This is a genomic window from Streptomyces phyllanthi (assembly GCF_009377205.1).
Taxonomy (GTDB): domain Bacteria; phylum Actinomycetota; class Actinomycetes; order Streptomycetales; family Streptomycetaceae; genus Streptomyces; species Streptomyces phyllanthi.
On sequence record NZ_VJZE01000005.1, the window covers coordinates 1 to 57,671 of the forward strand.

Annotated in this window: 46 protein-coding genes and 4 pseudogenes (1 of these 50 running past the window's edge); 24 read left to right on the top strand and 26 right to left on the bottom strand. The window is 69.2% G+C overall.

From position 1 onward, the window contains the following. Positions 1 to 89 precede the first annotated feature (89 nt). Positions 90 to 1,433, top strand: coding sequence for an MFS transporter (locus FNH04_RS01715; RefSeq protein ID WP_228030975.1), 1,344 nt, complete (start codon positions 90 to 92; stop codon positions 1,431 to 1,433). 163 nt (positions 1,434 to 1,596) lie between these two features. Beyond that, positions 1,597 to 3,237: an oxidoreductase gene (locus FNH04_RS01720; protein WP_228030976.1), complete on the top strand. Its 1,641-nt coding sequence runs from the start codon at positions 1,597 to 1,599 to the stop codon at positions 3,235 to 3,237. A 66-nt stretch (positions 3,238 to 3,303) separates the two neighbouring features. On the opposite strand, the gene FNH04_RS01725 is transcribed toward FNH04_RS01720, so the two are convergent. The 3 genes from FNH04_RS01725 to FNH04_RS01735 all read right to left on the bottom strand — a co-directional run bounded on the left by FNH04_RS01725 (position 3,304) and on the right by FNH04_RS01735 (position 7,416). Then, positions 3,304 to 4,794, bottom strand: a complete 1,491-nt coding sequence (locus FNH04_RS01725) for an aminobutyraldehyde dehydrogenase (RefSeq protein ID WP_152779584.1) — start codon at positions 4,792 to 4,794, stop codon at positions 3,304 to 3,306. Positions 4,795 to 5,096: 302 nt separating this feature from the next. Continuing rightward, positions 5,097 to 5,996, bottom strand: a complete 900-nt coding sequence (gene dapA, locus FNH04_RS01730; RefSeq protein WP_152779586.1) for a 4-hydroxy-tetrahydrodipicolinate synthase — start codon at positions 5,994 to 5,996, stop codon at positions 5,097 to 5,099. Between the two features lie 37 nt (positions 5,997 to 6,033). Then, entirely contained in the window at positions 6,034 to 7,416 is a 1,383-nt protein-coding gene (locus FNH04_RS01735; RefSeq protein ID WP_152779588.1) for a flavin monoamine oxidase family protein, read from the bottom strand. 295 nt (positions 7,417 to 7,711) lie between these two features. Here FNH04_RS01735 and FNH04_RS01740 point away from each other — a divergent pair, with 295 nt between their 5' ends. The 6 genes from FNH04_RS01740 to FNH04_RS01765 all read left to right on the top strand — a co-directional run bounded on the left by FNH04_RS01740 (position 7,712) and on the right by FNH04_RS01765 (position 13,541). Further along, positions 7,712 to 8,383: a GntR family transcriptional regulator gene (locus tag FNH04_RS01740; protein WP_152779589.1), complete on the top strand. Its 672-nt coding sequence runs from the start codon at positions 7,712 to 7,714 to the stop codon at positions 8,381 to 8,383. A gap of 462 nt (positions 8,384 to 8,845) precedes the next feature. Beyond that, positions 8,846 to 10,066, top strand: coding sequence for an ABC transporter substrate-binding protein (locus tag FNH04_RS01745; protein ID WP_152779591.1), 1,221 nt, complete (start codon positions 8,846 to 8,848; stop codon positions 10,064 to 10,066). Then, positions 10,066 to 11,037 carry an amino acid ABC transporter permease gene (locus FNH04_RS01750; RefSeq protein WP_152779593.1) on the top strand — a complete coding sequence of 324 codons (972 nt, stop codon included), beginning with the start codon at positions 10,066 to 10,068 and terminating at the stop codon, positions 11,035 to 11,037. The genes FNH04_RS01745 and FNH04_RS01750 overlap by 1 nt, the downstream gene beginning before the upstream one ends. Before the next feature lie 22 nt (positions 11,038 to 11,059). Continuing rightward, positions 11,060 to 11,866 (top strand): amino acid ABC transporter ATP-binding protein, encoded by an 807-nt coding sequence (locus FNH04_RS01755; RefSeq protein ID WP_152779595.1) that lies wholly within the window; start codon positions 11,060 to 11,062, stop codon positions 11,864 to 11,866. A gap of 104 nt (positions 11,867 to 11,970) precedes the next feature. Continuing rightward, entirely contained in the window at positions 11,971 to 12,375 is a 405-nt protein-coding gene (locus tag FNH04_RS48840; protein WP_322722390.1) for a proline racemase family protein, read from the top strand. Between the two features lie 158 nt (positions 12,376 to 12,533). Further along, the gene (locus tag FNH04_RS01765) at positions 12,534 to 13,541 is read left to right on the top strand and encodes an Ldh family oxidoreductase (RefSeq protein ID WP_152779597.1); all 1,008 of its coding nucleotides are present in this window, start codon (positions 12,534 to 12,536) and stop codon (positions 13,539 to 13,541) included. A 325-nt stretch (positions 13,542 to 13,866) separates the two neighbouring features. On the opposite strand, the gene FNH04_RS01775 is transcribed toward FNH04_RS01765, so the two are convergent. The 8 genes from FNH04_RS01775 to FNH04_RS01810 form a co-directional block, all read right to left on the bottom strand. Then, complete coding sequence (locus FNH04_RS01775) at positions 13,867 to 14,865, bottom strand: sugar phosphate isomerase/epimerase family protein (RefSeq protein WP_152779601.1); 999 nt, start codon at positions 14,863 to 14,865, stop codon at positions 13,867 to 13,869. Between the two features lie 28 nt (positions 14,866 to 14,893). Beyond that, positions 14,894 to 16,090, bottom strand: a complete 1,197-nt coding sequence (locus FNH04_RS01780; protein WP_152779603.1) for a Gfo/Idh/MocA family protein — start codon at positions 16,088 to 16,090, stop codon at positions 14,894 to 14,896. Between the two features lie 128 nt (positions 16,091 to 16,218). Beyond that, a complete protein-coding gene (locus FNH04_RS01785; protein ID WP_322722393.1) occupies positions 16,219 to 17,712 on the bottom strand; it encodes a CoA-acylating methylmalonate-semialdehyde dehydrogenase in 1,494 nt (497 codons plus the stop codon). A 30-nt stretch (positions 17,713 to 17,742) separates the two neighbouring features. Beyond that, positions 17,743 to 19,626 (bottom strand): 3D-(3,5/4)-trihydroxycyclohexane-1,2-dione acylhydrolase (decyclizing), encoded by a 1,884-nt coding sequence (iolD, locus tag FNH04_RS01790; protein ID WP_152779605.1) that lies wholly within the window; start codon positions 19,624 to 19,626, stop codon positions 17,743 to 17,745. Next, entirely contained in the window at positions 19,626 to 20,525 is a 900-nt protein-coding gene (gene iolB / locus FNH04_RS01795) for a 5-deoxy-glucuronate isomerase (RefSeq protein WP_322722396.1), read from the bottom strand. Before iolB ends, iolD begins: the two co-directional genes overlap by 1 nt. Next, entirely contained in the window at positions 20,522 to 21,430 is a 909-nt protein-coding gene (locus FNH04_RS01800; protein WP_152779607.1) for a Cgl0159 family (beta/alpha)8-fold protein, read from the bottom strand. The genes iolB and FNH04_RS01800 overlap by 4 nt, the downstream gene beginning before the upstream one ends. After that, complete coding sequence (gene iolC, locus FNH04_RS01805) at positions 21,399 to 22,376, bottom strand: 5-dehydro-2-deoxygluconokinase (RefSeq protein WP_152779610.1); 978 nt, start codon at positions 22,374 to 22,376, stop codon at positions 21,399 to 21,401. Before iolC ends, FNH04_RS01800 begins: the two co-directional genes overlap by 32 nt. Positions 22,377 to 22,805: 429 nt before the next feature. Beyond that, positions 22,806 to 23,663, bottom strand: coding sequence for a sugar phosphate isomerase/epimerase family protein (locus FNH04_RS01810; protein ID WP_152779612.1), 858 nt, complete (start codon positions 23,661 to 23,663; stop codon positions 22,806 to 22,808). A gap of 419 nt (positions 23,664 to 24,082) precedes the next feature. Here FNH04_RS01810 and FNH04_RS01815 point away from each other — a divergent pair, with 419 nt between their 5' ends. The 4 genes from FNH04_RS01815 (at position 24,083) to FNH04_RS01830 (ending at position 28,698) form a co-directional block, all read left to right on the top strand. Continuing rightward, a complete protein-coding gene (locus FNH04_RS01815; RefSeq protein WP_152779614.1) occupies positions 24,083 to 25,120 on the top strand; it encodes a LacI family DNA-binding transcriptional regulator in 1,038 nt (345 codons plus the stop codon). A gap of 607 nt (positions 25,121 to 25,727) precedes the next feature. Then, entirely contained in the window at positions 25,728 to 26,741 is a 1,014-nt protein-coding gene (locus FNH04_RS01820; protein WP_322722401.1) for a sugar ABC transporter substrate-binding protein, read from the top strand. A gap of 98 nt (positions 26,742 to 26,839) precedes the next feature. Continuing rightward, entirely contained in the window at positions 26,840 to 27,904 is a 1,065-nt protein-coding gene (locus FNH04_RS01825) for an ABC transporter permease (protein ID WP_152779618.1), read from the top strand. Between the two features lie 2 nt (positions 27,905 to 27,906). Then, complete coding sequence (locus FNH04_RS01830) at positions 27,907 to 28,698, top strand: ATP-binding cassette domain-containing protein (protein WP_152779620.1); 792 nt, start codon at positions 27,907 to 27,909, stop codon at positions 28,696 to 28,698. A 504-nt stretch (positions 28,699 to 29,202) separates the two neighbouring features. Here FNH04_RS01830 and FNH04_RS01835 read toward each other — a convergent pair. Together FNH04_RS01835 and FNH04_RS01840 are read right to left on the bottom strand one after the other, a co-directional pair. Further along, positions 29,203 to 29,417, bottom strand: a pseudogene (locus FNH04_RS01835) (sugar phosphate isomerase/epimerase); the annotation flags it as partial. Then, positions 29,414 to 30,430, bottom strand: coding sequence for a Gfo/Idh/MocA family protein (locus FNH04_RS01840; protein ID WP_152779622.1), 1,017 nt, complete (start codon positions 30,428 to 30,430; stop codon positions 29,414 to 29,416). The pseudogene FNH04_RS01835 and the gene FNH04_RS01840, both read right to left, overlap by 4 nt. A gap of 970 nt (positions 30,431 to 31,400) precedes the next feature. Between FNH04_RS01840 and FNH04_RS01845 the strand changes: the two genes are divergently transcribed. Continuing rightward, positions 31,401 to 32,828 carry a sugar porter family MFS transporter gene (locus tag FNH04_RS01845; protein ID WP_228030977.1) on the top strand — a complete coding sequence of 476 codons (1,428 nt, stop codon included), beginning with the start codon at positions 31,401 to 31,403 and terminating at the stop codon, positions 32,826 to 32,828. Positions 32,829 to 32,870: 42 nt separating this feature from the next. Beyond that, the gene (locus FNH04_RS01850; RefSeq protein WP_228030978.1) at positions 32,871 to 33,227 is read left to right on the top strand and encodes a universal stress protein; all 357 of its coding nucleotides are present in this window, start codon (positions 32,871 to 32,873) and stop codon (positions 33,225 to 33,227) included. A 167-nt stretch (positions 33,228 to 33,394) separates the two neighbouring features. Here the strand turns inward: FNH04_RS01850 and FNH04_RS01855 are convergent, their stop codons facing one another. From FNH04_RS01855 to FNH04_RS01865, 3 genes are all read right to left on the bottom strand, one after another. After that, positions 33,395 to 33,559, bottom strand: coding sequence for a pirin-like C-terminal cupin domain-containing protein (locus tag FNH04_RS01855; RefSeq protein ID WP_322722406.1), 165 nt, complete (start codon positions 33,557 to 33,559; stop codon positions 33,395 to 33,397). Positions 33,560 to 33,747: 188 nt separating this feature from the next. Beyond that, positions 33,748 to 34,440 carry a GNAT family N-acetyltransferase gene (locus tag FNH04_RS01860; protein WP_152779630.1) on the bottom strand — a complete coding sequence of 231 codons (693 nt, stop codon included), beginning with the start codon at positions 34,438 to 34,440 and terminating at the stop codon, positions 33,748 to 33,750. A 114-nt stretch (positions 34,441 to 34,554) separates the two neighbouring features. Then, entirely contained in the window at positions 34,555 to 35,445 is an 891-nt protein-coding gene (locus FNH04_RS01865; RefSeq protein ID WP_152779632.1) for a LysR family transcriptional regulator, read from the bottom strand. 194 nt (positions 35,446 to 35,639) lie between these two features. Here FNH04_RS01865 and FNH04_RS01870 point away from each other — a divergent pair, with 194 nt between their 5' ends. From FNH04_RS01870 to FNH04_RS01885, 3 genes are all read left to right on the top strand, one after another. Then, entirely contained in the window at positions 35,640 to 36,671 is a 1,032-nt protein-coding gene (locus FNH04_RS01870; RefSeq protein ID WP_322722408.1) for an alcohol dehydrogenase catalytic domain-containing protein, read from the top strand. After that, entirely contained in the window at positions 36,658 to 37,797 is a 1,140-nt protein-coding gene (locus FNH04_RS01875; protein ID WP_152779634.1) for a flavin monoamine oxidase family protein, read from the top strand. The genes FNH04_RS01870 and FNH04_RS01875 overlap by 14 nt, the downstream gene beginning before the upstream one ends. A gap of 543 nt (positions 37,798 to 38,340) precedes the next feature. Then, the gene (locus FNH04_RS01885; RefSeq protein ID WP_152779636.1) at positions 38,341 to 39,174 is read left to right on the top strand and encodes a PIG-L family deacetylase; all 834 of its coding nucleotides are present in this window, start codon (positions 38,341 to 38,343) and stop codon (positions 39,172 to 39,174) included. A 258-nt stretch (positions 39,175 to 39,432) separates the two neighbouring features. On the opposite strand, the gene FNH04_RS01890 is transcribed toward FNH04_RS01885, so the two are convergent. Then, positions 39,433 to 40,899, bottom strand: coding sequence for a non-reducing end alpha-L-arabinofuranosidase family hydrolase (locus FNH04_RS01890; RefSeq protein WP_152779638.1), 1,467 nt, complete (start codon positions 40,897 to 40,899; stop codon positions 39,433 to 39,435). 917 nt (positions 40,900 to 41,816) lie between these two features. On the opposite strand from FNH04_RS01890, the gene FNH04_RS01895 reads away from it, so the two are divergent. Together FNH04_RS01895 and FNH04_RS01900 are read left to right on the top strand one after the other, a co-directional pair. Further along, positions 41,817 to 43,247, top strand: a complete 1,431-nt coding sequence (locus tag FNH04_RS01895) for an endo-1,4-beta-xylanase (protein WP_152779640.1) — start codon at positions 41,817 to 41,819, stop codon at positions 43,245 to 43,247. Positions 43,248 to 43,347: 100 nt separating this feature from the next. Continuing rightward, positions 43,348 to 43,794 (top strand): annotated as a pseudogene (locus FNH04_RS01900) (RICIN domain-containing protein); the annotation flags it as partial. Positions 43,795 to 44,043: 249 nt separating this feature from the next. Here FNH04_RS01900 and FNH04_RS49585 read toward each other — a convergent pair. Next, positions 44,044 to 44,112 (bottom strand): annotated as a pseudogene (locus FNH04_RS49585) (hypothetical protein); the annotation flags it as partial. Between the two features lie 146 nt (positions 44,113 to 44,258). Continuing rightward, entirely contained in the window at positions 44,259 to 44,852 is a 594-nt protein-coding gene (locus FNH04_RS01905) for a TetR/AcrR family transcriptional regulator (protein ID WP_152779642.1), read from the bottom strand. A 126-nt stretch (positions 44,853 to 44,978) separates the two neighbouring features. On the opposite strand from FNH04_RS01905, the gene FNH04_RS01910 reads away from it, so the two are divergent. Further along, positions 44,979 to 45,686: an alpha/beta fold hydrolase gene (locus FNH04_RS01910; RefSeq protein ID WP_152779644.1), complete on the top strand. Its 708-nt coding sequence runs from the start codon at positions 44,979 to 44,981 to the stop codon at positions 45,684 to 45,686. Positions 45,687 to 45,816: 130 nt separating this feature from the next. Here FNH04_RS01910 and FNH04_RS01915 read toward each other — a convergent pair. Next, a pseudogene (locus FNH04_RS01915) lies at positions 45,817 to 46,104 on the bottom strand (oxidoreductase); the annotation flags it as partial. Between the two features lie 345 nt (positions 46,105 to 46,449). Between FNH04_RS01915 and FNH04_RS47230 the strand changes: the two are divergent. Continuing rightward, on the top strand, positions 46,450 to 46,791 hold the full coding sequence (locus FNH04_RS47230; RefSeq protein ID WP_228030979.1) for a site-specific integrase: 342 nt from the start codon (positions 46,450 to 46,452) through the stop codon (positions 46,789 to 46,791). Between the two features lie 98 nt (positions 46,792 to 46,889). On the opposite strand, the gene exaC is transcribed toward FNH04_RS47230, so the two are convergent. The 3 genes from exaC to FNH04_RS01935 form a co-directional block, all read right to left on the bottom strand. Further along, entirely contained in the window at positions 46,890 to 48,413 is a 1,524-nt protein-coding gene (gene exaC / locus FNH04_RS01925) for an acetaldehyde dehydrogenase ExaC (protein ID WP_152779648.1), read from the bottom strand. 197 nt (positions 48,414 to 48,610) lie between these two features. Then, on the bottom strand, positions 48,611 to 49,900 hold the full coding sequence (locus tag FNH04_RS01930; RefSeq protein WP_152779650.1) for a GAF domain-containing protein: 1,290 nt from the start codon (positions 49,898 to 49,900) through the stop codon (positions 48,611 to 48,613). 121 nt (positions 49,901 to 50,021) lie between these two features. Then, positions 50,022 to 50,621, bottom strand: coding sequence for an N-acetylmuramoyl-L-alanine amidase (locus FNH04_RS01935; protein WP_322722416.1), 600 nt, complete (start codon positions 50,619 to 50,621; stop codon positions 50,022 to 50,024). Between the two features lie 256 nt (positions 50,622 to 50,877). Here FNH04_RS01935 and FNH04_RS46300 point away from each other — a divergent pair, with 256 nt between their 5' ends. Beyond that, positions 50,878 to 51,021, top strand: a complete 144-nt coding sequence (locus tag FNH04_RS46300) for a hypothetical protein (RefSeq protein ID WP_194236506.1) — start codon at positions 50,878 to 50,880, stop codon at positions 51,019 to 51,021. A gap of 174 nt (positions 51,022 to 51,195) precedes the next feature. Here the strand turns inward: FNH04_RS46300 and FNH04_RS01940 are convergent, their stop codons facing one another. Both FNH04_RS01940 and xylB read right to left on the bottom strand, forming a co-directional pair. Next, the gene (locus FNH04_RS01940) at positions 51,196 to 52,404 is read right to left on the bottom strand and encodes an ROK family transcriptional regulator (protein WP_152779653.1); all 1,209 of its coding nucleotides are present in this window, start codon (positions 52,402 to 52,404) and stop codon (positions 51,196 to 51,198) included. 115 nt (positions 52,405 to 52,519) lie between these two features. Further along, positions 52,520 to 53,965, bottom strand: a complete 1,446-nt coding sequence (xylB, locus tag FNH04_RS01945; protein ID WP_152779655.1) for a xylulokinase — start codon at positions 53,963 to 53,965, stop codon at positions 52,520 to 52,522. A gap of 185 nt (positions 53,966 to 54,150) precedes the next feature. Here xylB and xylA point away from each other — a divergent pair, with 185 nt between their 5' ends. Both xylA and FNH04_RS46305 read left to right on the top strand, forming a co-directional pair. Beyond that, complete coding sequence (gene xylA / locus FNH04_RS01950) at positions 54,151 to 55,317, top strand: xylose isomerase (RefSeq protein WP_152779657.1); 1,167 nt, start codon at positions 54,151 to 54,153, stop codon at positions 55,315 to 55,317. 581 nt (positions 55,318 to 55,898) lie between these two features. Further along, positions 55,899 to 56,492 (top strand): hypothetical protein, encoded by a 594-nt coding sequence (locus FNH04_RS46305; protein WP_194236507.1) that lies wholly within the window; start codon positions 55,899 to 55,901, stop codon positions 56,490 to 56,492. 67 nt (positions 56,493 to 56,559) lie between these two features. Here the strand turns inward: FNH04_RS46305 and FNH04_RS01960 are convergent, their stop codons facing one another. Continuing rightward, on the bottom strand, positions 56,560 to 57,671 hold the 3' portion of the coding sequence (locus tag FNH04_RS01960; protein ID WP_152779659.1) for an SWIM zinc finger family protein. It continues 163 nt past the right edge of the window; 1,112 of the gene's 1,275 nt are visible here — the last part of the coding sequence; its start codon lies beyond the right edge, outside the window; its stop codon occupies positions 56,560 to 56,562.

The following is a 57,671-nucleotide window of genomic DNA, read 5'->3' on the forward strand; positions in this document are numbered from 1 at the left end:
GAACCCCCACCTGGCCCGGACCTGCCCCTGAACGGGTAGGCCCGAGACCGCTCCCGGAGGCCGCAATGAGCGAAAACGCAGGAAACAGGTTGGACGACGCACCACTGTCGCCCTTCCACAAGAAACTGGCGCTGTACTCCTCAGGAGGCCCGTTCCTCGACGGCTACGTCCTGAGCATCATCGGCGTCGCCATGGTGCAGATCTCGCCGCAGCTGAACCTCTCCGACTCCGCCGAGGGCCTGATCGGCGCGTCCGCGCTCATCGGGATCTTCCTCGGCGCGTTCGTGGGCGGCTGGCTGACCGACAAGTTCGGCCGGCAGCTCCTGTACACCATCGACCTGATCGCCATCATCGTCTGCTCCGTCGCACAGTTCTGGGCCTCCGACCCGGTGTGGCTGTTCATTCTGCGGCTGCTGATCGGCATGGCGGTCGGCGCGGACTACCCCATCGCCACCTCGCTGCTCGCCGAGTTCACTCCGCGCCGCTACCGGGGACCGCTGCTGGGCGCCCTGGTGGTCATGTGGTTCGTCGGCGCCGCAGTGGCGTACATCGTCGGCGAGATCCTGCTGCAGGTCGGCGACGACGGGTGGCGGTGGATGCTCGCCAGCGCCACGCTGCCCGCCACGATCATCGTGCTGCTGCGCCACGGCACGCCCGAGTCCCCGCGCTGGCTGGCCAACAAGGGCCGCGTCGAAGAGGCCGAGGCCGTCCTCAAGCAGGTCTACGGCCCCGACGTGACGATCGCCGACCTGCCGGACGAGACGGGGGAGCGGGAGAACCTCGACGTCAAGGCGATCCTGCGCTCCGGCTACGGCGGACGGATGCTCTACATCACGGTCTTCTGGACCTGTTCCATCGTGCCGCTCTTCGCCATCTACGCCTTCGGCCCGAAGATCCTGGACGCGCTCCAGCTCGAAGGCGGGCTCGCCAACATCGGCGAAGCCATGATCACCGTCATGTTCCTCATCGGCTGTGTGATCGCCCTGCTCTGTGTGAACCGCATGGGCCGGCGCCCCCTGGTCATCCACAGCTTCGTCTGGTCGGGCCTGGCACTGCTGCTGCTCGGCATCTTCCCGGACGCCCCCTCGGGCGTGATCATGACCCTGTTCGCCCTGTACGCGGTCATCATCGGCGGCACCCAGATCCTCCAGTGGATCTACCCGAACGAGCTGTTCCCGACCGAGGTACGCGGCTCCGCCGTGGGCCTCGCCTCCTCCGCCAGCCGTATCGGTGCCGCCGTCGGCACCTACCTCGTCCCCATGGCCCTGACCGGCTGGGGCGTCGGCGGCACCATGCTCGCGGCCGCGGCCATCAGCCTCCTCGGCGCCGTCGTCTCCGTCGTGTGGGCGCCCGAGACACGCGGCATGGCTCTGCACGAGGCCGCCTCGCTGTCATCCAAGCCGGAGCCCGTCGGCCGCCCCGCCGCCGTCTGACCTCACCGTCAGGACGGGCCATCACCTGGCGGGGCCCTGGCCGCCTCGGTCGCCGTACGGACGTCACGCCCGCGGAGCGTTGCACGTCATGCACCACCACGGGCGCCGATCCCGTACACCCGTTCGCCCCCGGAGGTCTGGTGTGACTGTCGACGACCCCTTGATGAGTCCGTTCGTCCTGAAGAACCTGACTCTTCGCAACCGCATCGTCAGCACGTCCCACGAACCGGCGTACAGCGAGGACGGCCTGCCCAAGGACCGCTACCGCGCCTACCACGTCGAGAAGGCCCGCGGCGGGGTCGGGCTGACCATGATCGGCGGCAGTGCCCTGGTCAGCCGGGACAGCGCACCGGCCTTCGGCAACCTGCAGCTCTGGAAGGACGAGGCGGAGCCCTGGCTGCGCCGCCTCGCCGACGAGGTCCACGAGCAGGGCGCCGCCGTGATGACCCAGCTCACGCATCTCGGACACCGCACCAGCAACTACACCGACAACTGGCTCCCGGCGATCTCGGCGAGCAGCGTCCGCGAACCCGCGCACCGCGCGTTCACCAAGGCGGCCGAGCAGTGGGACCTCGACCGGGTGCTGCGGGACTTCGTCGCCGCCGCACAGCGCTGCCGGTCGGCGGGCCTCGACGGCATCGAACTCATGACGTGGGGCCACTTCCTGGACTCGTTCTGGACGCCCTTCTGGAATCACCGCGACGACGAGTACGGCGGCTCCTACGAGAACCGGATGCGCTACCCGCTCCAGGTGATCCGTGCCGTGCGGGAAGCAGTCGGACCGGAATTCGTCATCGGCGTGCGCATGACCTTCGACGAGGAGCGCGAGGGCGGTCTGGAGACGCCCGAGGCCCTGCGCATCGCCGAGGACGTCACCGAGGCCGGCATCGACTTCATCAGCCTGATCAAGGGCTCGATCGGCACCGACGCCGACCTGGCCCGCACGATCCCGCCGATGTCCACGCCCGCCTCTCCCCATCTGGAGTTCGCCGGGCGGATCAAGCAGAAGCTCTCCGTCCCGGTCATGCACGCCGCCCGGATCAGCGACGTCGCCACCGCGCGGTACGCCGTCGCCGAGGGTCTGCTCGATCTGGTCGGCATGACCAGGGCGCTGATGGCCGACCCCGAACTGCCCGACAAGGTCCGCGACGGCCGCACGGACCGGATCCGTCCGTGCGTCGGCGCCAACATGTGCATCGACGGCATCTACGCCTCCGGCGCGGCGTTCTGCATGCACAACCCGTCCACCGGCCGCGAACTGGAGGTACCCCAGCGCGTCGACCGTGCGCGCACACCACGGCGCGTGGCGGTGGTCGGGGCCGGGCCCGCCGGCCTGGAAGCAGCCCGGGTCCTCGCGGAGCGCGGTCACGACGTCCATCCCTTCGAGGCCTCCGACAAGGCGGGCGGCCAGCTGCTACTGGCCTCGCTCGCCCCTCGCCGCCGCGACCTGCGCGGCATCATCGACTGGCGCACCGACGAACTCGCCCGCCTGGGCGTACCGATCTCGTGGAACACCTACGTCGAAGCCCGGACACTCCTCGCGCAGTCATGGGACGTCGTGATCGTCGCGACCGGCGGCACTCCCGCGGCACCCTCCGTTCCCGGGGCCGGCCTGGTGATCGACACCTGGGACGTCCTCGCCGGGGCGCGACGGCCGCGGGGGCGCGTGCTGGTCTACGACGACCACGGCGGCAACCAGGCACTCGACGCGGTGGAGGCCCTCGTCCGAGGAGGCGCGACAAAGCTGCTCTTCGGCGCCGCGGCCGCCGACCTGCAGCCGCGCCCCGGGGCTCAGGCCACCTGAACCCAACCGCCGAAGGCGACAGCGGCGCGCCGATGGCTGGTGCGGGACCGCTCTCGGCGGCCGTGGTCAGCGGCCGTGGTTGTGCATCACGTGCTTGGTCCGTGAGTAGTCGTCGAGGGCGTACAGAGACAGGTCGCGGCCGTAGCCGGAGCCCTTGAAGCCGCCCCAGGGGACCTCGTTGGCGATGACGAGGTGGGAGTTCACCCAGACGGTGCCGGAGTCCAGGCGCGCGGCGACGGAGTGGCTGCGGCGGGCGCTCTCGGTCCACACGGAGGCGGCGAGGCCGACGGGGACGTCGTTGGCCCGGCGGACCGCTTCGTCCTCGCTGGTGAACGTCTCGACGGTGACTACGGGTCCGAAGACCTCCTCACGGGTGACCTCCGAGCCCTCGGCCACGTCGACCAGCACGGTCGGGGCCACGAAGTAGCCCGGCCCGTCCAGGGCGCCCCCTCCGATCGCGGCCCGTGCTCCGCCGCTCAGTGCCCGGTCGAGACAGCCGAGGACGCGGTCGAAGTGCGCCTTGGAGACGAGTGGGCCGACCTCGATGTCCTCACCGGCCCGCGGGTCGCCGACGGCCAGTTCGCTGACCTCGCGGACGAGTTCCTTGACGAGCCGGTCGGCGACGGACTCGTGGACGAGGACGCGGCAGGCGGCTCCGCACTCCTGGCCGGAGTTCCAGTAGCTCGCGACGCGCAGGGCGGCGGCCGCAGCCTTGAGATCGGCGTCCTCGAAGATGACGACCGGGGCCTTGCCGCCCAGCTCCAGGTGGACGCGCTTGAGCGACTCGGCGGCTGTCCGGGCGACGGCGCGACCGCTGCGTACCGATCCGGTCAGCGCGATCATGGCCACGTCGGGGTGCTCCGCGAGCCGGGCGCCGACCACGGGGCCCGTGCCCGTCACCACGTTCACGACGCCGGGCGGCAGCAGGTCGGCCGTGAGTTCGGCGAACTTCAGGGTGGTCAGCGGGGTCTGCTCGGACGGCTTGATCACCAGGGTGTTGCCGGCGGCGAGGATCGGGGCGATCTTCCAGGCGGCCATCAGCAGGGGGTAGTTCCACGGCGTCACGACGCCGATGACGCCGAGGGGCTCGCGCAGGATGACCGAGAGGTGGTTCTCGGCGTAGTCCCCGGCGGCCATGGTGGTGGTCGCGCGCAGGGCGCCCGCCATGAAGCGGAACGTGTCGATCGCGCTGGCCACGTCGTCGCGTGCCACCGAGAAGGGTTTGCCGGTGTTGGCGGCCTCCAGGCGCACCAGGACGTCGGTGTGCTCGGCGAGCCGGTCGGCGATCGCGTGCAGCACCTCGGACCGCTCCTTGGGCACCCGCCGCGCCCAGTCCTCCTGGGCGGCGAGTGCGGCGGCGACCGCGGTGTCGACGTCCTCGGTGGTGCCGTCGGGGATGCGGGCGATCAGCTCCTCGGTGCACGGGTCGATCACCTCGGTGAAGCTCTCGGCGGAAGCGTCGGAGAACGCGCCGTCGACGAAGAAGCGGGCCGGAGGCAGGTCGCCCTCGGCGATCAGAGGCGCGGCGTCGGCAGCGCGGTTCACGTTCGTGGTCATGCCAGCTGACTCCCTTGTGTCGGGTAGCGGTCGAAGGTGTGGTCGATGTCCGGCTCCGGGGCGGGCTGGTGGCCGGTCCGGGCTGCCGCCGTGTCCTGGACGCCGGGGCCGGAGCTGGAGTAGGTGATGTCGTCGCCGTCGCGACCCGCAGCCCTGCCGGTGAGGACGTGGCCGCAGTCGCCGGCGTCCGGTCCGCCGGTGGCGATCAGCGGGCGGCAGTGTGCGGAGCCGTCGCCGTGCCCGGGGCGTGCACGGTACGTACGACGGCGTCGTCCAGGGTTCTCAGCGCGGCTGCCCGGAAGTCACCGCGCGACCGAGAGGTGAGGGAGCGCGGCGACGGCGGCGGCGATGCGCGCGCGGGTCGCGTCGTCCACCGCGAGCAGGGGCTCGCGCGGGGCGCCGACCGGCAGGCCGATCTCCTCCAGCGCGGCCTTGATCGCGGGAATGAACGGGGCGGACATCAGTGTGTCCATGAGCGGGTAGATCCGCAGCCACTGCTCGCGGGCCCGGGTCAGGTCGCCGTCGCGCAGCGCGCGGTGGACCGAGACCAGTTCGGCGGGCATGACGTTCGCGGTGCCGGCCATGACACCGGCGGCGCCCTCGGAGGTCGCCTGCAGGAGGAGGCTGTCCCAGCCGATGAAGGTGGAGATGACGTCGCCGTGGTGGTGGATGAGCTGCCCGGCCTGGGCCATGTCGGCGCTGGTGTCCTTGATGTAGCGGATGTTCTGGTGGCGGCGGGCCAGCATGCCGACGGTCTCGGGAGTGAGGTTCACGCCGGTGGCGCCCGGCAGGTTGTAGAGCATGATCGGGATCTGCACGGCGTCGGCGACGGTGCGCAGGTAGTGCAGGGTCTCGTCGAGGGTGAGCGGCTCGTAGTACGGGGCGACGACCATGAGGACGGAGGCGCCGGCGGCTTCGGCGTGCCGGGAGAGGGCGACGGCCTCGCGCGTGCTGACGGCGCCGGTCTGGGCGACGACGGGGGCGCGGCCGGCGGTCTGGTCGATGACGGTCTCGACGAGCAGGCGCCGCTCGTCGCCGGTCATCGCCGCGAACTCGCCGGTGGAGCCGCAGGCGACGACTCCGTCGACGCCGCCGTCGATGCTGCGGTCGACCAGGCGGCGCAGCAGCTTCTCGTCGATGGCGTCGTCGGGCGTGAACGGGGTGGCGAGCGCGGTGAGGATGCCGCTCAGGCGTGATGTCATGGCAGGTCTCCGGGGGGTTCGCGGGAATCGGGCGGGCTCAGGCGCTGCGGGCGAGGCCGAGGGGAGCGGCGGTCTGTCGGTCGGTGGCGAGCAGGCTGCGGGCTTCCTGGGCGGCGGCCAGGCCGGTCTGGATGGCGGTCTCGGTGTAGAGGGTGCCGAGGTAGTCGCCGGCCAGGAGGACCCGGCCGGTACGGCGGGTGAGGATGGGCTGGAGCTTGCCGCGGCCGGGGAAGCAGTACGGGGCACCGGTGGGCCAGCGCTGGATCCCGGCCTCGACGACGTTGCCGGCGAAGCCGGGCAGGACCTGGTCGAGGTCGTCGAGATAGATGCGCCGGATGGTGTCGTCGTCGTGTTCGAGCAGTTCGCGTGCGAGGCTGCCCGGGGAGAAGGTCATGATGCTGCTGCCGGGGCGGCGCTCGCGCTCGTAACAGTGGACGACGTTGGACATGTTGAGCGCGATGTTGAAGGAGCGTTTCGGGGTGGCGATGCCGTAGGCGTCGTCCCAGATCTGGCGGCCGGTCTCGTCGGAGAGGAACGCGGCGCTGACGTAGGGGCCGTAGACGATCTTCGACAGGGCCTCGCGGACGTCACGGTCGAGGTCGACGGCGATGCGGTGGCTGACGGTCGCCGGGGTGGCCAGGACCACGCAGCGGGCCTCGACCTCCTGCTCGACACCGTCCTGCCGGTAGCGGACGACGACCGAGTCCTTCTTGTGGACGATCTCGTCGACGGGCGCGCTCAGCCGGACCCGGTCCCCCAGGGCCGCGGCGATGCTCTCGGTGAGGGTGGAGGGGCCGCCGAGGATGCTCTGGGAGAGCCCCGCGCCGATGTTCCACACCAGGCTGAAGTAGCCGACGCCCGCGCCTGCGGAGAGCTGGTCGATGTCGGCGGCGGAGCGGGTGACCGTGGGCTTGAACAGGGCCTCGGCGTCCTCGGGCAGGTCGCCGATGAAGTCCTTGAAGGAGCGGTCGTTCATGAAGTCGTAGATCCGCTGCTGGCGCTGGGCCTCGCTCTCGCCCGGCCTGCGTCCCACGATCCGGGCGTAGCGGGCCACCTGCACCGCGACCTTCGCACCCGCCCTGACCATGCCCACCCGCGACCGCATCGACATCGGAATGCGGAACGGGTAGCTCTCCACCCGGCCCCGAAGCAGCAGCTTGCCGTTCATCGACAGCCCGGCCAGCGAACCGGGCACCGCCACCGAGTCCACACCGGTGCTGTTCAGCAGCCACGACGTCGCCGAGTCCCCGCCGGCATAGACGTGCCCGCCCCAGTTCAGCCAGTACGGCCCCCGCCTCTCCGACCGGATACGGCCACCCACCCGGCCCTCCGACTCCAGCACAAGCGTGTCCCAGTGCCGCAGCCGCCACCCGGCGGAGAGACCGGCGATGCCACCGCCGACGATGACCACGTCCTTCATGACCGTTCCTCTTCTCGATGGCGTGGGCGGGTTCCACGGATGCGGCAGGGATGCGTGACGTGCGGGGACACGCGGGCGCATCGGGGGAGTGCGGGAAGCCGCGCGGGCCCGGGGAACTACGTCCCGTATGAGTTGCCCGCCACCATAGAATGTGATCACAGATCACACAATGGGGTGAGGGGATCTCATGGATCAGCCGGATGGAACCATCGCGGGGCCCCGTAGTCAGGGGCATGGCGGAGGCGGGTACCCGAACCCCTCCACCGACCAGGTTATTTATGATTCAGTCGTGCGTATGTCCAAACGTGTCGAGCCGTCGCCCTCCCTGACCGACAAGGTGTACGCGGTTTTGCACGAGGCGATCACGAGCGGTGAGTATCCGGCCGGATACCGTCTGCGCATCCGCGATATCGCCGCCGAAGTCGGAACCAGCGTGATGCCGGTACGCGAAGCGATCCGACGCCTCGAGGAGTCCGGCTTCGCCGAACGCGTTCCGCACAAGGGCTCGGTGGTCAAGGGCCTGAACCTCGCCGAACTGCTGCACGTCTACGACACGCGACGTCTCCTCGAGGTGGAGGCCGCGCGCCGTGGTGCCGCGCAGATCGGCTCTGTGGACGTCGCCCGTATGCGCCAGGAGTTCGAGCTGATGCAGCGCGCGATCACCGAGGGCGCCGTGGTCCCCTACCTCGACCACGACGAGGCATTGCTGGCCATCCTCTACGAGGCGGGCGGCAACCCCGTACTGCTCAACACCATCCGCACGATGTGGCAGCACTGCCGCGCCTACAAGATCGTCGGCGCCCGGGCCGCCCTCGACGAGTCGGGCGACAACACGCTCTGGCGCTACCAGGAACGCCTGGTCGAAGCCGCGGACGCGTCTGATGCCGAGGCGGCGGCCGCCATCTCCAACGAGTCTCTCGTCGATGCCACCGACCGGATCAAAGCGCAACTCGAGTCTTACGGCTGAAGCCTGTCCCAGCAGTCCGGTGAGCCTGTTCCAGCAGCGCGGGGGCGGGCGGTGCAGTGTGTCTGCGTGTGCCTGTGGGTCATGTGGCGTGTGGTGAGGGTCGGGTCGCGCGTGCGGGCGACGGCCCGGACCACGTGGTGAAGGCCGTCACCGAGCTGTCGACGGTCCCGCGGGGGAGCCCTGCGCCGTTGCGGGACAACGGGGCGGGACCCGAGTGGACTCCGTCTGTGATCGCCAGACGCGTGTCGGCGTCGATGACGACCTGCGGGCCTGGATGCTGGACGATCCGGCACGCATCAGATCTTCTCCGGCCCCGGCCCCGGCCCCGGCCTCGGCTCGGTCGCCGTCGTCAGCGAAGTGAAGGTGACCGGAATCCATCCGGATGGTCACAACTGTCATGAATCCCGCGCGCCCCGGACCTGCCTGCCGCGAGCCGGAGGGGTGGCCCTGCGACGGGTGTTGATGGCCGCGCCTCTGCTCGCCCGGCGTGATCGCGACTCTCGCGATCGGCCCCCGCAGTCGCCCATCGAATATTTCGGAGCCGCGTTTTCCCAGCTCACGAGCGGTTTCACAGATAACGAAGCAAAAAAGATCTGTGATCACATCTTGTCAGGCCTTGGTGGAGGTGCGAAGTTACCAGCCACCACCGAGCCCTGCGCCAGTGCGAACGGGGTCCGAGTCGGGATCAATCCGCCCTGGCATTTTCCGCCGAAGGAGCGCGTCATGAAGCGTCTGTGTCGTCCATGTCTGGTTCACTTCGCGGCGATCGTCGGATCCGTCGCCCTGATCGGGTCGACGGCCGCGTGCGGTGGTTCGTCCGCTTCCGGGTCTTCCGGGTCTTCGCCTGCCGGGTCGGACAAGGTGTCGAAGAAGGTCGACTCGATCGCCGCCATGGTCCCCAAGTCGATCGCCCAGAAGGGGACCTTGACGATCGCCGCCGCCACCTACCCGCCCGCGGTGATCGAGCCGGCCGACGGCGCGGCTCCCACCGGCTGGGACATCGAGAACGTGCGTCAGATCGCCGCAGTCCTCGGCTTGAAGGTCAACATCAAGATCGCCCCGTTCGACGGCATCATCGCCGGACTGCAGGCAGGCCGTTACGACGCCGCGACCGGAGAGATCTACGCGACGCCCGAGCGCACGAAGACCGTCACGTTCGTGACCAACCACGCATCGGCCGACGCCCTCATGGTCCCGGTCGGCAGCAAGATCACGAGCGCCGACACGGAAACGGACCTCTGCGGTCACACGCTGGCCGCGTCGCTCGGTTCTGCCGAGGCGGCGCTGGCCCAGAAGCTCGCGGGCAAGTGCAAGAGCGCGGGCAAGGGCGCGATCACGGTCAAGACCTTCAAGTCGCAGGCCGAGGTCAACCTCGCTCTGAAGGGCAGCCGGGTCGACGCAGCCGTGAGCAGCGCGAGCCAGGTGGCCTATGTGATGAGCCAGGCCAAGAACCAGTTCGAGCTGGTCGAGTTGCCATGGGCTCCCAAGTACAAGACCGGCTTCGTACTGGCCCGCAACGCTGACACCGAGAAGTTCGCCAAGGCGGTTCAGGCGGCCACCGACCACCTGATCGAGAGCGGTGAGCTGCAGAAGATCCTCGACAAGTTCAACGCCGGCCAGGGGCTGATCGAGAAGGCCGAAATCCTTTCGACCGCCGCCGACGGATCGACGGGGAGCAACTGATGAAAGCAGTCACCGTCACGGAGTCCACACGCCTGGACCCGTCAGCCACCCCGCCCTCGGAACTCGTGCCGATGCGGCATTCCGGTCGGGCCCTCGCCGCCCTGGTCATTCTCGTCGCCGCGGCGAGTCTGGGCTACTCCGCGATGACCAACGACAACTTCGAGTGGCCGGTCGTCTGGGAGTACCTGTTCCACCCCGAGATCATGCAGGGCCTTGGCACCACACTGATCCTCACCGGTGTGTCCATGACTCTGGGCATCATCCTCGGCATCGTGCTGGCCGCCTGCCGGATGTCGGAGAACCGGGTGCTCTCCACGCTGTCCGGCGCGTATCTGTGGTTCTTCCGAGGTACACCGCTCCTGGTCCAGCTGATCTTCTGGTTCAACCTTTCGGCGCTCTACCCCCGGTTGTCGCTCAGTGTGCCGTTCGGCGGCCCTGAAATCGCCGGCGCGGCAACCAACGGAGTGCTGAACCTGTGGGCCGTCGCCATCATCGGCCTGACCCTCAACGAATCGGCCTACATGGCCGAGATCGTCCGTGGTGGCCTTCTCTCGGTGCCCAGACACCAGAGCGAGGCGGCCACCGCGCTCGGGATGAACCGGTGGCTGACCTTCCACAGGGTGATCCTGCCCCAGGCCCTGCGAGTGATTGTTCCCCCCACCGGCAACCAGGTCATCGGCATGCTGAAGCACTCCTCGCTCGTCAGCATCATCGCTCTCTCCGACCTGCTGTACTCGGCGCAACTGATCTACTCGCAGAACTTCCGCACCATCCCGCTGCTCGTCGTGATCTCGATCTGGTACCTGGTGTGCACCACGGTGCTGTCCTACGCCCAGAGCCACATCGAGCGTCACTACGGGCGCGGCGTCCACGTCGGCGTGCAGCGACCCGGCGGACTCGCGAAGCTCCGCTCACTCGGCTCCCGGCTCTCGCAGCGGTCTCAGTCGAACGACAACCCGAATCCGGCGTGACGAAAGGACCGGTGAAGAACCGATGAGCACAGCGACATCCGCGCCCGGCGGCACTGGCGCCTCGACGACCGATCCCATCGTTCGGATCATCGACCTACACAAGAACTTCGGCCCCGTCGAAGTCCTCAAGGGGGTCGACCTGGAGGTGCGCCGCGGCCAGGTGGTCGTCATCCTCGGGCGCTCCGGCTCGGGCAAGAGCACCATGCTGCGGTGCGTCAATCACCTCGAACGCCCGTCCAGTGGCACGGTCATCGTGGACGGCGAGGTGATCGGTTACCGCATCAAGGGTGACAAGCTGCACGAGCTGCCGCCGGCGGCCATCGCGAAGCAGCGGACCAAGACCGGCATGGTCTTCCAGTCGTACAACCTCTTCCCTCACATGACGGTGATGGAGAACCTCATCGAGGCGCCGCGCCGGGTCAAGGGCGTGGACAAGGCCACGGCCATGGAGGACGCGCTCCAGGCGCTGGAAGAGGTGGGCATGGCCCACAAGGCCGATGTCTACCCGAGCACCTTGTCGGGCGGACAGCAGCAGCGCGTGGCCATCGCCCGGGCCCTGGTGATGAAGCCCAGTGTGATGCTGTTCGACGAGCCGACCTCAGCTCTGGACCCGGAGCTGGTCGGTGAGGTACTCAATGTCATGAAGCGGTTGGCCACCAGCGGGATGACGATGATCGTGGTCACCCATGAGATCGGCTTCGCCCGTAGCGTCGCCGACGAAGTGGTCTTCATGTCCGAGGGCCGACTCGTCGAGAACGGCCCGCCGTCCCAGGTCATCGACGCACCCGTCCACGAGTCCACACGGACCTTCATCGACAGCATTCTGTGACAGAAGGCGGCTTTGGACTTCGAGCGAAGCACGCATGGCTTTCCAGCAAATGATCCACGCCGTCGAGACGCACCCGGGCGAGCCGATGCGTGTCATCACCGGTGGTGTCCCGAACATCCCGACGCCGCGGCCTCCTCGAGACCGGCATGATCCCGATGCAGGAGCCGGTCACCGAGTGCAGACTCGAGGCTCCGGCAGGGCTCATCGGGATCCGGGCCGAGTGCCGGGGCGGCGTGCTCCACGTGATCGCGGACGTACGGCACTTCCAAGTGTTGCAGTTGATCCCGTCGCACGGCCGGGAGATCACGTGGGTCTCCTCGCGCATCCTCCGCGCCGCGCACGACCAGTCGCCGGTCGAGCGCTCGGACCATCCGGGGGTCGGCACGACTATCACCCAGCTCTCCGGTCCTACCAGCGATCCGGCCGCCGACCGGAGGAACGCGGTGACCGTGGCGAGCGGCCCGGTCGACTTCGCCGATCCTGCGACACGCGGATACCTCCGAGCCTGACACGTGCTCACTGATGAAGCCGTCAGTACCACTCGCAGGCTCCCGCCCGGTTCACACGCCATGGCCCGGGCGGGACCGATCCGCGGCGGTACGCATACGCTCCTCAGCTGCGCGTCCCGCGGACCGGGTCCGTACCTGTTGAAGTCGAAAGGACACCAATGGCACAGCAGGTCTACGAGACCGGGACGGTCACCTTCGGCCACGATCGGCTGGTCGAGCTCTGCGCGCAGGCCGCGGAAGTCGCGGGCGCCGACCAGCGCGCCGCGCAGGCGCTCGCTCGGGCCACCGTCGCGGCAGAGAGCGCGGGCAACACCGCCGTCGGTGTCGCCCACCTGTTTGATTACCTCCGGTCCTACGAGTCCGGTCGGATCGCCGTCGGCGTGGAAGCGGAGATACTGCGACCCGCACCGGCCTGCCTCGTGGCCGACGCCCGAAACGGTCTTGCCCAGGTCGCTTTCGATGACGCCTTCACGGCTCTGCTGGAGACGACGGCACGTATCGGGACGGCGACTCTGTGGATTCGGAACTCCTACACCTGTGGAGAGCTCGGCAACTACCCGCGCCGGCTGGCCGAAGCCGGGTTGATCGCTGTGGCGTGCGCCAACAGCCCGGCCTTGATGTCACTCGGGGGTTCCGCCACCAGGGTGCTCGGGACCAACCCGTTCGCCTATGCCGTGCCGCGCGCCGGCGCCCGGCCGTTCGTCATCGACCAGGCGTCCTCCCAGACGGCTTATGTCAACGTGCGTCAGGCCGCACAGGCCGGAACCCCGCTTCCCGAAGGCTGGGCCGTCGGACCGGACGGAGCGGCGACCACGGACCCGAACGAGGCACTCCAGGGCGCGCTGCTCCCGTTCGGCGGTCACCGAGGAGGCAACATCGCCCTGCTCGGCGAGCTGCTGGCCACCTTGGCAGGGGCCGCCTTCTCGATCGACGCGGCCCCCTTCGACCAGGGGTTCGAGCCCCCCGGTATCGGTGTGTTCGTCCTGTGCCTGTCCCCGGACACGTTCCCCGGATCCGTGAACCGCGTGGAACACCACCTTCAACGCCTGCACGACCAGCACTCCGTACGGCTGCCCGCGTGGACCACGACCCCACAGCCCCCGAAGACCATCCAGCTCGACCGCGGCCTGGCCGACCGGCTTCTCGCAGCGACGCGTCAACGATGAAGGAGCGCACCACCACGCACGACGTCGTCATCGGTCTCATGTCCGACCAGGCCAGAAGTCGCAGTAACCAGGCCAGAAGTCGCAGTAAAGAGATCTTCGAAGGGCCGAAGGCGTACCGTAACGCGGGCGGCAGCATCTCGCTGTTCCGGCCGGAGGCCAACGCGCGCCGGTTCGCACGGTCCACAGGACTGAACTCGCGGGGCACGGTGAGCTGTAGGCCGCAGCACCGGCGGTCGGGCACAGGCACGGGCAATCGCGGGTGCCTGGTGGGACAGCCGTGGCCCCGCGCCCAGGTTCGGTTGCGGGGCCGTACAACGAGGGTGGGCTACAGGGCGGCTGCGGCGCTGTGCAGGTTCTTGGCGGCCAGGGCGAGGCCCTCGGTCTGGGAGTAGGCGGCGTCCTCGTGTTCGATGTTCACGGCCATGTCCGGGTCGACCTCGGCGAGCGCGCGCAGAAACTCGGTCCAGAAGGAGACGTCGTTCCCGAGGCCGACCGCGACGAACTTCCACGCCGGGTTCTCCGGCCAGGCGTTGCACCAGAAGCCGTAGCCGGTGGGCACCTTGCCGGGGGCGTCGGCGGGTACGCGGGTGAACGACGTGTCCAGTACGCCGCGGATGTCGGCGCCGGGGCAGAGCGTCGCGTCCTTGGCGGCGGCGTGGAACACCAGCGGGCCCAGCCACTTGATGGAGGCGATGACGTCCATGCCCTGCCACATCAGGTGGGAGGGGTCCATCTCGGCGCCCACGTTCGTCAGGCCGCCCTCGTCCACGAGCCGCTTCAGGGTGACGGGGGAGAACACCACGTTGTGCGGGTGCATCTCGATGGCGACCCGGACGTCGTTCTCCCGGGCCAGCGCGTCGATCTCCTGCCAGAACTCGACGGCCACGCCCCACTGGTAGTCCAGGACGTCCATATAGACGCCGTCCCACGGGTTGACGACCCAGGAGGGGTACTTGGCGTCGGGGTCGGAGCCGGGGGTGCCGGACATGGTCACCACGTGCTTCACCCCGAGCAGGCCCGCGAGGCGGATGGTGCGGCGCAGGTCGTCGGCGTGCTTCGGGCCGACTCCGGGGAGGGGGTTGAGCGGGTTGCCGTTGCAGTTGAGGCCGGTCAGCTCCATCCCGCGGTCGGCGAACGCCGCCAGATACTCCTCGCGCGCGGTGGCCGAGGACAGCAGCAGGTCGACCGGGCAGTGCGGGGACGGAATGAAGCCACCGGTGTTGACCTCCACCGAGGTCAGACCGTTCTCCTTGAGGATGTCGAGGGCTTCGGTGAGGGTCCGGTCGTGCAGACAGGCGGTGTAGGCGCCGAGCTTGAGGGCCATCGAGGCTGCTCCTTGGGTACGGGGGTGGTCAGGCGACGGGCGGAACGGTGACGGCGGCGCCGTTGGTGCGGGAGGAGGCGACGACGGCCTGGATGATCTCCATGGTCCGCAGCGCGTCGGCGAACGTGGCACAGACCGGCAGCGGCTCGGCGACGCCCGCGACCTGGTCGAGGAAGGCACGGGCCTGGTAGGTGAAGTTGTCGGCGTTGCTGGCACCCACACCCGGCGCCTCCATCGGGACACCGCCCGCGAAGTACGGCAGGTTCGGGCCGGCGATGATCTGCCGGGCACCGCGCGTACGGGCGTCCGGCTGGGCGTCGTCGAAGAGGTACTCGGCCGGCCGGTGCTGGTCGAACGCGGCCCGGCCGCCCAGGCCCGCGACGTCGAAGAAGAGCCCGTTGGGCAGGCCGAAGGCGGTGCGCGACACGGAGAAGGTGCCGACCAGACCGGACTCGAAGCGGGCGGTGAAGGACGCGGTGTCCTCGTTCTCGACCTCGCCGAGCTCGTCGGAGACGGGAGCGGCGTTGTGCCCGACGACCGCGCCCAGCGGCAGGGGACGCTTCGGGATCTGCGTCGACAGCGAGGCACCGGAGACGGAGGCGATGGGCCCGGCGACGTACTCGGCGGCGTCGATGATGTGCGAGCCGATGTCGCCGAGGGCGCCGGAGCCGGGGCCGCCCTTGAACCGCCAGCTCAGCGGCCCCTTCGGGTCGGTCGCGTAGTCGCACCAGTACCGGCCGCTGAACAGCGAGAGATCGCCCAGCTCGCCGCGCTGCACATGGTCCCGGATCGCGCTGATACCGGGGGAACGCCGGAAGGTGTACCCGACGGCCGTCACGACATCGGCGCCCCGCTCCAACTCGGCCATGGCGCGGGCATCTTCGAGCGAGCCGGCCAGCGGCTTCTCGCACAGCACGTGCTTGCCCGCGGCGACCAGCGCCTCCGCGATCGGGCGGTGCAGACTGTTGCCCACGACGATGCTGACGGCGTCGATCGTCGGGTCCTCGACAACGGCCTCCCAGCTCGGGAGCGCCTTCTCGTACCCGTAGCGGCGGGCGGCGTCCTCGCCCAGTGCGACGTTGGCGTCGGCGATCGCTGCCAGACGGACCGGCGGCAGACCGGCGCCGAAGACCGTGTTGACGTTGCGGTATCCGGCGGCGTGGCTACGGCCGGCCATGCCGGCGCCGATCACCGCTACGGAGATGGGTTTGGCGGACGTGGTCATGCGGGTGCCTTTCGGAGAAGGTGCTTCCATCGAGCTGGCCCCGATGGGCCCGGGGAACGGTGCGGAGGAAGAAGACAGGCGCTCGTCGCGGCGTTGGGAGCCCAGAGAGGGTTTGTCGCGGTGACCGGTCAGTTGGAGGTGGGGAAGTTGAATTCGGCGGTGGTCTGCTGGGTGGGTTGGGGCCAGCGGGTGGTGACGACCTTGGGGCGGGTGTAGAAGCGGATGCCTTCGGGGCCGTGGATGGGGGAGTCGCCGATGAGGGAGTCCTTCCAGCCGCCGAAGGAGTAGTAGGACATCGGCACGGGGACGGGGACGTTGATGCCGATCATGCCGATGTTGATCTTGCGCTGGAATCGGCGGGCGGCTTCGCCGGAGGCGGTGAACAGGGCGGTGCCGTTGCCGTAGGGGTTGGCGTTGATCAGCTCGATGGCGTCGTCGAGGGTGTCGGTGCGGATGATGGCGAGGACGGGGCCGAAGAGTTCTTCCTTGTAGGCGTCCATGTGGGTGGTGACGTGGTCGAGGAGGGAGGGGCCGGTGAAGAAGCCGTTCTCGTGGCCTTCGACTTTGAGTCCGCGGCCGTCGACGACGATCGTGGCGCCTTGTCCCGCAGCGGTGGTGACGGCGTTCTCGATGCGTTCTTGGGCGGCTTTGGTGACCAGGGGGCCCATGTCGGTGCCGGGGGTGTCGCCGGGGCCGACCTTGATCTCGCGGGCCTTGCGTTGCAGTACTTCGACGAGGTTGTCGGCTGCGGTCCCGACGGCGATGGTGACGGAGAGGGCCATGCAGCGTTCGCCGGCGGAGCCGTAGGCGCCGGCGGTGATGTGGTTGGCGGCGAAGTCGAGGTCGGCGTCGGGCAGGACGACGGCGTGGTTCTTGGCGCCGCCGAGGGCCTGGACGCGTTTGCCGTGGGCGGTGGCCGTCTCGTGGACGTATCGGGCGATCGGCGTCGATCCGACGAAGGAGACGGCCTGGATGCCGGGGTGGGTGAGGAGGGCGTCGACCGCGTCCTTGCCGCCGTGCACCACGTTGAACACACCGTCGGGCAGACCGGCCTTCTTGTACAGGTCGGCGATGTAGTTGGCGGCGGAGGGGTCGCGCTCGGACGGCTTGAGGATGAAGGTGTTGCCGGTGGCGATGGCGATGGGGTGCATCCACAGGGGCACCATGGCGGGGAAGTTGAACGGGGTGATGCCCGCGACGACGCCGAGGGGTTGGCGGAAGTTGTGCACGTCGATGCCGCGGGAGACCTGGTCGGAGAAGGATCCTTTGAGGATGTCGCCGAGTCCGCAGGTGAATTCGACGACTTCGCGGCCGCGGGTGATTTCGCCGCGGGCGTCGTCGATGGTCTTGCCGTGTTCGGCGGAGATGATCCGGGCGAGTTCTTCTTCGTGGTCGAGGAGGAGTTGGCGGAAGGCGAACATGACCTGGGTGCGCTGGGTCAGCGAGGACTCCGACCAGGTCTCGAACGCGGCCGCAGCGGCCTGCACGGCGGCGTTCACGTCGGCGGCGCCGCCCAGGACGACCTGGGCCTGCTCGGTGCCGGTGGCGGGGTTGAACACCGGCTGGGTGGCGGCGGAGCCCTGGGTGGGGGCGCCGTTGATCCAGTGCGGGATGGTGGTCACGGTGCGGGTTTCCTTTGCGGGGGCGGGGCCTTACAGGTAGTGGCGCTGGGCCTGTTTGTGGGCGGCGTATGTCTGGTAGGCGGTGCGGGTGGTGTCCAGGGCGGAGGTCTGGCTGACGGGGACGTCCCACCAGCCGTGGCCGGGCGGGTTCGGCCCATAGAGGTCGGTCTCCACATGTACGACGGTGGTGCGGGAGGCGGCTTTGGCCTTCTGCATCGCTGTACGGAACTCGCCGAGGGTGGTGGCGTGCAGGACGTCGGCGCCCAGGGAGGAGGCGTTGGCGGCGAGGTCGACGGGCAGGACGTCGCCGTCGAGGAGGCCCGAGTCGGTGTCGCGGTAGCGGTATCGGGTGCCGAAGCGCTGGGAGCCGAGTGACTCCGACAAGGCACCGATGGAGGCGAAGCCGTGGTTCTGGACGAGGACGATGATGACCTTCAGTCCTTCGGAGACCATGGTCACGATCTCCTGGGCCATCATCAGATAGGAGCCGTCGCCGACGAGGACGACGACCTCGCGGGTGGGGTCGGCCATTTTGGCGCCGACGCCGGCGGCGACTTCGTAGCCCATGCAGGAGTAGGCGTATTCGACGTGGTAGGCCTTCGGATCGCGGGCCCGCCAGAGTTGTTGCAGGTCGCCGGGCATGGAGCCGGCGGCGTTGATGACCACGGCGCGGTCGTCGAGGACGTCGTTGAGGGCGCCGAGGATCTGTGTCTGGGCGGGCAGCCGGCCGGTGTTGCGGTCGGGCGCGAAGCACTCCTCCTCGATCTCCCGCGTGCGGGCGATCAGATGGCGCGTGTGGGCACGGTAGGACGGATCGACTTCCCAGCCGTCCAGCACCCCGGCCAGGGCTTGGATGCCGAGGCGGGCGTCGGCCACCAGCGGCTCCGCGGAGTGCTTGACGGCATCGAGGCGGGCGACGTTGAGGTTGACGAAGGTGACGTCCGGATTGCCGAAGACGGTGTGGCTGGCGGTGGTGAAGTCGGAGTACCGGGTGCCGATACCGAGCACGACATCGGCCTCACGGGCGAGTTCGTTGGCCGCGTAGGAGCCGGTGGATCCGATGCCGCCGACGGCGCGGGGGTGGTCCCAGGGCACGGCGCCCTTGCCGGCGTGGGTGTCGGCGACCGGGATGCCGGTGGCTTCGGCGAAGGCCCGCAGCTGGGTCTCGGCGCCGGAGTACACCGCCCCGCCACCGGCCACGATCAGCGGCTTTCGCGCGTTCCGGAGCAGGCGCGCGCCGCGCTCGATGGCGGCTGGCTCCGGCACGGGGCGGCCCACATGCCAGACCCGGCGCCGGAAGAAGGAGACCGGCCAGTCGTAGGCTTCGGCCTGCACGTCCTGCGGCAGCGCCAGCGTCACCGCACCGGTCTCCACTGGATCGGTCAGCACCCTCATCGCCGCCAGCGCGGCCGGGATCAGCTGCTCGGGACGCTGGACGCGGTCGAAGTACTTCGAGACCGTGCGGAAGGCGTCGTTGACGGTGACGTCGCCGCCGCGGGTGTCCTCCAGCTGCTGCAACACGGGGTCGGCAGCGCGGGTGGCGAACATGTCGCTGGGCAGCAACAAGACCGGGAGACGGTTGGTGGTGGCGAGGGCGGCGCCGGTGATCATGTTGGTGGAGCCGGGGCCGGTGGAGGCGGTGCAGGCGAAGGTCGCCAGCCGGTCGCGCATCTTGGCGTAGGCCACGGATGCGTGGACCATGCCCTGCTCGTTGCGCGCCAGGTAGTAGGGGAGATCGGCCTCGCCGGTGGTGGCGGCCTGGAGGAGTGCCTGGCCGAGGCCGGCGACGTTGCCGTGGCCGAAGATGCCCCACACGCCGGGGATCAGCCGCTGTTCCTGGCCGTCGCGCTCGCTGTACTGGCCGGTCAGGAAGCGCACCAGGGCCTGGGCGGTGGTGAGCCTGATCGTTTCCATTACTCGTTCTCCTCGGCGCCGAACGGCAGCCGGTCATCGATGTCCTGCGCGTCCCAGGTGGAGCGGACCCAGCCGTGGGCGGGGTCGTCGCAGATCAGCCAGGCGCGGTCCTGTCCGGGGCCGGCCATGACGTTGAGGTAGTACAGGTCGTAGCCGGGCGCGGCGATGGAGGGGCCGTGCCAGCCGTGCGGGATGAGGACGGTGTCGCCGGAGCGGACCTCGGCCAGTACGTCGATCGGCCGCTCGGGCGTGCCGTAGACCCGCTGGTAGCCGAAGCCGAACCCGTCCTTGCCGGAGACCTGGAAGTAGTAGATCTCCTCCAGCTCGCTCTCCACCGGGTTGCCCGCGGTGTCGGTGCGTGCCTGGTCGTGCTTGTGCGGCGGATACGACGACCAGTTGCCCCCCGGGGTGAGTACCTCGCACACCAGCAACTGCTCCGCGTCGAACGTGCCGGGCAGGCAGTAGTTGTTGACCTGCCGGGAGCAGGCCCCAGCGCCGCGCAGTTCCACGGGCACGTTCTCCTTGGGCCCGTACCGGGCGGGTAGTGAGCCCCGCTCGGTACGGGCGGAGGGCAGCGCGAACGCTCCACCGTGCGCGCTGCTGATGACGGCCTCCGACGCGCGGGGGAGGTACGCGAAGTCGGTGACCGAGGCGAACACACCGGCCCGGCCGCTGAGTTCAAAGGTCTGTCCGTCGACGGCGACGGTGCAACCGCCGCTCAGCGGAAGGACCAGGAACTCCGAATCCCCGGTGGACAGCGTGTGCGCCTCACCCGGTTTCAGGGTCAGGATCCTGAGGCCGGAGTAACCCCAGCCCGCCGACTCGGGCGTGACCAGAAGGTCGTAGGAGCCGTCGGCCGAGGTTCCCTTGGGCAGGTGGTACTTGCTCGCGGATGTCACAGCAGGCTCACCGCCCGGTCCACCGCGCCCGCGACGTCGCCGCCTGCGGGGTAGAGCAGGGAGCGGCCCACGACCAGGCCCTGAACGGTGGGCTGCTTGAGGGCCTTGCCCCAGGACGCGAAGGCCGCATCCGGGTCGGTGACCTCCCCGCCCAGCAGCAGGGCGGGAAGAGTGGAGGAGGCCAGGACGCGTTCCATGTCCTCCACCACCGGCAGCTTCAGCCAGGTGTAGGCCGTACGCCGGCCCAGCCCGGAGGCGATGGTGATCGACTTGATGACGGCATCGGTGGAGAGGTCGTTGCGGATCTTCCCGTCCTGCCACACCGACAGGAACGGCTCCACCATGGCGATGAGATGACGGTCGTTCAGCTCGTCGACGGCGCGGGCGGTGTTCTCCAGAACGGACGGCGTGGCCGGGTCGGCGAGGGCGATGCGGGTGAGCATCTTGCCGCCGTCGAAACCCATCGCCGCGATCGTCTCGGCGTCGTAGCCGGTGAACCGGTCATCGATCTCGAAGACCGAGCCCGCGAGCCCGCCCCGGTTCATCGAGCCGAAGACGGACTTGCCGTCCAGGACGCCGAGCAGCAGCAGGTCCTCCAGGATGTCGGCGGTGCCCAGCACCCCCGTCACACCCGGCCGCTCCAGCGCCACGCACAGCCGGTCCAGCAACTCGAAGCGGTCCGCCATGGCGTTCGGGTCGCCGCCCACGCCATTGGCGCCACGCGCCGGATGGTCCGCGGCAATGATCATCGCCTTGCCGTGCTCGCCGAGCAGCGAGGTGGCCTTCACGCGCCGCGCGGCCGCCGCCGCGATGGAACCGGGGTCGTTGACCCGGGCCCCCACGACCCTGCTCACATTGTCGTATGACACCTCGTCACACCTCTCGCTGGGACTTGTCGGGGGCATCAGGGCCTGCCGCGCGCAGCTTCTCCTCCACCTCGGCCTCGGTCGGCATGGCGTCGGAGCAGGCCAGCCGGCCCGCGACGATGGCGCCGGCCGCATTGGCGAAGGACACCGTGCGGTGGGTGTCCCAGCCGGAGAGCAGGCCGTGACACAGCGCCCCGCCGAAGGCGTCACCGGCGCCCAGGCCGTTGACGACGTCCACCGCGACCGGCGCGACCTCGGCGGCCGAACCATCGCGGCCGACGGCCAGCACGCCCCTGGGGCCCTGCTTCACCACCGCCAGCTCCACACCGGCCGCCAGCAACGCCTTCGCGGCGGCATACGGCTCACGCTCACCGGTGGCCACCTCGCACTCGTCGAGGTTGCCCACCGCCACAGTGGTGTGGCGCAGGGCCTGGGCGTAGTACGCACGGGCCTGCGACGGATCGGCCCAGAACATCGGCCGCCAGTCCAGGTCGAAGACCGTCGTGTCCGCCTTCGCCCGGTGCGCCAGGGCCGCCAGCGTGGCCGAACGGCTCGGCTCCTCACTCAGACCCGTACCCGTGACCCAGAAGATCCGGGCATCACGCACCGCTCCCAGGTCCAGCTCATCACGCTGGATGTCCAGGTCGGGGGCCTTCGGCAACCGGTAGAAGTACAGCGGGAAGTCGTCCGGCGGAAAGATCTCGCAGAACGTCACCGGCGTCGGCGCGATGTCCGACGTACCCACGAAACGACTGTCCACGCCATAGCCGTCCAGCGCCTGCCGCACGAACTTGCCGAACGGATCGGCCCCGGTCTTCGTGATCACCGCCGCAGAGCGCCCGTAACGAGCCGCGGCCACCGCCACATTGGTCGGACTGCCACCCAGGTACTTGCCGAACGAAGTGACCTCCGCCAGCCCCACACCGGTCTGCAACGGATACACATCCACTCCCACACGGCCCATGGTCAGCACTTGGAACGGCATCACGCTGGTTTCCCTTCGCCCGGAGGACCCCGGGATGGAGGTGGTGGAGAGACAGTGATTTAGAGCGCTTTAAAGAACCGCTCCAGCGCGTACAATGATCCCTGTCCGAATGTCCTGTCAATGGCTTGGTGTCGTGAGATTCACGGGTCACCGGGCAAGAACCTGCCGGTCCGGGTCAGAGCAGCCGACGATGACGCAGGCCGGCGTGAACCCGCTCGGGCATCAGAGCTCGCGGTGACGCCCAGGCGATGGAGCATCGTCGTGAACCATCCAGCCTTGACGCTTGACGGCGCCAGTACCCGCGACTTTCCCGTGGTCGGCCGGCCAGGTCCGAGCCCGTAGCTCCGGAGCTGCGCCGACGAAGTGCAGGGGCGTGGCGGAGTGCGGCCGGCGCCGACCGAGGCGCGTGGTGGCGTGGCCGCAGCCTGTCTATGACCAGGTGGCCGTGTACTCCTTGATCCTCTCTCGCATGAACACCGACGATTCCCTGGCTCGTTCCTCCCAGGCGAAGACGCATGCCGTGAGAGTGCCGTCGAAGCCGTTCGCGTTCAGTTCACGGAAGAGCTCGTCGAAGTCGACCTCACCCTCGCCCATGTTCAGGTGCTGGTGGATGCGCGCGGGGGTGCCGGGCGGGTTGAGAATGTATCGGTTGCCGGAGGACGCGGTGTGGTCGAAGGCGTCGGCCAGGTGGACGTGGGTGAGCAGGTCTCCTGCGTGCTTGATGATGCCGGGGGCGTCGTTGCCGATGTGGAAGGTGTGCGGGGCGCAGTACAGGAACGACACGTGGGGGTGGTTGATGCCGCGGATGAAGTTGATCGCGTCGTAGCCGTTCTCGATGAAGTCGTCGGGGTGCGGCTCCAGTGCGAGGTGGACGCCCTCGCGTTCGAACAGCGGCAGCAGGTCGTCCATCGACCGCCAGAACTGGGCCTCGCTCTTGTCGGGCTCCTCGGGGCGGCCGTTGAACTCGGAGATCATGCTGGTGACGCCGAGGTCGGCGGTGATCTGGATGGCCCGCTTCCAGTACCGTACGGCAGCCTGCCGGGCGTCCTCGTCCGGTCCCGACCAGCGGAACAGCGGCAGCACGGAGGAGATGCCGACGCCCGCGGACTCCAGGGCCTTGCGGAACTTGGCCACCGTGGCGTCGTCGACGCGCGGGTGCCGGAAGAACGGGATGAAGTCCTCCCGCGGGGAGAGTTCGATCCACTCGTAGCCCAGCTCGGCCACGACGGCGGGTAGTTCGAGCAGCGGTACGTCGCGGATCATGTAGGGATCGAGTGCGATCTTCATCTGGATCTCCCGGTGGGGTGGCGAGGGGCGGTCGGTACGGTGCCCACGGCCGGGTCCGGCCATGGGCACCGACCACTTGTGAGGCTGGGTCCCTGCCGGTCGGCGGGTACCCTTCGCGGCGGACTCGGCGACCTGCCCGATGATGGACTTGTCGACGTAGGCGGCCAGGTCGGTACCGGCTGCTTGCCGCCGCCCAAGGAGTTGCCGTTGTTCTTGTGGGGCCACAGGGTGTGGAGGCCCCGTTGGGCCCGGGCTGGGCGGTGAGCCGGTGCCGACCCGGTGGGACGGGCAGGCCGAGCCTGCCGTCTCGGTGCCGGCCTGCTTGGCCAGTGAGCGGTTAAAGCGTTTTAAGTGCTGGTACTATCGGCCGCCTTACGGACGCATGTCAAGGGTGTTGCCGCAATCGAACGGGAGATCATATGGACGAGCTCGGCTCCGCTCCCCCCGGGGGTGGCAACGGCGCGACTCCACGCCCGCGACTGGAGGACGTTGCCGCACGCGTCGGCCTGTCCACGGCGTCGGTGTCGCTGGTGCTGCGCAACATTCCCGGGCCCAGCGAGCGCACCCGGCAGCGCGTCCTGAAGGCGGCCGCCGAACTCGGCTACCGCCCCGACCGCACTGCCAGCGCCCTGGCCAGCAGGCGCAGCCGGCTGCTCGGCGTCATGGTCGACGTCCACAGCGCCTTCCAGGCCGAGCTGGTCGAGCATCTCCACACGGCTGCCGAGGGGGTCGGCTACGACCTCGTCCTGAGTACCCAGACCCGGACCCGCGACGAGAACACGGCGGTCGAGACGCTGCTGGCCTTCCGCTGCGAGGCGCTGATCCTCCTCGGCCCGGTGGCCCCCGCCTCCGTCCTCGCCGACCTCGACCGCAGGGCGCCCGTCGTCTGCGTGGGGCGTCGGATCACCGGCGCCGATCTCGACGTCGTCCGCAGCGCCGACGACAACGGAGTCGGTCAGATCGTCGACCACCTGGTGAGTCTCGGTCACCGCGCGATCGCCTACGTCGACGGCGGCAAGGGTGTCATCGCCACCGACCGGCGCCGTGGCTACCGGGGCGCCATGCGCCGCCACGGTCTCGACGGGCAGATCAGGGTCCTCCACGGGGACCTCACCGAGGAGGCCGGGGAGAAGGCCGCCCGGCACCTCCTCGACAGCGGCGACCTGCCGACCGCCGTCGTGGCGTACAACGACCGGAGTGCCATCGGCCTGCTCACCGCCTTCCGGGGGGCCGGCGTCGACGTTCCCGGCGTCGTGTCCATCGCCGGATACGACGACGACACCCTGTCCCGGCTGAGCTGCTTCCGCCTCACCACCGTCAGCCAGGAAGCCGAGGAGCAGGCCCGGCAGGCGGTGACGGCCGTCGTCGAGCGCCTCGACGGGAGTCGTACCGCGCCCCGCGAGATCGTCCTTACCCCGTCCCTGGTCGTGCGGGAGACCACGACGAAGCCGCGCTGATCGCCTCGAACCACTCCGTGTCGGGCGGTCCTCGCGCGCTCCTGGTCGCCCTGGCCGAGCGGGCGCGACGGGCATCGGGTCGAGGCGGCTTGTGAACCGCGAGGCGTAGTCGCTCGACGGCGAACGTGTGGTCCATGCATCTTTCATGGATGGATCCCGGCAGGGCGTGCATTCGTGAGCAGACTCTTGACACTCGCGTGAAACACAAGCATGCTCTGCGCACCGCTTAAAGCGATTTAAACAAGTAACGGAGCGTACGAGTCCCCGTTGTCGTGAGCGGCGTCGGGGACCCCACGGCAAGCCGCCCCGGCGTAACGGTTCAGGTCGCACTGCAGCCCTGCCGAATGCACGGCCGGCGGCATGGCCGACCACGACACACCCGTCACCGAGGATCCTCCATGCCCGGGGCGCAGCCCCCTCCCCTGCTCGGCTGCGCCCCGTCATCCCCGATGACGCACCGCAGCACCACGGCAGACAGTTCATCCGCCATGCCCCCCGCCCTGGCATCGCACGAAGGAGTAACCAGCACATGGAACGCAAGCAGTCCCGGCGACCGCTCGGTCGCCGTCTTTCCAGAAGAGCTCTGACCGCAGTGAGCCTGCTTGCCGTGACTGCGGCCGCGGTGACCGGATGCGCCAGCGGCAAAGCCTCGAGCGGCGACGGGGGGCAGTCGACGGCGCCGGCCGGCGACGGATCGAACTCCGGCACGAAGAGCAACGGCAAGAACTCCATCTACGTCATCGGCGGCAAGTCCGACGACCCGTTCTGGTCCACGGTCAAGCGTGGTGTCGAGGACGCGACGAAGCTGGTGAAGGCGGGTGGCGGCAAGGTCACCTACCTCGGCCCGCAGAACTACGACAACCTCGGCCCGGACGTCGCCAAGCTGACGCAGACCGCCATATCGCAGAACCCGTCGGCGATCCTCGTACCGGACTGGGTGCCCGAGAACCAGGACTCCGCGATCAAGGCGGCCGTGGCCAAGGGCATCCAGGTGTTCATCTACAACTCGGGTGGCATCGACGCGGCCAAGCGGGTCGGCGCCGTGAAGTACATCGGGTCGGACGACTACGAGGCGGGCAAGGCCGGCGGCGCCAAGTTCGCCGAGGCGGGCGCCAAGAAGGTCCTGTGCGTCAACACCGTGCCCGGCTCCGCCAACCAGGAGGCCCGCTGCAAGGGCATCAAGGACGGCGCCGAGAGCAAGGGCGCCAACTCCAAGCAGCTCCCGCTGCCCTCGTCCAACTTCGGCAACCCGTCCGCCGTCACGCAGGCGATCAAGGGCGCGTTGCTGAAGGACACCAGCATCGACGCCGTGGTGACGATCGGTGTCGGGGACGCCGACAGCGCCGCCGCCGCGATCAAGCAGGCCGGCGTCGGCGACAAGGTCAAGCTGGGGACCTTCGACCTCTCGCAGAGCCAGCTCGACCGGATCAAGGCCGGCAACCAGCTGTTCGCCATCGACCAGCAGCCGTATCTGCAGGGCTTCTACGTCGTGTCGATCGCCAACCAGTACCTGTCCTACGGCGTGCTCCCGCCGCAGAACCCGATCCTGACCGGCCCGCTCCTGGTCACCGAGGACAACGTCGACGCGGCGATCTCCGGTACCAAGGCCGGCGTTCGCTGACCCATCCCAAGGTGCCGGGTCCTGCCCGGGCCCGGCACCTCTCCGTGAACCTCCCCGCCTCGCACCACATCCAGATCCACGAAGGTGACAGCATTCCGATGACAACCTCACTTCCCGACAGAACGGCTGAGAAAGAGACCGCCGTCGTCGCTCCGAAGCAGTCCGAGAGCCCGCTGGGGCAACTGCGACATCGCCCCGAGGTCGGCGCGCTCATCGGAACGATCAGCGTCTTCGTCTTCTTCGCGATCTTCGGCGGTGATAAGTTCCTCGCCCCGGCGGGAGCGGCGAGCTGGCTGAACATCGCCGCGGAGCTCGGCATCATCGCCATCCCCGTCGGGCTGCTGATGATCGCCGGTGAGCTCGATGTATCCGTGGGTTCGGTACTGGCCGGCAGCTCGATGACGCTGGCCATCGTCTCCGGCCACTGGGGCGCTCCGATGATCGTCGGCATCCTCTGCGCGCTCGGGCTCGGGCTGCTGACCGGCCTGCTCAACGGGATCCTCGTCACGCGCACCAACGTTCACTCACTCGTCGTCACGCTGGCCACGCTGTCCGGCCTGGCCGGTCTCACCCTCGGCCTGTCCCGCGTCGCGACCGGCACCACGAGCGTCCCAGTCAGCCCCGACCCGCTGTCGAAGTCGCTGTTCGGCCAGCTCATCGGCGGCCAGTTCGAGGTCGCGATCTTCTGGTGGCTCGGCATCGCGGTCCTGGTCACGGTGATGCTGCAGATGATGAAGTACGGCAACTGGATCTTCGCCATCGGCGGTGACAAGGAGAGCGCCCGCGCCACCGGCATCCCGGTCGACAGGGTGAAGATCGCCCTCTACATGGCCAGCGGGTTCGGCGCCGCCCTGGTCGGCGTCATCCAGACCATCCTCTACAACGGCGCGCAGGTCGCCAACGGCCAGTCCTTCGTCTTCAACTCCATCATCGCCGTGGTCATCGGCGGCGTCCTGCTCACCGGTGGATACGGCTCCGTCGTCGGTGTCGTGCTGGGAACGCTGACGTTCGCCATCGTCAACCAGGGCATCTACTACACCGGTTGGAACTCCGACTGGGCCAGCCTGATCCTCGGCATCCTCATCCTCGCGGCGGTGCTGATGAACAACACCTTCCGCCGGCTCGCCCTGTCCTACAAGCCCCGCACCGCGAAGAAGGCATGACCATGACCGCACCCGTGCTCCGCCTGGACGGCGTCAGCAAGTCCTTCCTCGGCACCAACGCGCTGCAGGACATCTCCCTCGAGGTGGACGCCGGAAAGGTGCTCTGCCTGCTCGGCGACAACGGCGCCGGCAAGTCGACCCTCATCAAGATCCTCTCCGGGTTCCACAAGCCCACCACCGGCGCCATCGAGGTGGGCGGCGAACCGGTCGTCTTCGACAGCCCCCGCGACGCCAGCGCCAGGGGCATCGCCACCGTGCACCAGTTCGGCGGCACCTTTCCGCTGATGGGCGTCGGGCGCTGCTTCTTCGTCGGCGCCGAACCCACCAAGGGCTTCGGCCCGTTCAAGTTGTTCGACAAGAAGCTCGCCGGGGAGATCGCCGTACGGGAGATGCAGTCCCTGGGCATCACCCGCGTCACCGACGGCAACCGGCTCGTGGGCAGCCTGTCCGGCGGTGAGCGCCAGGCCTTGGCCATCGCGCGCGCCGTCTACTTCGGCGCCAACGTCCTCATCCTCGACGAGCCCACCGCGGCCCTCGGCGTCAAGGAGGCGGCCCACGTCCTGCGGATCGTCATGCAGGCCCGTGCCAAGGGTGTCGCGGTCATCCTCGTCACCCACAACGTCCGCCACGCCATGATGGTCGGCGACCACTTCGCCGTCCTCATCCGCGGGCAGAAGGCCGACGACTTCCGCAAGGGCGAACGCACCCGTGAGGAGATCACCGACCTGATGGCCGGTGGCGAGGCCATGGCCGACCTGGAAGCCGAGCTGGCACAGTTGCAGGCCCACGCCTGATCGCTTGTCCCACGTCTCGTTGTGTGCGCCCGCGCTGTACTGGCGGGCGCACACAAGCCGTGAGACCAGTGCCGTGAGAAGCAGGCGAGAGTTCACTCGCACAGCGCGCTGCTCCGTCATGCGCTGGGCGTCATGCATGGCGGGAAGTACGCCCGGGTGTGCAGTTGCAGCCGAGGCGGTCCAGCGCGACGGCACGTCTTGGGATGGGACAGGGGAAAAGGCCATCCCCGTTCCACTGGAACGGGGATGGCCCGCCGGCTCCCAAGCCCTGTGGGCGAACTCTCCTTGGCCGGGAGACTTTCAGGGTGAGGCAGGGGCGGCTGTCGAGGATCCGGCGCCGATCGCGCGGAGCCATGTGTCGACCCCGCGCGACGGCCTTGTGGCAGAGGCCGGTCAGGCCGGCCCGCTGGGCGCTCTGCCGGGCATCATGCGTCGAGTTCTCTGGTGATGCGGTCGAGCATGAACGCGGAGGATTCGCGGGCGCGTTCCTCCCAGGCGAAGACGCAGGGGGAGTACGGAGGACAGCTGGACGCCGTGGGTGCGCAGGGACTTCTTCAGCGCGGCGACGCGTTCGTCGTCCGCCCGCGGTGCGGGAAGAACGGCATGAAGTCATCGCGCGGGGACAACTCGATGTACTCGTAGCCGAGTTCCGCGACCGTACGCACCATGTCGTCCATCGGCAGGGTGCGGAGCATGTACGGGTCGAGGGCGATCTTCACGCGGTGCCTCCGTAGAAAGCGGGGCGGGGCTTCATGTCGGTGGCGACGATGCGGCCCGACTGCCGGGCTTCGACGGTGGCGTTGGAGATGACGGTCGCGGCGTAGCCGTCCCAGGCAGAGGGGCCGGTGGGCTCGACGCCCGCCGCCAGGTTTGCGATCCACTCACGGAACTCGGTGTCGAAGGCGTCCACGAAGCGGCCCACCCAGTCCGTGAGGACCACCGTGCTGTGCTGCCCGGCGGTGCGGACGCCGACGGCGGCCGGGTCGGGCAGCCGTACGAGGCCCTCCTCACCGACGGTCTCGCACTGGATGTCGTAGCCGTACTGGCAGTTGACGAACATCTCCAGGTCGATACGGACACCCTTCGCGGTCTCGAAGAGCATGATCTGCGGGTCCTTGAGGTGGGCGAACCGCTTGCTCGTGGAGCGCGGGGTGACCACCTGGGCAGAGACGATCTCGTCGTCGAGCAGCCAGCGCAGTACATCGATCTCGTGGACCGCTGAGTCGAGCGCGGCCATGTCGCTGTGGTACGACTCCGGCACGGTCGGGTTGCGGTGAGCACAGTGCACCACGAGCGGTTCACCGATACGGCCGGAGTCGATGACCTGCTTCATCTGCCGGTAGCCCTGGTCGTAGCGGCGCATGAAGCCCACCTGGACGAGACGCCTGCCGTGCGTCATCTCGGCCTCCACGATCCTGAGGCAGTCCTCGGCGGTCGTGGCGAGCGGCTTCTCGCAGAAGACCGGCTTGCCCGCCGCGATCGCGGTCAGCACGTGCTCCGCGTGGGTGGGGCCCCAGGAGGTGACGACCACCGCGTCGACGTCGTTCGCCGCGATCAGTTCGCCGCCGTCCGCGCACACCCGGGCACCGACCCGGGCCGCTGCCACCTCGGCGCGCGCTGCGTCGATGTCGGTGACCGCGGTGACCTGGGCGCCGGTGACGATTTCGGTGAGGCGGCGGATGTGGTCCCGGCCGATCCAGCCGGCTCCGATCACTCCTACGCGCACAGTCATGGGGGTTCCTTTCTGGGCCTTCGGGAGCATGGGTCCCGGGACGCGGAGCGTTTCACGCTGAGCTCGGCCTCGGCCCGCTGCTCGGGCGGACCTGCTTGAGGACAGTCAGCGCATCCCTGGGTTGTTCAGGCAACGTGGGGTCGGGGGAAGGCGGCAGGCGGTCGTGTGTGCATTCCGCTGGTTTCCCTTCGCCTCGTGCTGACCCCGGGGATGTGAGGGGGCGGTGACAATCTCGTTTAGAACGCTTTAATAGTGCGCTCTAGAGTGAGTACGATGGCCGCCAGGTAAATGTCATGTCAATGGCTTGTCGCTACGAGATTTTCGCCAGGCGCGTGCCGAGGCCCTGCGTGGCCATGGTCGCGGAAGGAGGGTGCGCCGCATGGATGCGTCGAGCGGGGCGCCCCGACGGCGGGCGTTGTTCCGGAAGCAGGAGTGTCGCACGCTGTCATCTCGGTCGCCCTCCGTGACCGGCGGGGAGTCGGCCGGGAGGTCGGGGGGCGAGCGCTGTCGTTTCGTGGCGCGAACAGGTCGATATGGTCGACGGCCTGCGTGGACGCCGTTGTGGAGCTGTGATCCTTCCGGGCTGATCCCCGTTGTCCGTCGGCTCCGGCGGACTGGATTCCCGCCCAGTCGCCGTCTCGGTCGGCCGACGGGTGCGCGGTCTGCTGAGGGCGTCCGGTCGGGTGTGCGGCACGGACCGGGGGCTCGCGCCTCTCCCGTACGACTTGGCGGTGTGGTGGAACACGCCTCGACGTTCGACCTTTTTTGTCTGTATTTTCGCAATTCCGTCAGTCGCTGGCGCCCCGTAGGGCACTGATGCCCGGGGCAGCTGATCTTGGTGCCCGGATGTACCGGACTTTGTTGCGCCCTGTCAGCTGATGAGCGCCTCGTTGGCCGGCGAGCTCCCAGAAACCCCGATGATTCAGAAACCCCGATGACGCCTGCCGGATACGGCAACGATTGTGGAGGCATGCCCATGCTCGAAGACGGCGTACGAACTTCGCCCCTCGTGGCGGTGCCGCCGGACATCGCGGGACCTCACAGGAAGCGGCTCGGCCTGATCGCCGTCGTCGCCACCTTCGGCGGACTTCTGTTCGGCTACGACACGGGCGTCATCAACGGCGCGCTGGCACCGATGAAGGAGGATCTCGGACTGACCGCCTTCACGGAGGGCTTTGTGGTCAGCATTCTGATCTTCGGTGCCGCGTTCGGCGCCCTGATCGGCGGTCGGCTCGCCGACGCCTACGGTCGTCGGCACAACATCCTGATGCTCGCGGGTATCTTCACGGTCGGTACGCTGGGCTGCGTCGTCGCTCCCGACTGGGAAGTGCTGGCGCTCTTCCGGTTCGTCCTGGGCCTCGCGGTGGGTGGCGCCTCGGCCACCGTTCCGGTCTACCTCGCTGAGGTCTCTCCCGCCGAGCGGCGCGGCAGCCTGGTGACGCGCAACGAGGTCATGATCGTCTGGGGCCAGTTCGCTGCGTTCGTCGTCAACGCCCTCATCTTCAACATCTGGGGAGAACACGACAGCGTCTGGCGCTACATGCTCGTGGTCGCCGTACTCCCCGCCTTCGCCCTGTTCTTCGGCATGCTGCGGATGCCGGAGAGCCCGCGGTGGCTGATCTCCCAGGGGCGGGAGGCAGAGGCCCTCAAGGTTCTCAAGCAGATCCGCAGCCCCGAACGCGCCGTCGCGGAGATGGCCGAGGTGCATGCACTCGCCGAGGAAGAGAAGGAAGCCCAGACGGGCGGTTGGGCGGACCTGTCCGTGCCGTGGATCCGCAGGCTGCTCCTGATCGGTATCGGGCTGGGCGTGTTCCAGCAGTTCACCGGCATCAACTCGATCATGTACTACGGCAGTCAGCTGCTCGAGGACGCCGGGTTCTCCGCCAAGGCCGCCATCATCGCCAACACGGCCAACGGCCTGTTCAGTGTCCTCGGCGTCACCGTCGGCATTCTGATCATGAACAAGATCGACCGCCGCAAGATGCTGCTCGGCGGATTCGTCCTGACGACGTCTTTCCACATCCTCGTCGGTCTGTCGGCGACGCTCCTGCCGGACAGCACCGTCAAGCCGTACATCATCCTGCTGTTCGTGATCTGCTTCGTGTTCTCCATGCAGGGCACGATCGGGCCTCTGGTCTGGCTGCTGCTGGCGGAGATCTTCCCGCTCAAGATCCGCAGTTTCGCCATGGGCATGTGTGTGTTCATGCTCTGGATCGCCAACGCCGGCGTTGCATTCGGCTTCCCGCCCGTCGTCAGCGCACTGGGCATCGCCCCCACGTTCTTCATCTTCGCCGGACTCGGTGTAGCCGCCCTGCTGTTCATCCACACGATGGTGCCCGAGACCCGGGGCAGGTCCCTGGAAGAGTTCGAAGACGAGTTCCGGGCCCAGCACGCCTGACCACCATCAGCCAACTCGCCGATTGGTCACCCCATGTCAGTCATGGTCGCTGTTTCAGACAGTCCAGAGGGCGCGGTCGCCCTGGCCGCCGGTGTCGCCGAGGCCGACCAGCTCGACACCGACCTGATCATCGTCAATCTGTCCCTCACGGAAGTGGACACCTCGTTGGTCCCGGCCACGCTCAACTTCAAGATCGTCGACCGTAAGGGCAGGGACGACCGGGACCCGGCCGACGCCGTCCTCGATGAAATCCGGGACCACGCCGTCGACCGCCTCGTGATCGGTATCAAGCGCCGCTCACCGGTCGGCAAGGCGTTTCTGGGCAGCATCAGCCAGCGGCTGCTGCTGGACTCCCCGGTCCCGGTCGTGGCGGTGAAGCTGGGCATGCGGGACGCCTGACCCCGCAGCCACCGCCTGTCCCGCCCCTGGCAGGCATCGGCTTCCCTGCCCGTCGTGGCCACCAACAGCACCGGACAGCGTCTTCGCCGCCGGCACAGAACAGCCCTGGGTCGCGAGAGCGCGCCGGTGGCCGGCGGGCTGCTGCCTGCGGGAGGGATGGGGCGCGGTCAGCGGTACCGCATCCGGGCCTGGCGCGGGATGGTGCCGAACTCGCCGGTCTGGAAGTCGCGGAGGGCCTGCTGGATCTCGGCCTGGGTGTTCATGACCATGGGTCCGCCCATGGCGACGGGCTGCCGGATGGGCGGGCCGCTGAAGGTCAGGCCCGCCCCCACTCGTCGTGCCAGGCGCTTCGCAGCTGGCGTGCCGGCTTGCCGCTCCGGGGCGGTGAGTGGAGGGGTGTCGGCGCTGGAGGCGGCCGGGAACCGGCACCGTGCGGGTCATCGTGACCTAGGGCCACCTCATACGGCGTACGGACCTACGGCGTACGGACCTACGGCGTACGGACCTACGGCGTACGGACCTACGGCGTACGGAACCCGCGGAAAGTCACATGCCTGCGGCTCTCGAAGCCGAGTCGTTCGTACAGGGCGATCGCGGCGGTGTTCGTCTCCGCCACATGCAGGAAGGGGCGTTCGTTCCGGGCCAGGACGCGTGCGGCGACCGCGCTCACCAGGCGGACGGCATGGCCCTGCCCGCGTGCCTCGGGTGCTGTGCAGACGGCGCTGATCTCGCTCCACCCCGGAGGCCGGAGCCGTTCGCCCGCCATGGCCACCAGTCGCCCGTCGGCGCGGATGCCGAGATAGGTGCCGAGTTCGTGGGTGCGCGGCCAGAACGGTCCCGGCCGGGTCCGCGCGACGAGGTCGAGCATCTCGGGCACATCGGCCGGACCCAGTTCGACCACGCTGTCGGTATCCGCATGGACGGGTCGGTCGCTGGGCCGGATCATCTGCCGGCCTTCCAGGACGAAGGCCGGCTCCCAGTCCGACGGCGGGGTCGCTGGGCAGCTGAACATGTCGGCGAACGCGCCTCGACCGAGCAGTTGGGCGAGATCGTCCCAGTCCGCCGAGTCCGCAGCGGGGGACACCGCCGAGAAGGTCGCGACGTTCGGCAAGTACGTGGCAGCGCAGCCGAGTCGACGGGCGACGCCTGAGTGGTGCCCGCGCAGCGACTCGCCCACCGGGTCGTCGAGTACGGCGGTGTCCGCGCTCGTCATTGTGCTGTGCCTTTCTCGGACCGTCTCGTGGACCCGGATATGCCTTGGCGGCGACGTGAATTCCTGAGAATGAATCCGCTTGGCGGCGTCAGAGTAATGGAGGGATAACCTCCGTCAATCGCCGGTGCCCTCGTCGGAAAGCTGGGTGAGAGCCGTGACGAAGTCCTCCAGATCAGCTGCGAGAGCGGTGCCATTGTCCCAGACGGCCTCATAGGCGATCTCCACGGGGTCTCCGGCCCGGACGAGGGGACGGGAGCCGCCGTGGTCCCGGGTGATTTTGGACTGGGGCAGCAGCGCGGCGCCCACGCCCATCCGCGCCCACTCGTCCAGCACGCGGTAGTTGGAGGCCTCGCCGGGGTAGGTGCGCAGCGCCAGATCGTGGCTGCGGAACAGTTCGGTCGTGAAGGTGGTCAGTCCGCAGCTGTCCGGTACGAGGATGTAGGCGGCGTCGGCCGCTGCCCGCAACTCGACCGGGCCCTCGGTCCGCGAGTCGGCCGGGTCGATCACGACGACCGGTTCGCGGGCGATGACGCGATGCCGGAACGTGGGCATGGCCTGCACGGCCGGCACTAGGAGGACATCCAGGAGTCCTGCCCGGAGGTCCTCACGCAGGTGTGTGAGATCCGCCTCACGCAGGACCAGGTCGCGCGGGCGGTCCAGGTTGCGGGCGGCGTCGAAGGCCCGGGCGACGAGGTCGGCCCCGATCAGCGGGGAGACGCCCATGCGGATCGTGTCGGGCGTCGGCAGCGCCAGCCGCCGGGCCTCGGCGACGACCGCGTCCAGGGCGTCGAGGGCCTGGACGATCATGGGCAGGATCTGTGTGCCGTCCGCGGTCGGCCTCACCCCGCGCGGCGAGCGCTCGAACAGCGTCACGCCGAGCTCCTGCTCCAGTCGCGCGATGCCGTTGGACAGAGCGGGCTGGGTGACGCCGTAGGCCCGGGCGGCCGCACTGAACGACTTCGTCGTGGAGACGGCCCGGGCGTAGCGCAGCCCCTCGATGTTCATGCTGCTCTCCTCGTTGCTATAGCCGCTCTTTATACCCCCATTCCCCATGATCCTCTACCGGGGGCGTCCGGGACGCCCTACGGTGCGGACGGAGCCACGCGCGAGGTATTTCCGTGAATATCCGCGTCCTTTTTCTATTTCACGGAGGGATTTTCGTGTCCCAAGACGCTAACCACGTTCACAGGGCCGCACAAGTGGCGGAGCCCGGAGCTGCCGTCCAGGTCGTCCCGGTGCAGGAGAGGGCACCAGGGGTCGGTGAGGTGCGTATCGACGTGGAGGCGACCGGCATCTGCGGCGCCGACATCGGTACGGTCGGCAATCCCGCTCCGGCGACCGGTTTCCCCATCACTCCGGGCCACGAGGTCGCCGGTGTGATCGCTGAGCTGGGCCCCCAGGTACAGGGATGGGACGTGGGGGAGCGGGTGACCGTCGGCTGGTTCGGCGGCAGCTGCGGGCACTGCTCCGCCTGTCGGCTCGGCGATGTCGTGCACTGCCCGGAGCGGAAGGTGCCGGGTCTGTCGTACGCGGGTGGCTGGTCGAGCACCATCACGGTTCCCGTCTCCACTCTCGCCCGGATCCCCGGGGGGCTGTCGGCGGCGGAGGCCGCGCCGTTCGGATGCGCCGGTGTCACCACCTTCAACGCCCTGCGGACCTCCGGTGCCGGGCCGGGCGATCTGGTCGCCGTCCTAGGGATCGGCGGTCTGGGGCATCTGGCGGTGCAGTTCGCGGCGGCCATGGGGTTCGAGACGGTGGCGATCGGCCGGGGCGAGCAGAAGCGGAAGCTCGCCGAGGAGCTGGGCGCGCGGCACTACATCGACACCGAGCGACAGGAACCCGGAGCGGGGCTGGGGGAGTTGGGCGGGGCGCGGCTGATCCTGTCCACGGCCTCCAGCAGCAAGCCGCTGGCGGAGCTGGTGGACGGGCTCGCCCCGCACGGTCGGCTCACCGTCGTCGGCTTCGACGGGGCTCCCCTGCAACTGCCCCTGGCCAAGCTCGTCATGGGGGCGCGCAGCGTCACCGGTCATCTGACCGGAAGCCCCGCCGACACCGAACAGGCGATGCGCTTCGCGGTCGCGAGCGGTGTCCGCCCCCAGGTGCAGACCGTCCCGCTGGAGGAAGCGCAGCAGGCGCTCGACACCCAGCAGGAGGGCAAGGCCCGCTTCCGGATGGTCCTCACCACTGGCGCGCAACGGCCGTTGAAGAGGAGAGAACATGGTTCAGCATGACGGCCACGACGTCGTCGTGGTCGGTGCCGGGATCGCCGGACTGGCCGCGACCGCCGCTCTGGTCGCCGCCGGGCGCGACACCGTGTGCCTGGAGGCCCGCGAGCGGGTCGGCGGGCGTCTGCTCAGCACGGCAGCCCCGCCGGGGGCCCTCGACCTGGGCGCCACCTGGTACTGGGACGGGGAGCGGCGCGTCGCGGATCTCGTCGCGCGGCTCGGCATCGCCACCTTCGAGCAGCATCTCGCGGGGGACACACTCGTACAGGACGCCACCGGCGTACGACGGCTGCCCGGCAACCTGCTCGACGCCCCCGCCCGCCGCTTCACACCGGGGGCCAACGCCCTCGCCCGCGCCCTCGCGGCCGAACTGCCCGCCGACGTCGTACGGCTGGACAGTCCCGTCACCGCGATTCACCCCCGCGTCACCGGTGGCCTCGAAGTCCGTACGCCGAGCTCGGCGCTGCACGCCGAGCAGGTCGTGGTGGCCGTACCTCCCGCACTGGCCCTCGCGCGCATCGACTTCGACTCGGAGCTGTCACCTGAGCTGGTCCGCCTGGCCAGGGCGACCCCGGTGTGGATGGGGGCGGTCGCCAAGGTCGTCGCCCGCTACCCTGCCGCCTTCTGGCGGGGCGAGGGGCTCGCTGGAGCGGCGGTCAGCAGAACCGGCCCGCTGCAGGAACTGCACGACATGTCGGGCCCCGACGGGCGGCCCGCCGCGCTGTTCGGCTTCGCCGCGGCCCAGGCCGTCGGCCCCGACTTCGAGCAGGCGGTGACCGCCCAGCTGGCCCAGCTCTTCGGTCGTGCCGCCGCCGAGCCCGAGACGCTCCACATACAGGACTGGAGCGACGAGCGGTGGACCGTGCCGCCCGCCATGCACCACCTGGCCGACCACTCCCTGTTCGGCCACCACCTCTACCAACGGCCCGCGCTGGACGGCAGGCTGCACTGGGCCTCGACCGAGACCGCCACCGAATACGCCGGGCACATGGAGGGCGCCCTCGCCACCGCCGAGCGAGCGGTGACGGCGTCCCTGACCACAGATGAGGCGAACTCACGCGGGAGGCAGCATTGCCGGGCTGGTGGTCGTACTCGCGGGCCAGACGCCGGTGCAACATCAACGTGCCGTTGACCTGCTCCACCACCCATCTCTTCGGTTGCGGAACGAAGCCCCCGCCCTGGTCGGCGGGGTCCCGGCGGACGACGTCGACGGTGATGCCGAGCATCGCGCCGTGGATGACGACCTCGTCCTTGACCCGTGGTCCACCAGGACCTTCTCCAGGCGGTTCCCGCGCCGTTCGGCGGCCTGGTCGAATGGCTCTCGGTTGATCGGGCGGGCCCAATCCGGGCACCCACGCGCCAGGGCGCGGGCCGGTGCAGCGAGCCGACGAACTCGTAAAGACTCACGAACAAGTCCGGAAGCGAAGCTCACGGGAGCGAGCGCCAAGGCTCGGGCGTTTTCTCTTGCGGGGTGGGAACAGCCGAGTCGGCCAGCACTGTTGCACCAGCCGAGGGACCGGCGCCGCGCGGACGAGGATCAGAGAAAAGCTGGTCCGCTCCAACGCGGTCCGGCTCCCGGGTCCGTGGTATGCCCGGTCACCCGATACCGGCGACGTCCTCATGTGCGCCTGCCGCGGACTCGGACCGAGGCCTTTTCACACAGGAGGACTGTTTCATGAACGACCGGCCGTTGACGCTCATGGCGGTGCACGCCCACCCCGATGATGAGGCAACTGGGACAGGCGGTGTCCTCGCGCGGTACGCGGCGGAGGGCATGCGTACGGTTCTCGTGACGTGTACCGACGGCGGTTGCGGTGACGGGCCGGGGGGTGTCAAGCCCGGCGATCCCGGGCATGATCCGGCGGCCGTCGCCCTGATGCGGCGTCGAGAACTCGAGGCAAGTTGCGACATCCTGAAGATCAGTCATCTGGAGATGCTGGACTACGCCGACTCCGGAATGATGGGCTGGCCGACCAACGACGCCCTCGGATCCTTCTGGCAGGCACCCGTCGAGGAGGGCGCCGCCCGACTCGCGGAACTTTTTCGGCGCTACCGACCCGATGTGGTCGTCACTTACGACGAGAACGGCTTCTACGGCCACCCCGACCACATTCAGGCCAACCGCATCACGATGGCGGCACTGGCGATGACCGCGCCGACACCGAAGGTGTACTGGACGACGGCGCCCCGCTCGATGATGCAGCGGTTCGGGGAGACCATGCGCGAGTTCGGTGCGGACGTACCGGAGCCAGATCCCGCCCAGGCCGCCGCAATGGCCGAGATCGGACTCCCCGACGAGGAGATCACCACCTGGGTGGACACCACCGCGTTCGGCGGCCAGAAGTTCGATGCACTGGCCGCGCACGCCAGCCAGGGCGAGAACATCTTCTTCCTCAAGATGGGCCAGCAGAGGTTCACCGAGTTGATGGGCGTCGAGACCTTCGTACGTGTCCAGGACACCACCGGCGCGGCCGTGCCCGAGAACGACCTCTTCGCGGGACTGCGCTGATCCGCCCGCCTTCCCGGGGCCTTCGAAAGATCATGGTCCGTATGGCTCGATCGAGCGTGCTCGCACACCGAAGGCTTGTTCATGTGTGGGGCCATTCCGGTGGCCTTTTGATCACCAGTTGGCCCTGCTCGGTAGCGTGGCGGTTACGAGCGATGTCGACGTGTGAGGGCTGACGTCGTCGCCTGCCCCGGGCGGGCTCGGCCTTCCGCCGAGCCCGCCACGCCGGCTCCCTACCGGAGCCGGACCCGTGTCATGCCGTCAGCGCTGCCGTGTCAGCAGACCCGGACGGTAGGGCAGGAGGCCGTAGTCGCCGCCTGAGTTGGGGCTGCGCCCCTGGTAGAGCAACTGCAGATTGCAGGGGTCGACGGTCATGGTCTGATCAGGGCTGGTGCGGATCAGTTCGCCATGGCTGATGTCGTTGGTCCAGGTGGCGCCGCTGTTGGCCTTGCCGGCGAAGGGATTGCTCTCGGTCGCGGCCTGGGGTGTCCATGAGCCGTTCAGACTGGTGGCTGTGAACGATCGGAAGTAGCGGCCCTGCGAGCCGATCGCCTCGACGATCATGAGGTAGCGGTTCTGGCCCTGGAGCTTGTAGACCTGCGGGGCTTCGAACAGGTTGTTCGTCGTGTCGCTCATGATCACTGTCGAGTTCGTGCCGAAGCTGCCTGGGAAGTTCCCGATCGGCATGCTGGCCCGGTAGATCTTGCCGTTGTCGCCGGCGAAGAACAGGTACATGTTCGTCCCGTCAGCGATGAGCGTCTGGTCGATGGGTCCGGTTCCGGAGCCGGAGATGCTTCCGGAGAAGAGCACCTGCTCGGACGACCAGCCATTCGGGTTGGTGGGGTCGCTCGACGTCCGGTAGGAGAAGGCGGTCCTCCCCCATTGGTAGGCGAGCACCCAGATGTTCTTCGGTGCGAAGTAGAAGAGCGTGGGCGCGACGGTGGAAGTCGACATCGTGTTCTGGCTGGCCGAGGTCATCTCCGACCAGTTGGTGAACAGGCCGAAGTTCATCGAGCCCCACCTCGTCCCCGTGTCGTGCGTCGTCGCATAGACGAGTTGCCTGCCGTTGTAGGGGACGACGGTGAAGTCCTTGAGCGAGACCCACCCCGGCTTGGGCTGCGCCAGCGCGCCCGTTGATGTCCAGCGGTATGTCGACGGAAGATCGCATGGGCCGGGGTTGTCGGCGCCGACCTTGACGAGCTGCCACTGCTGGTTGCTGCCGCCCCAGTCGTCGTACTGGACGATGTTCGCGTTGTCGGCGGTGGAGGCGCCTTGTACTTCGAGGGCCTTGTTGCTGTGGCGCGAGATGAGCCTCACGTAGCCGTCCGAGCTGTCGGCCAGCCGCCACTGCTGGTTGGTGCCGTTCAGGTCGGCCCACTGGACGATCGAGCCGCCGTTCGAGGTGGACCAGTTGTGGACGTCCAGCACCTTGCCCGAGTGCCGGGACTTGATGCGGTAGTAGCCGCCCCCGGAATCGACGAACTGCCACTGCTGCTGGCTCTGATCGTTCCTGGTCCACTGGGTGATGCGGGCGCCGTCGTCGGTCGCCATGTTGTAGACATCCAGGGCTTTGCCACTGTTGCGGTTGACCAGCACATACGAGGCGTTGGGGTCTACGGTCGCCGCGCTGGCGGGCTGGGCACCGAGGAAGGCAGCCACGAGCAGGAAGGGCGAAAGGACGGCGAGTAAGCGTCTTGGACGAATCGGGGGCGGGTGGCGAAACCACATCAGAGGGCCTCCTTGGGGGCGGGGTGAGGCGACGCCGAGTAACCGCAAAGCGGCCGTACCGGGGGCAGGGATGGTTCCGAAACTTTCGAAGATTTCCCCGAACCTTTGACGCCACAAGCTAGGAATGCGGGGCCCTCTGGTCAAGGTCTGTCGCCGATCTGTCCACAAACAGTTCCTCCCCTGCCGGGCTTGGCAAGCTGTCGCGCCGACCGGAAGTACTCCCAAAGTTCCTGATACGGCTCGCCCCTCCAAGGGTCCGCGAGGGGTGCGGGGGAGTTGAGCCAGCAGCGTACGCACACTCGTCCTGGTCCGGCCCGGAGCCCTACGGGGTCCGCCGGCGGCGGCGCCGGAGGGTTCGCGGTCCGGCCCGATGCGGCTCCGAATGTTTCGAGCACAGCACGGAAACTTTCCCTTCGGTGAGTATTGACGATTCACCGTCAATCCCTCAACCTCCCTCACTGGGCGACCGGCCGTGGTTCGAGATTTCGAATCATGCCGGCCCTGAGCGAGCAAACTGTGCTGCACGGCAGATCCACGCACCGAAGCACCGCAGATCCGCGCACCGAAGCACAGCACCTGCGCCACCCCGTTTCGTTCCGGTGAGGTCCGCACCAGCGCATTCTGGCTCTTCGCGCAGTTGGAGAGGCACGCGACGCCGCGTGACGGTCCCCCGGCCGAGCCGCGATGGAGTACCCCCGTGCCCTTGTCGAACCATCACTGCCACCCGCCGTACGTCACCCGGCGGCCGACCCGGGTGCCGTCCGGGCCGGTTGAGATCGCCCCGGTCCCATGACCGCGGTGTCCGGTGATTCCGTGCTGCCCGGTTCCGCCCGCCCCGTACGTCTGCCGAGTGGGAGCGGACGACGCTTTCCCCTGCGCTTCAGTCATTCCGTGATGTCTACCTTGGAGGCACAGCCATGGGCTTATATGCCCTTCCCGGAACCGTTTTCCGCCGGAAGATCCGCGGCCTGCTGTTGGCGCTGGTCGTCGGCGTCCTCGGTGCGGTCGCCGCACTCGTCGCGCCGCCGACCGCACACGCCGCCGAGAGCACGCTCGGCGCCGCGGCGGCCCAGAGCGGCCGCTACTTCGGCACCGCCATCGCCTCGGGCAGGCTGGGCGACTCCGCGTACACGGCGATCGCGGGCCGTGAGTTCAACTCGGTGACGGCCGAGAACGAGATGAAGATAGACGCCACCGAACCGCAGCGGGGCCAGTTCAACTTCACCGCCGGTGACCGCGTCTACAACTGGGCGGTGCAGAACGGCAAGCAGGTGCGCGGTCACACCCTGGCCTGGCACTCCCAGCAGCCCGGCTGGATGCAGAGCCTCAGCGGCAGCACGCTGCGCCAGGCGATGATCGACCACATCAACGGCGTGATGCGCCACTACAAGGGCAAGATCGCCCAGTGGGACGTCGTGAACGAGGCCTTTGCCGACGGCAGTTCGGGAGCCCGGCGCGACTCCAACCTGCAGCGCACCGGCAACGACTGGATCGAGGTCGCCTTCCGCACCGCGCGCGCTGCGGACCCGGCCGCCAAGCTCTGCTACAACGACTACAACGTCGAGAACTGGACCTGGGCCAAAACCCAGGCCATGTACGCCATGGTCCGAGACTTCAAGCAGCGCGGCGTGCCGATCGACTGCGTCGGCTTCCAGGCGCACTTCAACAGCGGCAGCCCCTACAACAGCAACTTCCGCACCACCCTGCAGAGCTTCGCCGCCCTCGGCGTCGACGTGGCCATCACCGAGCTCGACATCCAGGGCGCCCCGGCCGCGACCTACGCCAACGTGACCAACGACTGCCTGGCAGTCCCGCGCTGCCTCGGCATCACCGTCTGGGGTGTGCGCGACACCGACTCCTGGCGACCGGAGCACACGCCGCTGCTGTTCAACGGCGACGGCAGCAAGAAGCCCGCCTACACCGCCGTCCTCAACGCACTCAACGGCGGCTCCTCCACGCCCCCTTCGGGCTCCGGACCGATCAAGGGCGTCGGTTCAGGCCGCTGCCTTGACGTGCCCGGCACCAGTACCACCGACGGCACCCAGCTCCACCTGTGGGACTGCCACAACGGCACCAACCAGCAGTGGACGTACACCGCCGCAGGTGAGCTCAGGGTCTACGGCAACAAGTGCCTGGACGCCGCCGGCACCGGCAACGGCACCAAAGTGCAGATCTACAGCTGCTGGGGCGGCGACAACCAGAAATGGCGCCTCGACTCCGACGGATCCATCGTGGGCGTCCAGTCCGGCCTCTGCCTCGACGCCGCCGCAGGCGGCACCGCCAACGGCACCCTGATCCAGCTCTACTCCTGCTCGAACGGCAGCAACCAACGCTGGACCCGCACCTGATGGGATCCGCCGCAGAACAAAGGGTGAATCGATGAAGCCCTACGGTGCGTTTTCCCCCGCCCCTCCACGACTACATCGCTGGTGGTCCCGGGTCGCCGCTATGGTGGCGGCGACCCTCGCGATCGGCATGCTCACCGCGGTGAACCCCGCGCCCGCCGAGGCGGCGACGGTGGACATCAATGCCTGGTATGTCCTGATCAACCGCACCAGCAGCAAGGCGGTGGAGGTGCAGGGCGCCTCCACCGCCGACGATGGCAACGTCGTCCAGTACACCGACTGGGGCGGCGCCAACCAGCAATGGCAGATGATCAAGCTGTCGTCCAGTGGCGGCGGATGCGGCAGCGCCCCGACTCTGGCGAGCGGTACGCACACGATTCAGAGCGGCGGCAAGAGCCGCGGCTTCATCCTCAGGGTTCCCGCCAACTACGACAACAACCTCCGCTACCGGCTGATCTTCGCGTTCCACTGGCGGGGCGGAACCGCCGGCGACGTCGCCTCGGGCGGCACGAGCGGGAACGCCTGGTCCTATTACGGCCAACAGGAGCAAGTGCAGGGTCGTCCCCAATCGTTGCAGGCGTGCCTCACAGATCGAGCACAAGCCGTTTCGCACGCGAGCGCGACACACAGAAGACCCTGGCCCCCAGGCAGGTGTGGCGTCCCTTGGCGAAGGCGTAGTGGTCGTGCTCGTCGAGTCCTGCGCGCCTGATGTCGAAGGCCAGGGGATCGGAGACGGCGGCGCCGGGTCGGTGTTGGCGGAGGCGAGCGCCAGCCAGACGACTTCGCCCTTGGGAATGGTCACATCGGCGATCACGGTGTCCCTGGTGGCGACGCGTGACACGAACTGCGCGGACGGGCGCCGACGCACCGTCTCCTCACATCACCGCATCGGCGTTGCCCACCACCACTGCCGCCCAAGCGACGACGTACGACGAGGCGCACGGCCTCCGAAGAGCCGCCTGGGACCGGTACCTGGCAGCTCGGACAGGCGCCTGCCGTGCGGCGCCGGACCGGTCAGTGCGACGACTTCCCCGCGCTGTCAGGCGCGCTGGGCGGGAACACCTCGTCGACGGCGCGACGCAGCGTTTCGCGGACGGCCGTCGCGTCGCCGAGTTCGGCAGCCTGGAAGGCGCCGTCGTGCAGCAGGACGAGTACGCGGGCAGCGTGGTCGGGGTCGGGGTGGCCCATGTCGGCGGAGAGGTCGCGCAGGACCCCGAACAGCCAGGTGCGCTGGTCGTTGATGACCGCACGCACCGGGTGGTCGCGGTCGGGGTACTCGGCTGCGGCGTTGAGGAACTGGCAGCCACGGAAGCCGTCCTCCAGGGTCGAATCGCCGAGCACGGCCATCACCGCGCGGATCGCCTCGCGCGGCTCCTTGCCTTCCCGGGCCCGTGCGACAGCCCCCTGGACGTCCTCGGCGGTCGCTGTGAGGTAGGCGGAGACCAGGTCGTCCTTGCTGGGGTAGTGCCGGTAGAAGGTGGCGCGCGTGACCTGGGCCTCAGTGACCAGGCGTTCGATGCCCACGGCGTGGATGCCCTCTGCGTAGAAGAGGCGGGACGCGGTGCGCAGCAGCCGGTCCTTGGGGTGAAGTTGTGAGGTGGTCGTCATACACCCATCGTAGAGAAAGACCAGTCGTTCTAGAGGTCGGCCTCGTCACATTGCGGCTCACGGGAAGAATGACTAGTCTTTCTCGCAGAAAGACCGATCGTTCTTCCCTTAGAGAGGTATGAAGCCATGAGCACGACCCCCACGATCGTCCTGGTCCACGGCGCGTTCGGCGACTCCGGTATGTGGAAGGGAGTCATCGCCAAGCTCCGGGGGCAGGGCTACACCACGGTGGCCGTGGCGAACCCGCTGCGTGGCCTGGAGTCCGACGCGCAGTACGCCGCCACCGTCGCCAAGAGCGTGGAGGGCCCGGTTGTCCTGGTCGGTCACTCCTACGCCGGGTCGATCATCACCCGCGCGGCCCGCGAGGCGTCGAACGTCGAGGCCCTGGTCTATGTGGCCGCGTTCCAGCCCGACGAGGGTGAGAGCTCTCTGGAGAACGCCTCGCGCTTCCCCGGCGCGAAGATGGGCCCGGACACCACTGTTGCCTTCGAGCACGAGGGTGAGCCGGAGCTGCGGATCCTGCCGGAGCACTACCAGGACGTCATCGCCGGCGACCTGCCCGCGGAGGTCACCGACGTCCTCGCGGTCACTCAGCGCTCGGTCCGTGTGCAGGCCCTGACCGCCGAGCTGTCCGGTGCCCCGGCCTGGCGCACCCTGCCCTCCTGGGCGGTGGTTGCCACCCAGGACAACGCCATTCCCGGCCAGGCCCAGGAGTTCATGGCCGAGCGCGCGGGCTCGACCATCGTGCGCGTCGACGCGTCCCACGCGGTGTCCATCTCCCAGCCCGACGCGGTCGCCGACGTCATCATCGACGCCGCCAAGTCCACCCGCTGACCCCACCGCCTGAACCCCACCCCCTACCGCTGCCGCCACCGCGCCCCAACAGCCCGGTGGCGGCAGCACACCGCTCCGCTCGTCATGCTGGCGAGGACCGCGCGGCCGTCAAGGGCCAGGTGCCGACCGCCCGCAGCCCGGTCCGCGCCGCCCCTATCTCGGCGGCGACCGCCTCGACGACCTCGACAGTGAATCGGATGCGGTTCTCGATGCCGCCGCCGTAGACGTCGGTGCGGTGGTTGGTGTTGGGGGCGAGGAACTGGTGCAGCAGATAGCCGTTGGCGCTGTGCACCTCGACGCCGACGAAGCCCGCCTCGACAGCTCTGCGCGCGGCGGTGGTGAAGTCCGCGATCGTGGTCCGGACGTCGTCGGCGGTCATCTCGCGAGGGGTGACGGACTCCTGCTTGCCGACGGCGGTGCATCTCGAGGCTTTCTTCGGCTGCATTTATTACGCGGCTATGCGTCCTGCAGAAGTTATCCACCTCCGCATCGAGCAATGTCACTTGCCCAGGACCGGGTGTGGGATGCTCAACCTCTCGGGCGGGGTCGTCACGTCTGGCAAGGAGTGGACTGACGACGGGAAGGTGCACGAGGTGCATTCGCTCAAGCGCCGTGCGGCAACCGCGACGCGTCCTGTCCCGATCCCGCCGCAGTTGGTACGTATGTTGCGGGCCCATCTTGACCGCTTCGGTGTGGCAACTGACGGCCGAGTGCTCCGGAACGATGCTGGCAACTACGTGGACGCTGCGGCGTACGGTACGACGTGGGCGAGGCGCGGGAACACACCCTGACTCGGACGGAGCGCGCCTCCGGCCTGGCCAAGCGGCCGTACGACCTCCGGCACGCCGGGATCTCGTTCTGGCTCTACTCCGGTGTGGACCCGGCCGAATGTGCTCGCCGTGGCGGCCAGAGCATCGAGGTTCTCTTCCGTCATTACGCCAAGTTCCTCGACGGCGTTCGAGAACAGGCGAACCGCCTCATCGAGCAGTCCATGCAGGAGATGGGGGCGCGTCAGCCAAGGCGAGGCGTCTGGTGGATGATCCGTGGGTTTTGGTTCGTGACTGGTCCGGAAGCACTGGTCAGGAACGGCACAGCCGTGGGATGAATTGGGAGTTAGTGCGCAAACCGAGCCCAGCCGCGAATCGGACGGGAGACAGGCGCCTGACGGGCAAAAGCCCAGGTCAGGCGCCTTTTTTCGTGCGTCTAGAAGAAGCCCAGCTTCTTCGGCGAGTAGCTCACCAGCAGATTCTTCGTCTGCTGGTAGTGCTCCAGCATCATCTTGTGAGTCTCGCGGCCGATACCCGAGCCCTTGTAGCCGCCGAAGGCGGCGTGGGCCGGGTAGGCGTGGTAGCAGTTCGTCCAGACGCGGCCCGCCTGGATCGAACGGCCCGCGCGGTAGGCGGTGTTGATGTCGCGGGTCCACACACCGGCCCCGAGGCCGTACAGCGTGTCGTTGGCGATCTTCATCGCGTCGTCGAAGTCGTTGAACGACGTCACCGACACGACCGGTCCGAAGATCTCCTCCTGGAAGATCCGCATACGGTTGTCGCCCTCGAAGATCGTCGGCTGGACGTAGTAACCGCCCTTCAACTCGCCGTCCTGCTCGAGGCGTTCACCGCCCGTGAGTACCTTCGCGCCCTCCTGTCGGCCGATGTCCAGGTAGGAGAGGATCTTTTCCAGCTGGTCGTTGGAGGCCTGGGCGCCGATCATCGTGTTCGTGTCGAGCGGATGCCCGGGAGTGATCCGCTCGGTGCGGGCCACCGCCGCCTCCATGAACTCCGCGTAGTTGCCGCGCTGGATCAGCGCCCGCGACGGGCAGGTGCACACCTCGCCCTGGTTGAGCGCGAACATCGTGAAGCCCTCGAGCGCCTTGTCCCGGAAGTCGTCGTTCGCCGACCAGACGTCGTCGAAGAAGATGTTCGGGGACTTGCCGCCGAGTTCCAGCGTGACCGGGGTGATGTTCTCGGAGGCGTACTGCATGATCAACCGCCCCGTCGTGGTCTCGCCGGTGAACGCCACCTTCGCCACGCGCGAGCTCGACGCCAGCGGCTTGCCGGCCTCGACGCCGAACCCGTTGACGATGTTGACCACACCCGGTGGAAGCAGATCGGCGACCAGGCTCAGCCAGTAGTGGATGGACGCCGGCGTCTGCTCGGCCGGCTTGAGGACGACCGCGTTGCCCGCCGCCAGCGCGGGCGCCAGCTTCCACGTCGCCATGAGGATGGGGAAGTTCCACGGGATGATCTGTGCGACCACACCGAGCGGTTCGTGGAAGTGGTACGCGATCGTGTCGTCGTCGATCTCGGCGAGCGAGCCCTCCTGCGCGCGGATCGCTCCCGCGAAGTACCGGAAGTGGTCGATGGCGAGCGGGATGTCGGCGGCCAGCGTCTCCCGTACCGGTTTGCCGTTCTCCCAGCTCTCCGCGACCGCCAGCTTCTCCAGGTTCGCCTCCATCCGGTCGGCGATCCTCCGCAGAATGTCGGAGCGCTCGGTCACGGACGTGCGGCCCCAGGACGGCGCGGCGGCATGCGCCGCGTCCAGCGCCCGTTCCACGTCCTCCGCGGTGCCCCGCACGATCTCCGTGAACGGCTGCCCGTTCACCGGACTCGGATTCTCGAAGTACCGCCCACTGGCGGGCGGCACGTACTCACCGCCGATGAAGTGGTCGTAGCGCGTCTCGTACGAGACGATCGCGCCGTCGGTACCGGGCGCTGCGTAACGCGTCATGGGTGCCTGCCTCCCGGGAAGCAGCCGCCCGCCGTTGGGCAGCTCTCGCCGCGAGGCTAGGAACGGCAACGTTGCGAGGACGTTGCGAGACATCGTGGTGCCGGGTGCCGGGTGCCGGGTGCCGGGTGCCGGGTGCCGGGTGCCGGGTGCTCGGTGTGGGCGTGATGCGGCCGAACCCGGCGGTGACGTGACGCGGGTCAGCGGTGTGCGGGGCGCGCCACTGGACGCGGCCATCCTGGTGGCGCCGCCAGCTCGGACTCCAGTTCCTCCCAACGCGTCCGTACCGCTGCCGTCGGCCGTATCGCCGCCAGGGCACGCCATACGTCGAGGTCGTCCTCGCCCCACGGCGCGTGCGCCCACTCCGCCAGCAGGTCGGGATCGCGGCGGGCGATGAGCGCGGTCCGCAGCCCGTCGGCGAGCCGGTGCCGCAGCCGTACCACCGCCGGAGCCTGCGAACCGGGCAGCAGCGGACCGCCGTACGCCGCCGCGGCAGAGGTGACCGCGCCCGTCTCCAGCCTCCGCTCCACCACGGCGACATCGGACTCGACCGGAACCATGAGCCGGTACGGCCGGGAGCCCAGGACACCGGGGCCGAGCAGCCTGCGCAGCCGGGCCAGTTCGGCCCGCAGGGTCACCGGCGTCACCGTCCCGTCCTCGTACAGCGCGCACAGCAGCTCGTCACCGGTCAGGCCCTCCGGGTGCCGGGCGAGCAGCACCGCGATCTCGCTGTGCCGTCGGCTGAGCCTGACCTTTCGGCCGCCCGCCGTCAGATGGGCCTCGTCGCGGCCCAGCGCGGTCAGTTCGAGCACGTCGGCCGGTGTCTCGGGCGGGGTGAACAGGGCGAGCTGGGACTCGGCGGCGCGTGCCACCGCCTGGACGAAACCGAGGCTGTGCGGATGCGCGAGCCCGTCCCCACCGGTGATGTCCACGGCGCCCAGCACTCGCCCCGTGCGGGGGTCGTGCACCGGTGCCGCCGCGCAGGTCCACGGCTGGACCCGCCGTATGAAGTGCTCGGCCGCGAACACCTGCACCGGCCGGTCCACGGCGACCGCCGTACCGGGTGCGTTCGTGCCGACCGCGTTCTCGGCCCAGCGCGCACCCGGTACGAAGTTCATCCTGTCCGCACGCCGCCGGGTCGCCGGATGCCCCTCGACCCACAGCAGCCTGCCCTGCGCGTCGCACACCGCCAGCAGATGTTCGCCGTCCGCCGCGAACGTGCCCACGAGCTCCCGGATCACCGGCATCACCCGCGCCAGCGGATGCTCCGCACGATAAGCACCGAGCTCCCCGTCCATGAGCTCCACGCTCGCGGTGCCGTCCGGGCCTACGCCCGCCCTGGCCGAACGCCGCCACGATTCGGCCACCACGGAACGCACCGGCCGCTCCACAGTCCCCGCCTCGGTGAACCTCTCGTGGGCGCGGCGCAGCATCCGCACCCGTTCGGCGGGATCGGTGCCCGGCTCCAGGGCCACCCATGGATCGGTCAACTCGGCCTCCCCGGACAGCGATACTGCTCGGCCCCATCGTCGCCCCCACCGAGAGCCCGGACAAGCTCCTCGACCGTCCCCCTCGGCCCGGATCCGACGAGTGCGTGACCGTGTCGGGGCTTCACACGGCGTGGACCAGTTTCATGTAACGCGTCCAGTCCCAGTTGGCGCCGGGATCGGTGTGGTCGGTGCCCGGTACCTCGTGGTGGCCGATGATGTGGGCGCGGTCCTTCGGGATGCCGTGTGTGGCACAGATGGCAGCGGTGAGTCTGGCTGACTGTTCGTACATGGCGTCCGTGAAGTAGGACGGCTCGTCCACCCAGCCCTCGTGCTCGATGCCGATGCTCCGTGTGTTGTGGTCCCAGTTGCCCGCGTGCCAGGCGATGTCGCGTTCCCGCACGCACTGCGTGACGGATCCGTCGGCCGACCGTACGAGGTAGTGGGCGGACACCTTCTTCCGAGGGTTCTGGAAGACGGACAGCGCGTTCCTGAACGTCGTCTGCGTCACATGGATGATCACGGAGTCGATGGGGTGGCTCGTCGGGCGCTCGGCCTCCGTGTAGTTGGACGCGCTCGCCGGCTGCCATTCGGCGGGCGGGTAGTCGTAACCCTGAGGTTGCGCGCCGGCCCGGGGGTCGGGGAGCAATGAGTAGGGGATGACGGCGAGGGCCGTGCCCTTGAGCAGCCGTCGTCTGCTGGGGAACGATCTGGCTCGCTCCACGTGGATCTGCCTTTCGGTAGTGGGGGGTTGGGAGGCGTGCGTGCGAGGTGTCGTGCGTCCGTCGCCGGACCCGCTCAGTGCGCGGCATCGCCACCGTCTCGCTCCGTCGCGTGTGCGGTCCGCGATGAGTCTCGCGCGAGGGCAGCCACTCCTTGTGGAGCTCGGTCACGCACGGGTGGCTGGTGTCGCGGGCATCGGCGAGTGACGACTCGACGGTCTTCGTGGCGAACCGGCACGCGTCCAGTTCACTGAACCCGTGGCCACGCACCAGCCACTGCACCAGGCCCAGTTGGGATATCAGCGCAGCGATGCTTCGGAACAGGAGTCCGCACAGCACGAACACCGTGCGCAGCAGTCCTGGAACCGTCGTCTCCTCAGCCATGTGACCCCCGATGTGTGAACCCCGACGCGAGCGGACGCGCAGCCACCCGGACGTGTGGGCTGCGCCTCGCGTGATTCACCGTACGGTTCTTGCGGATCACGCAGGAAGGGCGCGCCGCTTTCGGTGGATGACGCCGAAGATGTGGATAACTTCGTCACCCACACGGGGGAGTTGCCCTGGCCGCCACGTGCGTCATGGCCGTCCGGCGACCGCGGCCGGATCGTCGAGCACGCCCCGCACCACCGAATGCGCCGCTCCGAGCAGCGGGCCCTCGGGACCCAGCCGCGACACGGTCACGGCACAGGCGGGACCTGCCGTGCGGCGCGCCAACTCCCGTTCCAGCGACGGCAGCAGCCACGGTGCGAGGCCCGCCAGTGCCCCGCCCAGCACGACCGTCTCCGGGTCCAGCAGGTTGACCGCACCCGTCAGCGCGATGCCGAGCGCGGTTCCGGCGCTGCGCAGGGCACGCCGTACATCCTTGTCGCCCTCGGCGGCACGCTCCGCCAGCAGTTCGACGCGGCCCTCGCCCGGCGCCAGCCCGGCCGCCCGCACGACGGCCTCCTCACCGGCGTACTGCTCCAGGCATCCGCGCCCGCCGCACGCGCAGTCCGGCCCTTCCGGACGTACGGGCACATGCCCCAACTCGCCTGCGAATCCTCGCGTTCCCCGCAGCAGTCTGCCGTCCACGACGACCGCGCCACCGATGCCGATCTCGGCCGAGACGTGCAGGAAGTCGCGCGGGGTGCCGTCGCCGAGCCAGAGTTCGGCGAGACCGCCGAAGTTGGCCTCGTTGTCCACTGTCAGCGGCAGGTCACCGGGCAACAGCGCGCCGAGGTCGGTGTCGTGCCAGTCGAGGTTGGGGGCGCGGACCACCGTACGGGCGTCACGGGCCACCAGGCCCGGTACGGCGACCGCGAGGCCTGCGGGCCAGAGGCCCTCCCGTTCGGCCTCGGCGACGACCTGCCGCACCAGCGTCGTCAGTTCGCCGATCACCGGTTCGGGGGAACGGCCGCGGTTCGTGCTGTGCCGCACTGCCCTCGCCCGCACCTCGCCGCGCAGATCGACCGCGCACACCGCGAGATGGTCGACACCGACCTCCGCGCCGATGCCGGCGGGGCCACGCCCGCTGAGAGCGAGCGCGGAACCGGGCCGACCCACCCTGCCGGGCCGCTCGGGCCCCAGTTCTTCGAGGAGGCCGGAGCGGATGAGCTCGTCGACCAGTGTGGACACGGCCGCCCGGGTCAGTCCGATGCGCGAGGCGACGGCGGCACGGGACAGCGGTCCCTCGGCGTTGACGGTGTGCATGACCCGGGAGAGGTTGCGGCGGCGCATGCCCTGCTGGGTGTCGGGCAGCCGACGGCCGGGACTCGTGGGGTGTGCCTCGTGCAGTGGTGCGCTCATGCCTCCGTCAGTCCTCGTCCGGCTGTCTCCCCGCGGAAGGGCGGGCCCGGTGAACTGCCCTGCCCCATGGGGTTGTCCTGGTCGGTGCCCGTCCACCGTCGTGGGACGGGCCTCGTCAGCGCCTGTCCGGCTCCCGCTCCAGCAGCGGCGCCGCGTCGGAGAGTACCCCGGCGATCCTGGTCAGCGTCGCCTCGTCCCGCTCCACCGGCTCCAGCACGGGACCGCGGGCGGTGTCCCAGCGGCGCGCGACCGCCGCCGGATCCTCTCCGGTCAGCAGTCCGGCGGCCTGGGCGGCGGCGCCGAGCGCGACCAGTTCCTTGGCCTCGGGCACCTGCACGGGGCGGCCCGACAGCCGCCGTACGGTCTGCTGCCAGGCCGTGCCCCGGGCGCCCCCACCGATCAGCAGCAGCGGCGCGGAACGGTCCGCGTCCGTGTCGAGCACCAGGTCCAGGGCGCCGAGCAGTGAGTGAACCGCGCCGTCGTACGCGGCCTGGAGCAGCTGCCCACCCGTCGTGTCGTGCCGCAGACCGTGCAGCAGGCCCGAGGCGTGCGGCAGGTCCGGGGTGCGCTCGCCGTCCAGGTAGGGGAGCAGGGTCACGCTCGTACCCGGTTCGACGGCCTCGCGGTCCAGGCCCAGCAGCTCGGCCACGCGGTCGACGGCGAGCGTGCAGTTCAGGGTGCACGCCAGCGGCAGCCAGTCACCGCGTGCGTCGGCGAAGCCCGCCACGGTGCCGGTGGGGTCGGCGGGGCGCCGCGTCGAGACGGCGTACACCGTGCCGGACGTACCGAGGCTCAGCACCGGTGTGCCGGGGCGCAGCCCGAGCCCGAGCGCGGCCGCCGCGTTGTCGCCGGTGCCCGGCGCGACCAGCGTGCCCTTGCTGAACGGCAGATCATGGGTGTCGCGCACGGTCCCGGCCACCTCGCCCGGCCGGACCACGCGCGGCAGCAGAGCCGGGTCGAGCCCCACGTGGTGGAGGGTCTCCTCGTCGTACGACTCCGTCCCGGACGCCCACCACCCCGTACCGGACGCGTCACCTCGGTCCGTCGTGCCCTGACCGGTCAGACGCTCCGTGAGGTAGTCGTGCGGCAGGCGTACGGCCGCTGTGGCGCGGACCGCCTCGGGCTCGTTCTCGGCGAGCCAGGCCCACTTCGTGACCGTGAAAGAGGCACCGGGCACGCTTCCGGTGCGCTCGGCCCAGGCCTTCGAGCCACCCAGCTCCTCCACCAGACGGCGGGCCTGCGGTGCCGAGCGCACGTCGTTCCACAGCAGTGCCGGGCGTACGGGGTCGCCCTGGGCGTCGAGGGTGACGAGGCCGTGCTGCTGTCCGCCGATCGACACCGCCGCGGCCTCGTGCGCCGCCTCACCGCACTGGTGCAGCGCCGCGCACAGCGCGTCCCACCACTGCCGCGGATCACTCTCCCGGCCCGCCCCGGAGGACACGGTGTGCGGCGCCTGCCCGCTCGCCACCACTCGTCCGGTCGACGCGTCGACGACCAGGGCCTTGGTGGACTGGGTGGATGTGTCCACACCGACGACGAGCGGACCCTCGGCTGCTGACATCGGGCTCTCCCTCTTCCCCGGCTCGCGGGATCTGGCCTGGTTACCGGAATGTCCCGGACCGGTACGGCCCGGCTGTCACACACAGTCTCCCGAAGGAGACACGTCGTCTCTTCCCAGAGATGCCTCCGCATACTAATTTGTTAAGCGCCATGACGAAATAGTCGGAGCGAGCAAGGAGTCGCGGCATGAACTACCAGCCCACCCCCGAGGACAGGTTCACCTTCGGCCTGTGGACCGTCGGCTGGCAGGGGAGGGACCCGTTCGGCGACGCCACCCGGCGCGCCCTCGACCCGGTCGAGACGGTGCAGCGTCTGGCGGAGCTCGGTGCCTACGGAGTGACCTTCCACGACGACGACCTGATTCCCTTCGGGGCCTCGGACAGTGAGCGCGAGTCGCACATCAAGCGCTTCCGGGAAGCCCTCGACGCCACCGGCATGACCGTGCCGATGGCCACGACCAACCTCTTCACGCACCCCGTCTTCAAGGACGGCGCGTTCACCGCCAACGACCGCGACGTGCGCCGTTACGCGCTCCGCAAGACGATCCGCAACATCGATCTGGCGGTCGAGCTGGGCGCCGGGATCTATGTCGCCTGGGGTGGCCGCGAGGGTGCCGAGTCCGGTGCCGCCAAGGACGTACGTGTCGCGCTCGACCGCATGAAGGAGGCATTCGACCTCCTCGGCGAGTACGTGACCTCCCAGGGCTACGACCTGCGCTTCGCGATCGAGCCCAAGCCGAACGAGCCGCGCGGCGACATCCTGCTGCCGACGGTCGGCCACGCCCTGTCCTTCATCGAGCGCCTGGAGCGCCCGGAGCTGTACGGCGTCAACCCGGAGGTGGGCCACGAGCAGATGGCCGGCCTGAACTTCCCCCACGGCATCGCCCAGGCCCTGTGGGCGGGCAAGCTCTTCCACATCGACCTCAACGGCCAGTCCGGCATCAAGTACGACCAGGACCTGCGTTTCGGTGCGGGCGATCTGCGCTCGGCCTTCTGGCTGGTCGACCTCCTGGAGACCGCCGGTTACACGGGTCCGCGCCACTTCGACTTCAAGCCGCCGCGGACCGAGGACCTCGACGGCGTGTGGGCGTCGGCCGCGGGCTGCATGCGCAATTACCTCGTCCTCAAGGAGCGTGCGGCCACCTTCCGCGCCGACCCCGAGGTCCAGGAGGCCCTGCGCGCCTCCCGCCTGGACGAGCTGGCCCAGCCGACTGCTGCCGACGGGCTGAAGGCGCTGCTCGCGGACCGTACGGCCTTCGAGGACTTCGACGCGGAGGCGGCCGCCGCGCGCGGGATGGCGTTCGAGCGGTTGGACCAGCTCGCGATGGACCATCTGCTGGGTGCGCGCGGCTGATCACGCGCGCGTGTGTGTGCCGGGGCCGTGCGGTAAGGAGACGTGCGGTCCCGCGGGGAGGGGGGCCGGGAGCGAGACGTGTCCGGGAGGGAGGCTTGTCCGCGAGGGAGGCGTGTCCAGGAGGGAGATGTACGGCCGAACCGGCCGACTGGGGCGGGTCCGGCGGCGTCTCCCTTCGTCTCGTCCACTGCCGGCGTCTTCCTTCGCCGATCTTTGCGTGGAATGCTCCGGAATCATGCGGTCCATGGCATGAGTCCGTATCAAGTCCTGTAGGCGGCTCGCGTGTTGACCGGTTCGAGGCGACTCTTGTCGGTATGGCCATGCCACCCGTACCGCCTCAGCCTCCTCGGCCGCCGGGAGGGGCGCCGCCCCCGAACGGCGGTGGTTTCGGACCGCCTCCAGAGGGCTTCGGCCCGCCACCGGGTGACTCGTCCGGCGGGTTCGGTCCCCCGACACAGGGCGGCTGGCCACCGGGGCAGGGCGGGAGCTGGCCGCCATCCGGAGGCACACCGTACGGAGGTACGCCCACAGGCGGTACGCCTCCAGGACGGCGCCCGAATCCGCTGTTCATCATCCTCGCGGTGATCGTCGCCCTGGGGGCCGTCACCGCTGTGGTCCTCGTGGCCACCAGCGGGGGCGGGCCATCCGGCGGGAAGTCGCCCGCCGAGAGCGGCCGGAGTACGGCGAGCTCGTCCACGCCGTCGCTGAGCGTCCCCTCCCAGCTGCCCGGCGAACTGCCGTCGCTGCCGTCGGACCTGCCCAGTGGGCTGCCGAGCGAGTTCCCGAGTGATCTCGACTCGTTCCTCCCGACCCCGGCGGGCGACGAGGTGCCGTACTACATGCTCAAGAAGGGCGACTGCTTCAACACGAGCGACAGCCGGCCCGGGCAGGCGGCCAGGCGTTCGTGCAGTACACCGCACGACGCCGAGGTCGTGAGGATGGCCGAACTGGAGGGCACCTACGCGAGCGACGCCGCCTTGAAGAAGGCTGCCTCGGCGCTGTGCGAGAAGGCCCTGGAACGCAAGGCCGTCCGACAGCCCGCAGGGACCGTGCGCGGCACGCTTGTCCAGTACCCGGACTCCGCGGGCTACGAGCTGGGCATCGACAGCGTGGCCTGCAGTCTGTCGGCGGACGTCGGCGGTGGCGACCGGAAACTCACGAAGCCGTTGAAGTGAGCGGGACATCCGCGCGCGTGGGAGTGCTGAGCCTGCATGCACCAGGTGCCCTGCGGTTCGCCCTGGTTCAGATGTCGACCTCCAACGACGCCGATGCCGACGCCAGCGCGGTCGCCGGATCCGGGGCAGCCGGGCCCGCGGGCACCCAGTGGCCCCTCTCCTTGAGGTACGGCCACCAGCGGCCGTCCGTGCCCAGGCGCAGCTGGGTCGAGGCGCCGATCACCGTCCAGCGATTGTGCGAAGCGCGCAGTCGGGGCCGCTCGTCGTCGTCCCACGCCGATTCCAGGGCGGCACGCGCGCGTGAGAGCGTTTCGCCCTCCGGGACCCACTCGTCCTCCAGTACCGCCAGTGCGGCCGTGCCCCCGTACCGCCAGGCACGCACGGCGAGCGCCAGCCCTTCCTGATCGCGCCCCGACCCCTGGGCCAGGCGAGTGGAAACGGCGGCCCCAGGACTGCCCGCGGCCAGCCGAACGGCATCCTGTGAGAGCGTCAACTCCTCCATGAATGCCTCGTGTTCGTGTTCGGACACGAGCGCGGCGGCGAGCAACCGGTGCGCCTCCATGGCGGCCCGCGACGCGAGGAACGCGAGAGCGGCCGGGTCGACACCGGGTGCCGGGCGGGTCCCGGTGTCCGGAGAAGGCGGGGTGCCGGGCTGCGCGGGCAGCTCCGGGAGCGCGGGCAGGGGCGGCAGGATGTCCCCGGTCGCGTACGCCTCGGCGGCGTCCACGCCCTCCTGAGCGGCTTCCTCCGTGGCCGTGGTCTCCTCGGCCGGGGTGACGCTGCGCGCCTGAAGGCCGTCGAGTACCTCGCGTTCTCCACGTCCCCGCATCAGCAGAAGCACGAACGGGTCCTGGTCCAGGAGCCGCGCCGTCTGGTAGCAGAGCGCGGCGGTGTGACCGCAGTGGTCCCAGGCGCCGCAGTCGCACTCCGGCTCCAGGTCGCCGAGCCCCGGCAGGAGTTCCACACCGGAGGAGGCGGCGTCCTCGACGAGATGAGGTGGCATGTCGCGGTCGAGCAGGGCCGCGACATGCCCAGCCCGTTCGACGGCCATGTCCAGGAAGCGGTCCCACTGCTCGTCGGACAGTTCCTGCAGCAGGACATCGGCTCGGTGCGCGGTGCCGTCGCGGCCCTGAACGACCGCTGTGATGCGCCCTGGGCGCACCGATACGGCGCCCAGGG

Coding starts and splice junctions, on each gene's coding strand:
- FNH04_RS01865 (WP_152779632.1), bottom strand. CDS start 35,445: ATGAACATCGAGGGGCTGCGCTACGCCCGGGCCGTCTCCACGACGAAG.
- FNH04_RS01780 (WP_152779603.1), bottom strand. CDS start 16,090: ATGACCACGTCCGCCAAACCCATCTCCGTAGCGGTGATCGGCGCCGGC.
- FNH04_RS01725 (WP_152779584.1), bottom strand. CDS start 4,794: ATGACCACGAACGTGAACCGCGCTGCCGACGCCGCGCCTCTGATCGCC.
- FNH04_RS01815 (WP_152779614.1), top strand. CDS start 24,083: ATGGACGAGCTCGGCTCCGCTCCCCCCGGGGGTGGCAACGGCGCGACT.
- FNH04_RS01850 (WP_228030978.1), top strand. CDS start 32,871: ATGGTCGCTGTTTCAGACAGTCCAGAGGGCGCGGTCGCCCTGGCCGCC.
- FNH04_RS01740 (WP_152779589.1), top strand. CDS start 7,712: ATGTCCAAACGTGTCGAGCCGTCGCCCTCCCTGACCGACAAGGTGTAC.
- FNH04_RS01830 (WP_152779620.1), top strand. CDS start 27,907: ATGACCGCACCCGTGCTCCGCCTGGACGGCGTCAGCAAGTCCTTCCTC.
- FNH04_RS01775 (WP_152779601.1), bottom strand. CDS start 14,865: ATGGCCCTCAAGCTCGGCGCCTACACCGCCTGTCTGCACGACCGGACC.
- dapA (WP_152779586.1), bottom strand. CDS start 5,996: ATGACATCACGCCTGAGCGGCATCCTCACCGCGCTCGCCACCCCGTTC.
- FNH04_RS01885 (WP_152779636.1), top strand. CDS start 38,341: ATGAACGACCGGCCGTTGACGCTCATGGCGGTGCACGCCCACCCCGAT.
- FNH04_RS01875 (WP_152779634.1), top strand. CDS start 36,658: ATGGTTCAGCATGACGGCCACGACGTCGTCGTGGTCGGTGCCGGGATC.
- FNH04_RS01810 (WP_152779612.1), bottom strand. CDS start 23,663: ATGAAGATCGCACTCGATCCCTACATGATCCGCGACGTACCGCTGCTC.
- FNH04_RS01910 (WP_152779644.1), top strand. CDS start 44,979: ATGAGCACGACCCCCACGATCGTCCTGGTCCACGGCGCGTTCGGCGAC.
- iolC (WP_152779610.1), bottom strand. CDS start 22,376: ATGCCGTTCCAAGTGCTGACCATGGGCCGTGTGGGAGTGGATGTGTAT.
- FNH04_RS01840 (WP_152779622.1), bottom strand. CDS start 30,430: ATGACTGTGCGCGTAGGAGTGATCGGAGCCGGCTGGATCGGCCGGGAC.
- xylB (WP_152779655.1), bottom strand. CDS start 53,965: ATGTCAGCAGCCGAGGGTCCGCTCGTCGTCGGTGTGGACACATCCACC.
- FNH04_RS01735 (WP_152779588.1), bottom strand. CDS start 7,416: ATGAAGGACGTGGTCATCGTCGGCGGTGGCATCGCCGGTCTCTCCGCC.
- FNH04_RS01755 (WP_152779595.1), top strand. CDS start 11,060: ATGAGCACAGCGACATCCGCGCCCGGCGGCACTGGCGCCTCGACGACC.
- iolD (WP_152779605.1), bottom strand. CDS start 19,626: ATGGAAACGATCAGGCTCACCACCGCCCAGGCCCTGGTGCGCTTCCTG.
- FNH04_RS01745 (WP_152779591.1), top strand. CDS start 8,846: ATGGCCGCGCCTCTGCTCGCCCGGCGTGATCGCGACTCTCGCGATCGG.
- FNH04_RS01905 (WP_152779642.1), bottom strand. CDS start 44,852: ATGACGACCACCTCACAACTTCACCCCAAGGACCGGCTGCTGCGCACC.
- FNH04_RS01845 (WP_228030977.1), top strand. CDS start 31,401: ATGCCCATGCTCGAAGACGGCGTACGAACTTCGCCCCTCGTGGCGGTG.
- FNH04_RS01765 (WP_152779597.1), top strand. CDS start 12,534: ATGGCACAGCAGGTCTACGAGACCGGGACGGTCACCTTCGGCCACGAT.
- FNH04_RS01750 (WP_152779593.1), top strand. CDS start 10,066: ATGAAAGCAGTCACCGTCACGGAGTCCACACGCCTGGACCCGTCAGCC.
- FNH04_RS01825 (WP_152779618.1), top strand. CDS start 26,840: ATGACAACCTCACTTCCCGACAGAACGGCTGAGAAAGAGACCGCCGTC.
- FNH04_RS01860 (WP_152779630.1), bottom strand. CDS start 34,440: ATGACGAGCGCGGACACCGCCGTACTCGACGACCCGGTGGGCGAGTCG.
- FNH04_RS01890 (WP_152779638.1), bottom strand. CDS start 40,899: ATGTGGTTTCGCCACCCGCCCCCGATTCGTCCAAGACGCTTACTCGCC.
- xylA (WP_152779657.1), top strand. CDS start 54,151: ATGAACTACCAGCCCACCCCCGAGGACAGGTTCACCTTCGGCCTGTGG.
- FNH04_RS01940 (WP_152779653.1), bottom strand. CDS start 52,404: ATGAGCGCACCACTGCACGAGGCACACCCCACGAGTCCCGGCCGTCGG.
- FNH04_RS01800 (WP_152779607.1), bottom strand. CDS start 21,430: ATGCCCCCGACAAGTCCCAGCGAGAGGTGTGACGAGGTGTCATACGAC.
- FNH04_RS01720 (WP_228030976.1), top strand. CDS start 1,597: ATGAGTCCGTTCGTCCTGAAGAACCTGACTCTTCGCAACCGCATCGTC.
- FNH04_RS01895 (WP_152779640.1), top strand. CDS start 41,817: ATGGGCTTATATGCCCTTCCCGGAACCGTTTTCCGCCGGAAGATCCGC.
- exaC (WP_152779648.1), bottom strand. CDS start 48,413: ATGACGCGTTACGCAGCGCCCGGTACCGACGGCGCGATCGTCTCGTAC.